The following is a 57,671-nucleotide window of genomic DNA, read 5'->3' as shown; positions in this document are numbered from 1 at the left end:
CCAATTTTGACCGGGGTAAAGGATAGTGGCAGTCATGCGGGGGTCACGGTTGGCAAACGGATGCGTTGGGTCATAATCGCTTCCTGCTTCTTCTTTTGTCAATCCGTTATCCATTTCATACATATCTACCAGATTTTGGGTCGGTACCATAGATGACCATCCTCCATCTGCATTGTTGTACATTGTTGCAATATATCCATTTGAAAGCTGCACTTGGTCATGGGCAATGGACAGAATGATTTCGTTGGAACTTTGTCCCTCAATTAAGAAAAGCTTCTGATAGCCTGATGCTGTATTAGGTTCAGACGGTTCCAAGTCATAGAGATCCATATTCATAATATCTACGGCTGCTTGCTTGGCACGTGCGTAATCTTCGTAATACAAGGCTGCGCGCATTTTGATGGCCAGTGCAACGGCGCGGTTGATAGTACCGGTTTCTATTTTGAAGTCTTTCTTCAGCATAGGAATGGCTTCATCCAGTTCCTTGAATATGAAATTCTTGACTTCTTCTTCTGAGTTACGGGGCACCTGTGCCTCGGCAGCTGTTTCATAAGAATCGATGATGGGAACTCCTCCGTAATACCATGCTTTCTCAAAATATTGCCATGCCCGCATAGTCTTCACCTGACCTATCATGTCGTTCTTGTCGTCTTCGTTGCTAAAAGGAACTTGTTCTATATGAGTCAGAAAATCGTTGCAGTTCCGGATGGTATTGAAATTATAAAAATCACTGATGTCATCGTTTCCGGCTGACAAAGTGCCATTGCCTATAAATTTCCATCCATCCCAAGCAAAATTGTTGTAGCCGATGTCCGAACCGCAGTCGGCATATAACGCAGTTCCGTCACTCATCCAGCCGCTATAACAGCCAATTAAAAATTTTTCCGCGTCAGCTTCTGTTTTCCATGTAGTTTCCGGAGATAAGGCATCGTAAGGTACGGTACTCAGGAAATCATCACATGAAACGTTTAATAAGGAAATAGCAGCAACAGTACTGATAAATATATGTTTTTTCATAACTATTTCTTGTTTTAAAGTTTATAAAGTTAGAATGTAAGACTGACACCGAATGAATGCGTGCGGAGTAAAGGATAAGAATATCCGCCTCTATCCGTACTTTCCGGATCTACATTCACCAACATGTTGTCAATAGTGAACACGTTTTCTGCAGAGTAGTACATGCGCAAGTTCTCCACATGCAAGGCTTTCAGCCATTTCTTGGGGAAAGTGTAACCGAACTGGAGATTTTTCAGACGCAGGTAGTTGGCATTCTGAATCCAGAAGCTGGACAAGTTGTTCCAAGCGCGGCTGGGAGAATCTGTACCATAGTCTATACGCGGCATCTTGGCATCTTTGTTTTCGGGTGTCCAGGCATCCAGCCAAACAGAAGCGGGATGTTGAACATCTCCTGTAAAGTCGCCCACAGCGTTGTTGTCCAGCATTCGGCTGACTCCGGCAGCTCCTGTAAACATCAGTGACAAGTCAAAACCTTTGTAGCCTGCATTCAGGTTTAATCCAAAAGTCCATGAAGGGTCGCTAGAGCCTAACACTACACGGTCGGCTTCTGTCATCTTGCCGTCACCATTGGTATCAGCGTAAATCAAATCTCCTCCTTTGAATGTTCCGCTGAACGGATATCCGTCTTGTCCGGCATATTTATCCATCCAGGCTTGTGCCTCTTCATCGGAGTTGAAGAATCCTACGGCCTTGTAAGCGTAGTAAGAATTCAGGCGTTCTCCTACTTGGCGACGTTTGTATTCATCGTTCGGATCAACCATTGCGCTTACGCCTCCTAAATCCAACAGTTCATTCTTATTGTAGGCAAAGTTTCCGGTAGCGCCGAAGCTCCAGTCGCCCCACTGGTTATGGTAGCTTAAAGTGACTTCCACTCCCCGGTTCACCATTTCTCCTATATTATCCTTATAGGCTGACAATCCGAATTCTTGGGGAACGGGTACGTCCATGATGATATCGGTCGTTTTCCGGTCGTAGTAATCTACCGAAAGGTCTACGTGGCTAAACAGCGAAGCATCCACACCGATGCCCCATGTACGGGCTTTTTCCCAACTGATGGAGGCCAGTTTGTAGCTTTCCTGCCAGTAGCCGGTATTCAATACATCACCGATAATGTATTTTCCGTCCAGTTTGTAAGTGTTTAGCCAAGGATAGTAATCGCTTAATGCACTTTGATTACCCAGCAATCCCCATGAACCACGGATTTTCAGGTTATTCAGCCAGTCGCGGGTACCTTCCATAAACTCTTCTTCGCTCAGTCGCCAAGCGGCAGAGAAAGAAGGGAAGTATCCCCAGCGATTACCGTCGGCAAAGCGGGAAGAAGCATCTGCGCGGATATTTGCTTCGAAGAGGTATTTGCCGGCATAGTCATAATTGATACGTCCGAACCAAGAAATCATTGCCAGTTCGCGGGTATATCCATTGGCTTGCTGAGTAGCGGCATTGCCTGCGTTCATATCGGTTAGATCATTGTTCGGGAAGTTTTTCCGGATGCTTTGGTTTTCGGAATAGTTGTATTTTTCCAAGTGATATCCTGCCATTCCTTTTACTCCGTGTGCGCCAAACTGCTTGTCATAGTTCAGCAGGGCATCGAATGTGATGCGGTCCCATAAATAGAAACGTTCGTCCAGCTGATTGGGGCTATGCGTTTTATTGGGGTTATACTGAATCTGTTTGCGGAACTCTTTGTAATGTTGTTGGTCGTTTACATACGAACCGGTTACAGTAGCTTTCAGTCCGTCTATGATTTGGTAGTCCAAGGATAATGACCCCGTGAAGTTTTGGTTCATGCGGTCTACAGTTTGGTCAGCATCCAGCCACGCCAGTGGATTTCCGTCAGAAACCGTACCATACGTACCATCGTCGTACCGTCCTACAATCCACGGTGCCATTTGGTTGGCTAATTTAAGAATTTGGTAAGAGCCGCCTCCTACATAGCTGTTGGTCGGGTCTGAGTAGTCATTGTCGATGTAAGCCAGGTTTAGGCGTGCACTCAATTTTGAAGTCAGTTTGACATCCAGGTTTGTACGTCCGCTGAACTGTCTTCTCATAGCATTAGGCAGGATACCCGACTGGTGCAGGTAACTTACTGATCCCATGTATTTAACATCCTCCGTACCTCCGCTTACACTAACATTATGTGAGTGCTGCACGCCGGTCTGGAATACTTCATCATACCAGTCGGTATTAGGATAATTGTGGTCAGTGCCGTCCTTGAATTTCTGGAGTTCATCAGAGTCGAAACGAGGGGTCAGTCCTTCTTCTTCCATCGCTTTGTTGTATAAGCGGGCATAGTCGTACGAACTCAGACGGTCTACTAGTTTGGATGCGTTCTGAATGCCTACATAGCCGTTATATGAAATCTTGGGCTTGCCTGTTTTGCCTCGTTTTGTAGTAATCAAGATGACACCGTTCGATGCCTTTGAACCGTAAATAGCGGCAGAGGCTGCGTCTTTCAATACAGAAATGCTTTCTACATCATTCGGGTCGATTTCATTCATGGTGCTGGTTTCAATACCGTCCACTAAAATGTAGGGATCGGCAGAATTCAATGTGCCAACACCGCGCACACGGATCGTACCATTGTCCATACCCGGCGCACCTCCTCCGGCGGTAATCGTTACGCCCGGCATTAATCCCTGGATACCGGTCGAAAGGTTCTGAATCGGACGACTTTCCAAAGCCTTGCTGTCAACCTGGGCTACGGAACCGGTCAGGTTGGCTTTTTTCTGTATGCCGTAACCTACCACTACCACATCTTCCAGCACATTCGTGTCTTCAGTCAGCAGGATGCTGAACTCGCGTTGGTTCTTCACCTCAATTTCTTGGGTCTTGTAGCCGATGTAGGAAATTTGCAGAATGTCTCCGGGGTGTACTTCCAGCGTGAAGTCACCATCCATTCCGGTAATGATTCCGTTGGTAGTACCTTTCACTATCACATTGGCACCGACAATCGGACCGGTGGCATCGTTCACTACTCCTTTGATGCGGACGGTCTGCTGTGTGGCACGGGTAGAAGATACTTTCTTCAGGGCAATCTGGCGGTCATTGATTTCATAAACCACATCTTGGCCTTCCAATGCTTCGTCCAGTACGTCCTGGATGGGTCTTCCTTTTACATCTATGCTGACCTGCTTGTTCAGGTTGATGGCATTCTTGTCGTATAGGAAGACAAACTCGCTGTTTGATTCAATGTAGTCGAATACTCCTTTGACGGTGGTATTGGACATCTCGATGGTGAAACTTTGGCTTTGAGCATACAGCATATTTGTGTGCGCAAATGCGGACAAATTGAATGAGCAAAAGCCAATTAATAATAAAGATTTAAAACTTGCTTTTTTCTTGTTAATGTGAATTCCTGTATTTTTCATACATTTGTATAACATTAAGTTCAACAATTCTGTTAGGATGAAACTTAATTGCGCCAGAGGATATGCCCCCCATATCGTCTGGCTTTTTTTAAGGTTTACGTAGTATTTGTTTGCATATTGACATTATTGGTTAAAGGTTAGTTGTCTTTTTCTTTCATTACCCAGACCGTGTCGCCTTCCTCTTTGAAAGTAACAGGAAATGAAAACGACAAGGTGTGCAATACTTTATCAAGCCTTTCTTTCAATTCCAGCTTTCCGGAAATTCTGATATCTTTTATGTCGTTTGTTATAACGAATTTCTTTCCATAGTAATGCTCTAGTCGGGGCAGCACTTTCTCTAACGGTTCTTCTTTATATATTAGCAGGTTGTCAATCCAGCTGATGTATTTGTTTACATCAACTTTGACAGGTTTTCCCAGATTCCCGTCTTTAATGTTTATAAGCTGACCGGGAGTTAAGACTGTGTTATTCAAAGACTTATTTTCTACTTTTACGCTTCCCTCGACTAATACTACTGAAGAAAGATCTTCCTCTTGGTAAGAGAATACGTTAAATTTTGTGCCCAATACTTCTACGTTAAAGTCTTTTGTCTTTACGGAAAAAGGAACTTTGTCATTATGGGCTACTTCTATGTAAATTTCTCCGTCGACGAAGATTTCGCGCAGGTTGTTCTTGAATTTGTGCGGGTATATTACACGTGTATTGGCATTCACCCAAAGCCGGGTACCGTCTGCAAGAACGACTTGTGTCTGTTTGCCTGACGGAGTGATGATTTGGTCAATGTCTTTTCCTTTGGAAAGTCCCTGATCATAATACACCGTATCAGTGTTTACCATCAAAGTGTTTTTAGAAGTATAAGCTATCGTACTATTGGGCTGTATGAAAACTTCTTTACCGTTTGACAACTTTAGTTTGATGTCGTTTATGCTTTTAATTGTAGTCGCAGAGTCAGCAATCATGGCATATTTTTCCAGCCAATCATAGTCGTTCCCTGATTGGTATTTACCAAATATTGATACTCCGATTGTAACAAGTATTGCAATGGCGGCAGCCGCATAAGTTGATATATAAAAAATGCGCTGTCGTTTCATCTTCTTTCGAAGTGCTGTTTCCTTTTTTATCTGCTCCCATATTCTATCTACTTCTTCAGGAGATTCCGTGACTTCTGCCTGTCTGAAGTATTGTAGAAGTATGCGCAAGACTTTGTATGTTTGCTGGCGTAATTTTTTCATTGCTTGCTACTTTTTCTTTTAATACGGAGATATAATGAGAATATACTCACTTTATCAAGAAAATTTTTGAGAAAGATGTAAAAAAGTGGAAATAATAGAATGAACCCGCTTAAACTTTCTGTCCTGCCGGGACATGAAAGCAATCCTCCAACGGCATGCCCTTGAAAATTCTGCCGTTGTCATTGGGTGTCCTACGGGTAGAACCGGGCAAGTTATATAAAATTCAAGAACCTGTCGTTTAAATTTTTCCAAGGCTTGTTTTGCGAATTGTTTTCGAGGATGTTTTCTGATTCTCTGAAACAGACCCGAAAACAATTCGCAAAAGAACATGATATTGGAAAATTAAAACGACAGGCTTTAAGCAAGCTCAATATGTTCTGATTATTAGCTGTTTTTTGATTTTAGAGTTTGTTCTTATTGTGCATATTCTGTATCATTCATGATTTTTTCTTCTTTGATTTTATAAGCTGGACTTGTTTGAGAAGCTCTGTAAAAGAAGCTTCCGGTTAAGCGAATATCTTCATACGAACTTCCTATCATTATTTTAAATTCCCCAGGCTCTACTGTTCTTTCATGGTCCGCATTGATTAAAATCAGGTCGTCAGGCACTATGGAGAAATGTACGGTACGGCTTTCGCCGGGTTTCAGATGGACACGTTCAAATCCGCGAAGATTTTTTTCATAGGTAGTGGTGGAGCTGATGACGTCGTTTATATATAACTGTATGACTTCATCGCCTTCATAATCTCCTGTATTGGTTATTTTGCAAGAAGCATTCACTAATCCGGTGTTGGTGTAAACGCTGTCGATAACCAAATCTTCGTATTTGAACCGTGTGTAAGAAAGCCCATGTCCGAAGCAGTAAAGCAGTCCTTTGTTGGCTACAGTATGATAGTTCATTTCTTCCATATTGGCATTGGGTTTCGTCGGGATGTTCATTGGGAGTTGTCCTACGGTTTTAGGCCAAGTTCCGTTTAGCTTCCCTCCCGGATTATAGTTCCCTTTTAAGGCTTCTGCGATGGCAAGTCCGCCTTGTGCACCGGGGTAGCCTGCCGCCAATATTGCCGGACAATATTTGTCGCCGAAATTGATGCTGGTCGGTCGTCCCCAAATTAAAACGAGAACAACAGGCTTTCCCGTTTTGACGAGCGCCTTTAATAGTTCCTCCTGGTGCCCTGGCAGATCTAAACTGCTCCGTGTGCGGCTTTCTCCGGAAGTGCTTGTGCCATCTCCTAATACGGCTACAATCACGTCGCTTTCCTGTGACAAGCGCACTGCTTCAGCGATGCTTTGTTGTTCTTCCGTGGTCAGAGTGTCGCTTATCAGTTCATTTTCCGGCCATCCTTTATTTACCAGATCAATTCCTTTGGAATAGGTTATACTCGTGTCGTCATCTTGCTCATAAACTTTTTTCAGACCTTCATATACACTTATGAAGCTATCAAATCCGCGCGGACCATAATGGGTGGGAATATATCCTTTGGAATCAGCATTCGGACCGATGACAGCGATGCGCTTGTACCGCTTGCCTAACGGAAGCATTTTGTTTTCGTTTTTGAGCAGTACGAGGCATTCGCGGGATGCCCTTAATGCAGTGGCCTGATGAAGAGCGGAAGAAACGATTGTGTCTGCGTCTTTGGCAGAGCCAATATAAGGTTGGTCGAACAGGCCTATCCAGAACTTTACGTATAATACTTGGCACACCAGCTCGTCTATCCGTTTCATCGGAAGTTTCCCTTCTTCAACAAGCTCTCCGATATAGCGTATATAATCATCCGGTTTGTTGAATTCGGTACGCACATTTAATCCGGCTTTTAATGCTTGCAAACAAGCCTCTTTCCCGTTTGCCGCAACTTTGTGCACACCTGCCAAACGTCCAATGGCATAACTGTCTGATACCACATATCCCTTGAATCCCATTTCATTCCGAAGAACTTCTGTAAGATAATGGTAATTGCCGGCCATGGGAACTCCGTCATAATCATTGTAGGCACACATTACTCCCAATGCTCCGGCTTCTTGAAATACTTTACGGAAGGGATACTCATGGATATAATACATTTCTGAAGGAGTGATGTGCGGGTCGGTACGGGCATCCCATTGCCGCGCTGCCTTACAGTCGCCGTATCCTACGTAATGTTTGGGGGTTGAAACGATTTTTTGGCTTTGGATGCCTTTTGCCATTTCTACTCCCAGTCGTGCTGTCAGATAAGGGTCTTCTCCGATGCTTCCTTCCCATCTTCCCCAGCGCTGGTCGCGGGCTACATCTAAAATGGGGGCATAGATGTTGGTATATCCCAATGCTCTGGCTTCCTTTCCTTCTATTTCTCCTTGGAGGTAGGCAAGTTCTTTATCCCAAGTACAGCCAAGTCCGTTCATAGACGGGAAACTGGTAGCTTTCGGAGCGCACAATCCCCTGATTCCTTCATTGGAGAAGTCTACCGGAATTCCTAGTCGGGTTTGTTCTACAAAGAAGCGTTGGGTTTCATGAATGCAAGCCACCAGCCGTTTTAGATTGAATATCTCTCCGTTGAGGTGTTCGTCTATATTTGCAATGCCATAACGAAGAATGGAATTTCTCCATTCTTCAGTAGGGATGCTGTCTTTCATTACTTTGTTATAGCCATAATAGGTAGCAAGCTGACCTGCTTTTTCCTCCAATGTCATCTGTGACAACAAGTCTTCCAGGCGTGCGTTTATTGTCTGTGACGGATCTTCGTATATGTCTTTGTGTCCATTTTTATTGAAGTCAATCCATCCTTTTTTGTAGATTTCCTTTTTATGCGGGAATACATCCATCGAAGGAAGATGAATTTGTGCAGAACTCAGCTGGCATATGAACAGAAATACTGCACAAATTATCATGTATGGTTTCATTATTCTTCTCATAAACAGTGATTCAGAAAAAAATGATTCATATTAAAACAGTGAAATTTCTCCTAATCCGGCCCGGCCTTCGGATACACGGTCGATCGTTAATCGGAAATACCTGATTTCTCGATCTACTTTCACGGGCTTAAAATCCCACCCGGTACATTCCCGTGTGTAAAGTTCTTGCCAGTGTTCCCCGTCTTCAGAAGTTTCTACTTTGTGATGGTAGGAGGAGCTGTCTTTCTGGAAAAGGATGCGACTGGCCTCTACATAAGTTGTCTTTCCCAGATCCAAAGTAATCGTTTGGGGGAATTTATCATTGGGAGCAATCCACCAGGTTCGGTCATTTTTGTCAATGATATGTGCGGATGGATAACCTTTTTGCGCGCCATCAGTCTGGATATCCTTTATCTCTAAACACGTTTTCTTTAAGATTCGTTGTTGCCATGAACTTGGTTTTATAACAACGTTATCTTCTTCATGACCAATAAATACCTTGTGTTTTCCGGAAGGAAGGTATTCTCCTTTATAAGGAAGAGTCGTGATTTCTGTTTCTCCCTTAATGCCTCCTTCGGCAGTTGCTTCTATCCGGATTTTCCCTGCTTCCTGCGAAGTGCGTATCCATGCAAAAGCGATGCCTCCTTCTGCTTTTTGGGGATTGATGCCAACCCTGCTGGCCGTATCTCCAACAAGGACTCCTTTGCCGGAAACATGTAATTTAATCTTCAAGTCAGAATTATATACGCGAGTGCCATTCGAATCGCATACAGTGACATAAACCGGAATCAGGTCCGAACCGTCAGCTATGGGAGAGATGCCGTCCGTTTTTGCAGTAATGCGCAGCTGATTGGGCTTTCCCGGTGTGGCAATGCTGTGGGTCGCCACAATTTTTCCTTTTATTAGAGCTTCAGCTTTTAACGTTCCGGCTTCATAGTTTCCTGCATTGAAAACAAAGGCAGGGCTACCTCCTTTATTTACGATAGACTGATAAAGCGGACTTCGTTCCGAACGGGTTTGTGTTCCTATTTTCTTTCCGTTCCGATAGAGTCTTACTTCGTCACAGTTTGAGAATACCATGATATGAGAAGTTGACGATGAAAATTTTCCGGATGCATTGTAGGATGCAATGAAAACCATGGGCCCATCATATAAGCCGGGCTGACTGATGGACGGATCGCGCATACTTTGCAGCATATAGTAACTGAATTTAGGGAATCTGTTCATATCTACTACGCCGCTGTACATTGTTTCATCTTCGCTGCCACGGGCATAGTCATTGTAACTCCACACGAAATGACCGCCCATGTGAGGATTAGCGTCCAGCATACACCAGTCAAAGTAACCTTTTCCGTTTAGTTGCTCAAGGCGGCTTCGGCATTGTTTCATCTGCTCCTCTTCATTTTCCATTAAACTGACGCGCGGTTTTTCTCCTACTCCATCTCCCCATTCACGAGTGAAAAGAGGTTTTATTGAAATGAAATCTTCCGGATAATTGCTCATGACATCTCCATCTTTAGGGTATTGGGACACCTGTTTATAGAATACGTCATAATAAGGCTCCATATCGTTGTGTCCAAAATAATCTCCGGCTGTGTACATTTGGTTGCCCGGGTATTCGGAATGTGCAAGTTCAAAAAGATTTTTAGCCAATGATACAGGATAGCGGGATTCGTTTAATGCCGTTTCCCAAAGAATAACGGAGGGATGATTGCGGTCGCGGCGAATCATGCCTTTTCCGACTTCATAAAGACGGTTGATAAAAGTAGAATCTGGATTATAATATTGCCATCCGGGAATGCACTCTACGACGAGCAACCCATAACGGTCGCATGCGTTTAGAAAGGCCGGGTCACTTGGGTAGTGAGCTGCACGGACTGCATTATATCCTCCTTTTTTTAAGTTGATCACATCTCTTTCCTGCATGGAATTAGGGGCTGCATCTCCGATATGAGGAAAGGCTTGATGCCGGTTTGCTCCTCGGAGATATAATTTTTCTCCGTTGATGAAGAAGCCTTCTTCTGCTGTATACCGGATACTGCGGATTCCTATCTGCCAGGTAATCTTATCCAGGACTTTCCCGTTTTGCATAAGTCGGGTGCATAATGTGTAGAGATAAGGCTTGTACGGATGCCATAGCGTGGGATGAGTTATATGTAAATCCTGTGTCACCGTTTGGGCGGATTCTTTTCCAAGGAGAAGCCGCTTTTCTGTTTCTGCCACGGTCTTTCCGGAAGAATCAATCAGTTGTAAATGTACCTCTACGGGGGTATCCTTTTCAGTTAAATTACGGATATGAGTGCTGATATGTGTACGTGCATATGAGCGGCTCACTTCGGGATAAGTGATGAATTGCCCTCCTCCAGCGGTGATGTCTTCTTGTAGAGGGTCGGTTATATAGACTTTTTCAGTGATTATCATACGCACATCACGGTAGATACCGCTATAGTAGTAGAAATCCATTTTTTCCTGTGGCTTTCCCGGAGGAGTCAACGGGTCATGCTGGGCTGATACTTTTATGGCCAACAGATTGGTCTTTCCCCAGTTGATACGGTTTGTCAAGTCTACGGTAAAGCCAATATATCCCCCATGATGTGCAGCTATTTTTTCTCCGTTTAGAAAAACTTCACAGTTGGTCATCACTCCCTCAAAGTGAACCGTAATACGCTTGTTCTTGTAAGTGTCGGGAAGTGTAAAGTATCGGCGATACCATCCTATGCCATCATATATGGAGTTCCCGCCGCAATGTTTGGGTTCCAGCTGCATAATATGAGGTATAGCAACTGGTATCCAGTACGTATCATCTAAATTGGGGTCGGCTCCATTTTCTTGGTCTCCCCGATGGAATGCCCAGTCTGTGTTCATGTTCAAGATCTTCCTTTCAGGAAGGGGCGTCGCGTTACATTGTAACGCGATGCCAAGGCATATAAAGCAAAATATGAGAATATGTTTCATGGTTAATTATTTTCTGATTTCTGCTGCGTTAGGATAAGGCGCTATTTCTAAGGCCTTCAGAACAGCTCCGTTGGCTGTCTGGCGCAATCCCATCACCAACACATTCTTTTGAGAACCGAAATTGAGCCAGCATTCCGGCAAATAATATTCTCGTTGCGGACCTGCTTCCCAGTGGCGGCCGATATTATATCCGTTCAGCCACATATATCCGTTACCGGATGCATTGATACGCGCTAACCATGGAATCCATACTCCGGATTGTTGTTCGGGCAATTCAAATTCAATCCGGTACCATGTGAAAAGTCCGTCGGGGGTTCCTTTGGGCTGTATGTCATTTCCCTTTTCTGGTATATTGCAGTTGGAGTCCAAAGCCACTTTCTCCCAATTTGCCGGGGAGTATTCTGGTAATTGCCATCCGGCGGTAATGCCTGCCATATCTGTGGCGCATTCCCATTCCAACGGATGCGTTAGAGCTGATTCGGTGATGGACAGGCCGGCCTGTCGGATACCGGCAAGTTCTTCCATTGGGTAATATCCGTGGGCATGTCCAAGATTTTCGTACACTACCAGTATTTCGTTATTTCCTTCGTGCAATAGTCCTGTTACGTCAAAGCGGTTATCGTATTCGTCTGGGCGAATGCGTTCAAAGCAGTCGCGGGTTGTCCAGCTTTGTGCGTCGGCTTTGTCAGGAAAGAGTCTTCGGGCTTGTTTGTTGTTTACTTGCACAGACACGATGTCGCGGGTGAACATATTAAAGAGTAAAAAGCATTCATCTTTTACTTGCTGTGCATTCAGGTTTACGTGGGTACGGTACAGGCTGTAACGGAAATCATTGACGCCGAGGTCTGATAGTGAAACCAGTCGTGGAGTTGATTTCCATTGAGCCTCTGCAAATGGATCTTCTTTTTTCCAAGCCGAGGTGACGCGTACAGGATCCGGAAGCCGGGAAGGGCGTAAGGTCTGCATCTGTGCTTTAGGCCACCATGTACCCTTTTTGACGGAAGAATTGGCCGGAAGCACCAATACTTTTGCTCCTAATGCCGGAAGTTCATATTCTACTTCTATTGGGGAAACGTTCTGCAGATTATGGTTTTCTTCAGCTTCCGCATCAATCAGCACCTTCTCTCCATGCTGGTTGATGTTATACATCGGGTCTGAATGTTTCGGTGATTTTCCGGGAATGATTCTTACCTTGCCCTTAATTGCTTGTTGAGGGTCTGTATTATGCAGGAAAATAAAACGTGTGCCGTCTTCCGCCACCCGTATTCCTCCGAAGAGAGATTGAGGGGCATTCTCCAGCAGACAGGGACCTCCCTTTGAGCGGGCCAACTGGTCGTTGTACGTATGGATAAATTCTCCGATGGCTTTCGATTCCACGTATTTTTCGCCGGTAGCTCCGTTTTCGCGTATGGCGGCATTGTAGTCATAGGATGTAGTCATGCCGCGTGCTCCCCATCCGTCGAAATGGGTACCTCCAAAGAACATGTAATAGTTTAATCCGGTAGCTCCTCCCAGCATAGACATAAGTCCTAATGCGCGGAAGTGGCGTGCGTCAGAATAATGATCTTCGCTGAGGCGGCCGGTAACCAGCGAGAACCATCCTCCTTGTAATTCGGTAACAAATCCCGGTGCATCAGGCTGGGATTGTTTAAGATTTTCCATCCGGTAGGCGCAGTCTGGCGCAGAAGAGAGTCCTACATAATAGTTGTCACTGTCGAATACCTGTGACAATTCAGGATTCTCGCTGTTTCTGCATTCTTTTGTCAGACAAGTAAATACAGGAATATCGATGTTGTTTTTTCGTACAGACCGGTATAAAGCTTTGAGAAGCTCCTCTTTGTTTTCGCAGTCGTGATGGTTGTATTCATTTTCGATTTGAATCAGAATAATGCCTTTTTCTCCTTTTGGCTTATGGGTTATTTGTTCGTCCACAAGTTCCTTGCATACGGCATCATACCAATGCTGGCACCAGCGTATGTGTTGGTAGTCTGCGCTTCGCAGCCAGAAACCATTGAAACCTTCCGGACGGAATTTGGCCAGCCATCTGGGGTAGCCTCCTCCGGAGTATTCCGCACAAATGAACGGCCCCGGACGTACTATCGTATAAAATCCGAATTCATCCTGTGCCATTTTAAGCCATCGCCTTAAATCAGCGAAATCAAATTCGCCCGGAGCGTCGGGGCTGGCGGGCATTTTCCGTTCGTGCCAGTTCCAGGGAATGTAAGTTTCTACCGTGTTGAAGCCCGCTTCTTTTATTTTCTTGAAACGGTCTCTCCATAAAGGTTCCGGACAACGGAAATAATGGAAAGCTGCGCTGTAGATAAACAGATCTTTTCCTTCAATGGTCATGCAGGAGCCATCATACCGGATACGGTCGGGATGAGGGAAGTGCTTGACGCTTTCTTCTGCCAATGCGTTTGAAGAATACCCTAAAAACAGGCATAATAATACGGCTAATTTAAATGTGAGTTTCATATAAGTAATGTTTTCAGTTTACTATAATACGGAAAAAATGAAAAGAACTACTCACTTGAAAGGATAAATGATTAGCGCACGATCAAAAAGACCAGAATTATCTTTTCCAGCTGCATGATAGCCCTCAATTTTGTGAGTGCTCTTGAAACCAGATTGATGCTTGATTGAGGGGCTATATCAAGCACTTCCGCCATTTCCTTGTAAGGCAAGCCCTTTACGTAGCGTAAATAAATTGCTTCACGCTGGTTTGCCGGAAGTTGATGGTAAGCATTAAGGAGCTGTCTGCTCAATTTAAGCTCTTCGTCATTTTGCTTGAATAAGGCAGACAATGCAAAGTTGTCTATGGTTAGATTAAAACACACCTTTTCCACGTCTTCTGTTTCTTTTATGGATGACAGTTTGTCTGTCAATAGATTTCGCAGCGCTTTTAGCAGGTATGTTTTAACGCATATTGTATTTGACAGTTTGCGGCTTAGATGCAATTTGACGAAAAGATCCTGGATACAATCTTTTACCAGTTCTTTATCTGGATAGATTTTTAGCCCATAGTTCAGCAGCAAGTCATAATATCTCCGATACAGGATTTCCAAAATCTCTACGTTCCTGTTTAATAGCAGCTCCCATAAAGATTCGTCTGTCCAATTATTCCATTCTTTGTAGTTAATCATTGTTTAGTATGTTTTTCAGAGATAAATTAATGGTTGCGGTAAAATGGTTGATTGCCTTTTCTTTATTTCCGGCAAATATACGATAAAAAAACGAAATACTTCCTCATCTTTCGATTGCAAAACGTGACCGGTCACTCAAAGTTGCCTGGCGGAAATGGCGAATGCCATTGTATGCAGGTCATGGCAGATACTTTTTCCGTGAAATCTTTTTTGGGGGGCAAGAAGCCGTAACAAACGTTTCCGGCGGACATAAAAACAATCTCCAGCTTAAGGATACATATCTTCAAGTTAAAGATGTGCATCTTCAGGCTGGAGATTTATATCTCTAGGCTAGAGATATAGAATTTCACGCAGCGTCATGCGTCTGATGACGGCACTCCGCTGTTTTTTGAGGCATTGCGCCTTTGCGTTTTAACGGCTAGTCCATAAGGTATCAGAGCAGTCTGTGTGTTTTTCAGATGACTGCGTCATTCCGACAAATGTACGTTTGTCACCCGTTCCAGCCAGAACATGTCTTTATTGAAATGGAATGGGGGATAAGCGGTGTTTTTCCGGATGATGTTCCGGCGGAACCATAGGCCGTCTACCGATTTGGCATAGAGCAGCGGTGCGTCAAACATGTCGAACTCGTTGTCTTCGATGACGATTCCTTTGCCTTTGCCTCCATGAAAATATTGCTGCTGTTTGTCCAGTTCCGGTATTTCAGGGTAAATGGAGATAACGGCATTGGTGAACTGGTACAGGCTGGTAAGTGCGTTTACAAAACGGTTCCGCCGGATCAGGACGTCGCGGCAGGCTCCCGTTTCATACCAGCCGTTGCAGTCGCCGCAAAGCAGGATGGCGGTGCCCGAAGTGTGGTCGAAGAAGTTATCTTCCACTGTTGTGCGGCGCGGTGTGCTGAACAGTGCGCCCCGGGCGCGGTTGTTGCGTATGGTATTCCGTGCGAAAAGCACTTCCGGCGTCCATGTCAGGTTCTCGATACCGTAAGCGCCGTTTTCGCTGATTTCGTTGGCTATGGGATTGCGGAATGTAATCAGAAATTCCCGTGCGCCTTTTTCCGTTGCCCGGTCGTAGGGGCGGATAGAGTCGATCCGGTTGACGTTGCCGGTCAGTTCCATGGTATTGGCCCGGATAAACTGCACCGAGTCGCCTGGTTCTCCCCAGCGGAATCCCCAACTCTGGTCGTGCATGTAACGCCCGACTAAAGTGCGGTCATCTATGCGGCGTATAACTTTCAGGTATGTGCCATGCACATTGATTGCATCGTCCATCATTCCTTCATATAAGCCGTCGCACGAATTGATTACTCCCTTGCAGCCTGAAAAATGTGTGGCATCGGCTTGTGTAGTGAAGCATCGCGCATCGTCTTCCCCTTTCAAGCATACGTTGAATTTATTCAGGGTGATATTTTGGCAAAGTTGTGCCAGCAGTCCCATGCCTTCGGCATAATGCACTTGTATGTTTTCCAGACGCGTGTCCGTATTGCCGTAAAGAAAGATGCCGGGTGCCGGGCGTCCCCATCCCCGCATGACAAAGCGCATGCCGGGTTTCAGTGCCGCATCTTTCCAATGCGGTGCATGCACGTATCCTGAGGCGGTCAGATAAGCTCCTTTCGTAGGGCAGGAACGGTCGCCTGTATTATATACCAGCCGTTTGGTGTTTGCTTCGAATACTACCCCCCAACTGTGCCTGACGGTCCATTCGCGGCCGTAGGCTTCGAATGCCGAGTCTGGTGTGATACGCCAGCGCACCCATTTTTCAGGTGCAAAGGTGGTGCCTCGCACGGTGTCGCTTTCTATGATGCGCACTTGGGCTATATGGGGATTCTCGAAGTCGATGCTGAAGTTTTTCAAGGTACATTTCTCCGAGTGCAAGAGGGATACCGGAAGCATCCGTCCGTGAAAGACGAACCGGGCGCCCCCTCCATCCAGAGTCACTCTTTTCAGTTCTTCAAGCGGAATTCCCACCCGTTTGGGGTTATCCTGATCATGATTGGATATGTAATATTCCCGTTCGGCGGCTTTGTCCGGGTAGAAGTCGTACCTTCCCGGAGCGAAGCGGATGATGATTTCTTCTTCTCCTTTATCTGCCAGTCTGCGGACTTGTTTCAATAATTTCTGCACGCGGGGCGATACGTCGGAATGAGTGTCCGGACGGATGCCATAGCGGGTCGCGTCAATAGTTTGTTGAGCATACAGCCCTGTGCAGAAGAGCATCAGGGCGATGGATGTGCGTAGTCTTTTTATCATAGCAGTGCTTTTTTAGTAAGGAATGCAAATAAAACGTTTTTTTTTGAGAACATATCTTCTTTTTGAGCGAAAAAGAAAGACGGATGGCCGCGGATATTTTATGGCAATCTGTGGTCATCCGTCTTTTCAGCATATATTATGTTGCGGATTGGTCTGTATCAGTATCCAGGATTCTGTTCCAGCAGCGGGTTGTAGTCCATGGCGCTGGTGGGGATAGGCAGCAGCATTCCGCGGTCATTCCATTGTTTGTCTACGATTGTGTATTTTCCGCCGCCGGGCGATCCGGGAGCGTAGGAAGGACCTGTCATCACTTGTTTGCAATAGTCGTTACCATAGCGGCGCATATCGGCAAAGCGTTGTCCTTCGCCTGCCAGTTCGATGCGGCGTTCGTTGCGGATAAAATTGAGGGCTTCGTCCTTTGATGCGAAGGATGCGGGTACGTCAGGCATGCCGCAACGTTCGCGCAGTTGATTTAGCCAGCCTGTGACTGTAGCATCGTAGCCTGTGTTCTGAACGTGGGCTTCGGCAGCCGTCAGCAGAACTTCAGCGTAACGCAATACGGGGAAATCGTCATAGCTGTAGTTCTCGCTTCCTGAGTCATATCCGCGCAATGCTACCTGTTTCCGCCAGCTGAATCCTGTCCATGATTCATTGCCGTCTTCACTTCCAGCCTTCTCCGGGAACCATCGGTAGTAGAACGTGCCGAAGTCTGTGACATGCCATCCCTTGAACGGCAACAGAATGGAAGCGTACAGTCGGCTGTCACGATTCCGGAATTGTTGTATATACGCTTCTGACTTCAGATCTAATGTGGGTACTTTCTCGATGTATTCCTGCTGGCTGATGGAAGATCCGTTGTTTTGCACTTTTACGTAGAGAGCTGCATAGTTGGAAGCGTCCGTGTCGGGGTCTACTTTGTCCGGCAGTGTCTTTCCGTCACTTTTCCAGTAAGCCTGTACCAGGTCGGGCAGCGGTTCGTAGGATGAATAGCCGCGGACTAACTGTGACGGGCGGGCATATTGGTATCTGGCCAAGTCGGTGACATTGGAGTCATACATGTGTTCGTGGCTGAGCAGGACTTCGGGATTGTTGCGTACGGCTCCGTTGTCATCCTGCCAGATGCCTTCGTAACTGAAAATACCTTTCATGAAATTCGTTTTGTCGATTCCCAGTGTATTGAAGTCAACCCATTGTTCCATTTCATCGGCTTCTTGCTGTTGGGCACTGTTCAGTTCCGTCACCTTGAACAGGGAATGGTGTCCTTCGTTGATGACGGCACTGGCTGAGGCTTCAGCTTCTGGATAATTGCCTCCATAAAGAGCTGCTCGTGCGCGCAAGGCTAAAGCGGCTGCCCGGCTCACACGTCCGGTTTCATACATTTCTCCGCCGTCATAACTGTCCGGCAGTATGTCGGCTACTTCTTGCAGTTCTGTCAATATGAATGTACGTACAGTTTCTATGTCGTCCCGTTTGACATTAGGAGCATCGTAGGCAAGTACCGTTGTTACTAAAGGTACGCCGCCGAACTTGACAATCATTTCCTGATAAGCCCATGCACGGAAAAATCTGGCTTCTGCTTTCATGCGTTTGCGCAGGTTGTCGTCCATTTCGCAGTTGTCGGCTTTTTCCAGAAAGTCGTTAACAAGGCGAATGACGCTGTAATCGTAGCCGCTGGATTGCCCGGCTGTGATTCCTCCTTGTTGGAATGCTTCCCAGGCCCCTTCCCACGGCTTGTGGCTGTGGGCGTTGTCGGTATACATTTCATAACTCATGCCGTCTATGAAGTCGGGCATGCGGGCATATATTTCATTGAGGGCGTACCAAGCGTCCTTTTCTGTCTTCCAGAAACTTTCGGAAACCATAGAATCAGGTGGTATGACATCCAGGTCGCAGGACGAAACGGACACGGAGAATAAGCCCACCCAGGCGATTGATTTGATGATATTTATTTTCATAATGTAATCCTTTTGTTAAAATGTGAGGTTAGAAAGATAAGTTGACGCCGAAAGCAACAGATTTTGTTCCGAAGGCGTTTACCGAACGTCCGGATACAGACTCGGGATCAAAATCCTTCATCTTATGGTCTTCGCGGAATGTAAACAGGTTCTCGCCTGTAACGAAGAACTTCAGTGCGCTGATTCCCCATCTGTTGATGATGTCTTTGGGGAGCTGATAGCCCAAAGTGATGGTCTTGATGCGGAAATAGTCGGCATCGAATATCTGGAAGTCAGAGAAGTTCTGGTTGTAGTCGTCGAGCGAGGAGCCTCCGTAGATGCGCGGATAAAGCGAATTGGGATTGGGGTTGCTTTCAGTCCAGCGGTTCAAGTGGTACTTGCGCGGATTGGAGTTCAGGAAAAATGCCCATACCTGTTCTGATTCGAAAGCCACATTGGTTCCTGATGTTCCCTGACCGAACAATGAGAGTTCAAAGTCTTTGTAATTTAGATTCAGATTGATTCCATACGTAAACTTCGGAACATCGCAGCCTATAATGGTCCGGTCATCGTCCGTGATGGGATCTCCCCATTTAACTCCTTCGCGCTGAGGTACGTACTTGATGTCACCAGCATTAGGCACGCGGCCAAACGTATAATAATGTCCGGCATCAATCTCTTCCTGCGTGTAGAGTCCGTCGGTTTTGAAGCCATAATATGAACCGATGGCTTCTCCTTCTTTCAGTATATATCTTATTTTGTCGCCTCCGGATTGAATCATGTTGTCCGAACCGGCAAGGTCGGTAATTTCATTGTTGTTGAAAGCGATGTTTCCTCCAATGCTGAAATGGAAGTCGCTGCCGATCTTGTCCCGATAGGTCAATGCCAGTTCGAAACCCTTGTTGCGTACCTTACCGAGATTTTGGGAAGGTGCAGTGGAGATCCCGGTTTCGGCGGGCACATTATATGCCAGCAGGATGTCACTGGTGTTTTTGATATAATAGTCGGCTACCAGGCTTAATCGTCCGTTGAACAGGTCTGCGTCCAATCCGATGTCAGTGATGGCCACCCGTTCCCAACTCAACTCCGTATTGGCGGGGCGTGACTCATAGATGCCGGAAACTAACGATTCGTCAAATGTGTAGTAACTGCCGATGTCGTAGAGCTGGAAATAGTCATAGTAGCCTACGTTGTTGATGTTTCCCAGGGTTCCGTATGAAGCGCGGATTTTCAGGTTGTCTACCCATGTGAGCTTGTCCATAAAGGATTCTTCACTGATTCTCCAGCCTGCCGAGAATGATGGAAATACGCCCCAGCGATTGTCTGGATGGAATCGTGAAGAGCCGTCAGCGCGAACGTTGGCTTCAAAGAGGTAACGGTCTTTAAAACTGTAGTTTAGACGTGCGAAATAGGACATTATCTTGTATTCGCTCATGGCAGATCCGTTGGTGATGTCTGTGCCGGCAGCTGAGCCGCCGCTCATATCCTGAAACGAGTCAGAAGGGAAATTCTTGCGGCTTCCGTTTAGCGACTGGCCTTGATAGTGCTCGTATGAAGTACCGGCAAGCAGCGTGAAGTCATGTTCGTCATATGTATAATCATAATGCGCTGTCAGTTGGGTTTGCAGTACAGAACTGCTGTTCCAGCTCATGCTCATCTGGTTGACGGCATTGCCTGTGCCGCTGATCAGATCACCGGATCCGAAAAGAGGCACTTCATCCTGTAAGGCTGTATATGACTTGTATTTGTATTCATACCGCTTGTAGCTTCCGGCTCCGGTGATGGTCAGTCCTTTTACCGGCTTGATGTCGATGCTCAGGTTATACATGGAATTTTCAAAGGAAGAATTGTTCCAGTTGTCCGAGTTCATGGCGCGCAGAGGATTGCCTGTGATGAATGAAATTGTGGCTTGCTTTCCGCCAGCGATACTGCCCCAGTTTCCGTCAGACTGTTGTGCTACCATGGTAAGGCACCAGCAGGTAGTTTATGATAGAAGGTACGCCATGTTCTGTCTTGTTTTCGTTGCGGATATACTTCATTCCTCCGGAAACGGACAGCCAGTCTGTTACGTCTGAGGTGACATTCATGTTCAGGTTATAACGTCGGCTGTCTTGTCCGCGTGTGAACTTGTCGTCATACAGATAGCCTCCTCCGATATAATAGCGCAGTTTCTTTGTTCCTCCACTTACATTGATGGAGTGCTGCGTGGTAAGTACATGCTTGTCCATAGTTAAGTCAATCCAGTCTGTATTCGGATAGTAGTCCGGGCGGCTTCCGTCGCGGAACCAGCCGATTTCTTCATCTGTGTATGCTTGGTTCCATCCTCCCGAAGGGTTGCGGTTGTACATTGCTTCATTCAATAGAGTAGCGTATTCTGCCGAGTTGACAAGGTCTGGCAGATATGTAGGCATCTTTACGCCTACGAAGCCGCTGTAAGAAACACTGGTCTTTTCTTCCTTGCCTGCTTTGGTCGTGACCAAGACAACACCGTAGGCAGCACGCGAACCGTAGATGGCCGATGAAGCTGCGTCTTTTAAAAAGGATATGGATTCGATGCTGTTGGGGTCAAGGTTGGAGAAGAAGGTTGCGTCGGCAATGGCTCCGTCTATTACATAGAGCGGCTCCGAAGTGCCTAAATTGCCTCGGCCTCGGAAATTGATGCTGGGTGTTGATCCCGGTCGTGAGATGATAGTGACTCCGGGCACTGTACCTTGTATGGATGAAAGGACATCGGTCTGTACACGGTCTTTGATCTCGTCCGTACTGATGGAGGCCACAGATCCGGTCAGGTTTACCTTTTTCTGTGTGCCATAGCCTACCACCACCACTTCATCCAGCATTTTATTGTCCTCTTCCAGAGTGATGTTGTAGTTGCTTGTATCGTCTTTGACACGGAATGTTTTGTCTGCAAATCCGATATAGCTGACTTGCACTTCGCTTCCGCTCGATACAGTCAGCTTGAAATTTCCATCCATATCTGTAATGACACCGTTATTTGTTCCTGCTTCGCGGACATTAGCTCCGATAACGGCTTCTCCGTTGGCGTCAGTCACTTTTCCTTGTATCACTTTTTTCTGCTGGGTTGTCGATTGACTTTCCGCTTTGTTGGACAGAATGATTTTTTTGTCAAGCACTGTATAATGCACATCTGTGTTGGCGAACACTTCATCAAGTACTGTGAAGATATCACTGTTTTTTGCAGAAATGGAAACGCTGCGTTCCAGATCTACGTGCGCATTGTTGTAGAAAAAGTTGAAATCTGAGTTTTCTTCGATTTGCTTGAGCACTTCGGCTACTGTTGCTTCTTCTGCTTCAAGCGTGATTTGGGCACTTTGGGCATAACTTCCTGCCGCTGGTAGAATGCCTGCGGAACAGAACAGATAGAAGATAGAAGAAGAGCAGTTTCATTGCTAAAGGAATTTTTTGGCCGGAAGTGTGCGGCGATCTTCCTTTCATGTGTAGATTACGATTGTTTTTCATGATGTTATTACGAAATTAAGTGTAAATGAGTTTTTCTGTACGATTTTTTCATGGAGAAGGCTTAGCTTTCCCGCATTTCATTATGGTGGTTTGTATTCCATGGCAATGATATTTAGGGTTAATAATCTCAAAGGAGTATTTAATAAATCTCTATTGTCTTTTTCTTTTGGCTGGCATCCTTCTTATTCAAATACCGCCAATGAATTTCCGAGGATATTTCAAAATGTTTCAGAATCTTTTCTATCTGTTCTGTGCTGAAAGAACCGGTAAATCTGTTGTTGCATAGGTCCGGGTTTGTCACGATGAAGTCTGTCCCGAACCGTTTGCTGAGCATATGCAGAGCCTCTTGCAAAGGGGTGTTGTCGAAGATAATTTTTCCCTCAGTCCAGGCTAGTTCGGAGATGCCTGAGGTTGGGTGACGCGATACTTCTTGGGTGGCCGTATTGTAGATTGCCTTTTGTCCCGGATTCAATGGCATGTATTTCACTTCCGTTCCTTCCTGATAGCGGAATTTGATGCTGCCTTCGGTCAGCGTGGCTGTAATGAGCGGAGCATTGGGGTAGGCTTCGACATTGAAGTGGGTTCCGTAGACTTCTACTGCGGTTTGTTGTGGAGTGTGTACAATGAAACGGCGGTTCGGATCTTTAGCCACTTCAAAGTAGGCCTCTCCGGACAGATAGACTGATCGGGTACCTTTTACAAAGCGGGAAGGATATTTTAAGGTTGATTCCGAATTCAGGCAGACATATGTAGAATCGGGTAGTGTCAGCCGTATTGTCATTCCGGAAACTGTTTGGACTTCAATTATTTCTGCTGTCGTGTCTTGGTCATTTGACTGGGGATGCCGCCATAGCATGAAAACAGTTAGCAGTATAAGTAAGGCAGCGGCAGACCGCTGTGTCTACCGCAGCCAAATTGTTCTTCGTTTGTTCTTTATCTTATTTTTGGTTTTCGCCAGTGCTTCTTCAGTGTTTGTCTTTTTGTGCATGCGTTGTACCTCTATGGCTAACATAAAGGAGAATATACGGCGCGCTGTCTGGCGATTCTCTTCAGAAGCGTTAATCCATGACTCAATTTTACGCCGTTGTTCTTCGTTGAGTTTGTTGTTGTAGTAATCAATTAACTGTTGTTCCAAGTCTGACATTTGTCTGTTCATAAGCTGTTTTTCTTAAATGACAGCCCGGAAAGGAAACTCACTAAAGGAAACTAAGAGTTTAAACTTAATTAACACACGGTCGGTTTGGTAATTGCCGATGAAATAAGATTTGAAAAGAAAAATCTCTTTTTAGAATTAAAAAGATTATTTTTGCCGCAATAAATGTGAATAAAGTGTTAGCATATAATGGATTCGATTCTGCTGGACAGGTTGAAAAGAGGGGATATGAAGGCTTTTGACGCTCTCTTCCGAAAATACTATCCTCTGCTTTGTGCTTACGGTTGCAAATTCGTTCGTGAGGAAATTGCCGAAGAGATAGCTCAAGACACTATGCTGTGGCTGTGGGAGCACCGCGAAGAGAATATTATCCGTTTTTCATTGGTAAAATATTTGTTGCGGACGGTTTATCGGAAGTCGCTGAACCGTATTGAGCAAGAACAGGTGAAGCTGAATGCAGAAACTTGTTTTTATCAGGAAATTTGTGAGAATGTTTTGGAAGAATCTGATTTGTGCGAAATAAATGATTTGAGTCGTAAATTGAGGGAGGCTATTCGTAATCTGCCAGACAATTATAGGGAGTCTTTTGTTATGCATCGTTTCAAGGATATGACTTACAAAGAAATTGCCGGAGAATTGAATGTTTCTGTACAGACAGTGAATTACCGTATCGGACAAGCGCTGAAGTTATTATACGCAGCATTGAAAGACTATCTTCCCGTTCTTTTTTTGCTGCTTCCCGCAAAATGAAGATGACATCATGAAGCGTGTTCTCCATCATCTTGTTTCAATTGGTGCAACAGGGCTGCAACAAAGCGGATGTCCTGTTTTTATGTCAGTGTGACAGAATTTTATTATTTTTGCCGCAATTTTGGGGACATCTCCTCTTGAGGCACGGAATTTGTTGTGCGGAGGATAAACATTAAATCAGATATAAAAAAGCTATAGATATGGATAAGGAAAATCAGAAACAGAACGAAGAGGAACTGAAGTCACAGACTCAGGAAGCAGAAACTGCCAATGCTGATATGGAAGAAGCAAAGGCGAAGGTCGAGGAACAGGAAGAAGAAAAGAGAGAACTGACTCCGGAAGAAAAACTGACGGAAGAACTGGAAAAGGCGCAGCGTGCCATTGAAGAACAAAAGGACAAGTATTTGCGCCTTTCCGCCGAGTTTGACAATTTCCGCAAGCGTACGATGAAGGAAAAGGCCGAACTGATAAAGAATGGAGGTGAAAAGGCTATCAATGCTGTGCTTCCGGTGCTGGATGATTTGGAACGGGCCTTGCAGAATATGGAGAAGACGGAGGATGTGAAAGCAATATATGACGGAGTGAATCTGATTTATCAGAAGTTTTTGAAAAACCTTCATCAGGAAGGCTTGGAGAAGATGGAGCCTGTAGGTGCGGATTTTGATACCGATTATCACGAGGCTATAGCCTTGGTTCCGGCACAGAGTGAAGAACAGAAGGGAAAGGTGCTCGACTGTGTGCAGACGGGGTATAAGCTGAATGATAAAGTGATTCGTCACGCGAAAGTAGTTGTAGGACAGTAATTAAGGTAGAAAGTCTAAATCTGTATAGTTATGGCGAAAAGAGATTACTATGAGGTGTTGGGCGTGGAAAAGACCGCCACAGCAGATGAGATAAAGAAGGCGTACCGCAAGAAAGCCATTCAGTATCATCCGGACAGAAATCCGGGAGACAAGGAGGCCGAAGAAAAGTTCAAGGAAGCGGCAGAAGCGTACGAAGTGTTGAGCAATCCTGACAAACGTGCCAGATACGACCAGTTTGGGTTTGCCGGCGTTGACGGAGCGGCAGGCTCCGGAGGGTTCGGCGGCTTCGGCGGAGCAGGAATGTCAATGGATGATATATTCTCGATGTTTGGCGATATCTTCGGCGGTCATGGAGGATTTGGCGGTTTCGGCGGCGGAGGCGCTCAGGCGCGTCAGCGCAAGTTCCGCGGTTCTGATTTACGCGTGAAAGTAAAGCTGACACTGAAAGAAATCTCTACGGGAGTAGAAAAGAAGTTCAAACTGAAAAAATATGTATCCTGTTCTCACTGTCATGGCACCGGAGCTGAAGGCGACGGAGCCATTGAAACGTGTCCTACTTGTCATGGAACGGGCAGTGTGACACGCACGCAGCAGAGCATATTCGGTATGGTGCAGACTCAGACCGTGTGCCCGCAGTGTGGGGGAGAAGGCAAGATTATCAAGAACAAATGTAAGGAATGCAACGGTGAGGGCATCGTTTATGGCGAAGAAGTTGTGACAGTGAAGATTCCTGCGGGCGTGGCTGAAGGCATGCAGGTCACTATCAACGGAAAGGGAAACGCCGGCAAGCACAACGGCGTTTCGGGCGACTTGCTGGTGCTGATTGAAGAAGAAAATCATCCGGAACTGATTCGTGACGAAAGTGATTTGATCTACAATTTGTTGCTGAGTGTGCCGACCGCAGCATTGGGAGGTACTGTTGAGATACCCACTATAGAAGGCAAGGCAAAGATAAAGATTGAACCGGGAACACAGCCCGGCAAGGTGCTCCGTCTGCGCGGAAAAGGACTGCCGAACATAAACAGTTACGGTTACAGTACAGGGAAAGGTGACTTGCTGGTAAATGTAAGCGTATATATTCCTGAAAACCTGACGAAAGAAGAACGTCAGGCTCTTGAAAAATGGCAGGAAGCTGAGAATTTTAAGCCGAATATGAGTCTGAAGGAAAAGATATTCAAAAAGTTCAAAAGCTTGTTCGATTGAGAACGGAAAGAGTCTTAAATGTTTGAACGAATATAGAGCGAAAAACCGCCTGGACCTTGGTGCAAAAGCCGAGATTGTTCAGGCGGTTTCTGTTTATGTGCAGATTCCGTATTTATTGTCGCAGGCTCCGGCTCCGTTGAATAATATTAAAATGCCGGATGCGGAAAAACATCATTGGGGAATATTTCGTATCTTTGAAAAGTGTTACAAAACCTGTTTTATGAGAACGTTTTTATTGATGGCTGTCATTTCTTTGTTTGCGGTTTGTCTGAATGCGCAGGAATCCGTTACGCGTGTGAAGGCAGATTCCTTGCCCGCTCGGGAAAGATTGGAAAGCGATACGCTCAGTGTTCCTCTGAAAGCGCCTGTTTTGTCCGCAGGAACAGTTCCGTTCAGCATGTACGGTATGACTCCTTTTGATTATGCTTATACGGCATGGGAGCTTCATAAAGGCTTCAATGCTTCCGTCGGGCTGAATGTAACGTTCAGTCCCAGCAGATATGCACCGTCCGGTGCCGGTTTCGGCCAGAACGCGGCGTTTATGTATGCCGTTCCCGTGACGGACAGACTGAGTGTGGCGGCAGGTATTTATGCCAACAATTTCAATTGGGGCTTCATTGATTACCGCAACGTGGGCTTTGCGGCAGTGGCGGCCTTTAAGGTGAACGAGCGTGTCAGCCTTTATGCTTATGGAAACAAGTCGTTCATGCCCAAACGATCAGCATTGTATTATCCGCTGCCTGATTTTGCTCCCGACCGCTTAGGCGGCATGGTCAATTTCAAGTTGGGTGAAAGCAGTTCCATTAGCTTTGGCGTGGAGGGTGTAAGGTATCCGAACGGTTATTCTTGGTGGTAATTTCATTTTTTGTTGTATGAAGAGAATCGTCTGGTTGCTGCTGGTTTTTGTGTCTGTTTCATCTTTCTCTCAATCTGCAGACGAGCGCATTGGAGTCATATTGAACCGCTCGGATTGGTTTGAGTTGGAAAAAACTTATCCGGCAGTGAAGGATTCTATGCAGGCTGATTTCTTGAAACTGATGTCGGAAGCTTTCATCGGATATTATTTTAATCGTCCGGCTGAGGCTTTGGAAAGTATCGAAAAATTGCTGGTGAGCCATCAGCCTGAGATTGGAGGTCAGAATGCCGTTAATATGGCTGTCCTGTCTTGCATGTTAAAAGGAATGGAAGGAATGTATGCTGAGGCAGCACAAGATGCGCAGGATATTATGGGACAGCTTAAACGGCAGGGCGGTGGAGAAGAAATGTGTACAGCGCTTGAAAGCATTCATTCTTTTTATAGTCGGTTGAAAGACGTGCCTCCTCCAAGCATATCCCGTCCGCAAGAAGATGTAGTAATTCCTGTCGGCATTGAAAGGGTGATGTTGCCGGATGATTTTGAGCCTGAGGGATGGCGGGGCACAATTATTCTGATGCCGGTTGTGGTTAATGGGAAAACTTATCGTTTTATATTTGATACGGGAGCAGGGACCAGTGCCGTGTCTGAGCATATGGCAAAAGAAATGGGAGTGCGTGTTCTGAATGATTCGGTGATGATAAATCCCGATGTTCCAGGCTCCATGGTTGGAAAAATGGGAGTGCTGGACAGCATGAAGATAGGAGAAATGAGTTTTTACAATTCGCTTGTTACCTTATTGCCGCCTAATGCGTTGGATTCTGTCTTGAGAGTGGATGCCGTTTTGGGTATGGATTTTATAGGATTGTTTGACGAGATTCGGATTTGTCCGAAGAGGAAAGAGGTCGTTTTTCCTGCCATTGCGTCTGATTTGCCTTCTTCTGGCCGTAATCTGATAAAGATGGACCGGACATTGAAATTAAAAGCAGAAAAAAACGGCGAGGAATTGTTGCTCCATTTTGACACTGGCTGCTCAACTGCCGGGCTGAACTATTTATATTACGAAACTCATAAGTCTGCGCTTGAATCTGCCGGCAAGCGTGAAACGGTTACAGGCGGCAGCTTCAATCGCCTAAACAAGAGGGAGGTGTTGCGTATTCCCGCTTTTGAAATAAAGGTCGGGGGCAAACCTGTGACATTGACTGATTTGATTGTGGATGTTAAGAATCATGGCACGAAGCCGGCAGAAGACATGGGCATTATCGGGATGGATCTGATTAATCCGTTTGACTGTGTGGTTATTAATCTGAAAGACATGTTTCTGAAACTCGAATAGAAATAAATGGTTTATAACTTCATGTTTTTATTGTTTGTATCAATGGTGTTTTGACTTAATCAACTTACATAATGAACTATCAGGAAACAATCGCTTATCTATATAACAGCGCGCCGCTTTTTCAGCAGGTCGGGAAGGCGGCTTATAAGGAAGGACTGGAAAATACGTTTGCTCTTGACGAGCATCTGGGACATCCTCATGCTCGGTTCCACACCATTCATGTGGCGGGGACGAACGGTAAAGGTTCTTGTTCGCATACGTTGGCGGCCATTCTTCAAGCTGCCGGTTACAAGACTGGACTTTATACTTCGCCGCATTTGGTAGACTTCCGTGAGCGCATCCGTGTAAACGGCAGGCCGGTAGAAGAAGAATTTGTGGTGGATTTCGTGGAAAAGCATCGCAGCTTTTTCGAGCCTTTGCACCCTTCCTTCTTTGAACTGACTACTGCCATGGCATTCGATTATTTTGCCCGTGAGAAAGTAGACGTGGCTGTAATCGAAGTGGGGTTGGGTGGAAGACTGGACTGCACGAATATTATTCGTCCCGACTTATGTGTCATTACCAATATCAGTTTCGACCATATGCAGTTCTTGGGAGATACACTGCCCAAGATTGCTGCGGAAAAGGCAGGAATAATCAAGACGGGGATTCCCGTAGTGATAGGGGAAACGACACCTGAAACAAGGCCGGTTTTCGAAGAAAAAGCCAGAGCGGTCGAGGCTCCCATTTTTTTTGCGGAAGACGAGCAGCTTTTGGAAAAGACGGAGCGTGCCGATGACGGTGCTTATCTGTATCAGACCAGATATTATAAGAATCTGAAGGGAGAGCTTCGCGGATTATGTCAGGAAAAGAATACGAATACCTTGCTGGCAGCTTTGCGCCTGCTCATCAAGTCGGGCTATCGGATCGGTGATGCGGATGTCAGGAAGGGTTTCTCGCAGGTTTGCGAGCTGACGGGGCTGATGGGGCGTTGGCAGAAGCTGCGTGAGCAGCCCGCTGTGGTGTGTGACACCGGTCATAATGTGGGCGGCATATCTTATGTGGTGAAACAGCTTGCCATGCAGCGTTGTCGTACGTTGCGCATTGTGATAGGGATGGTAAATGATAAAGACATTACCGGAGTGCTGTCGATGCTTCCCAGGAATGCGCAGTATTATTTTACGCAGGCCAGTGTGAAAAGAGCGCTTCCGGCTGAAAAGGTTGAAGAGTTGGCTTCCGGATACGGATTGAAGGGAAACGTTTTTTCAGATGTCGGGAGTGCATACAGTGCGGCGCTTGCAGAGGCAGCTCCGGATGACTTCATTTTTGTCGGAGGAAGCAGTTTTATTGTGGCCGATTTACTTTCTTTAAACAAATAACCGTTCATCTTTTAGTAGAAAAGTTTGGGTTTTATAAAGAAAATCTTTTTATTTGCATAGTGTTTTGGATATGTGAATAAAAGATTTTTAATATATGAATGACACATTTTACAAAGAAGACAATTTAAGCGGTTTAAAAAGGTCTGATTTTCAAAAAGTAATAGAGGGAAAGGAAACAGACTTGTTTATCTTGTCGAACAATTCGGGGGCTGAGGTCGCCGTTACGAATTATGGGGGTGCACTGCTGGCGGTAATGGTGCCTGATAAAGACGGCAAGCTGGCGAATGTAGTTCAAGGACATGACAGCATTGATCATGTCATCAACAGTCATGAGCCTTTTTTGAGTACGCTTATCGGACGTTACGGCAACCGCATTGCCAAGGGAAAGTTTACTCTTGACGGAAAAGAATATCAGTTGGCAATTAACAACGGTCCCAATTCGCTGCATGGCGGACCGACCGGCTTTCACAGCCGGGTGTGGGATGCCGAACAGACCAGCCGGCAAAGCCTTACGCTGCATTACCTTTCAAAAGACGGGGAAGAAGGTTTTCCGGGAAATTTGGATGTGACTGTGACTTATACGTTCACCGACGAGAATGAACTGATACTGACCTACAATGCCACAACAGACAAAAAGACGATTGTAAACCTGACACATCATGCGTTCTTTAGTCTTGCTGGTTTGGCGAATCCTACTCCTACTGTAGACAATAATGTCCTCACTTTGAATGCGGACTTCTATACGCCGATGGATGAAGTTTCCATTACGACCGGCGAGATTGCAAAGGTGGAAGGTACGCCGATGGATTTCCGCACGCCGCATACGGTAGGAAGCCGCATCAATGAACCTTTCCAGCAGCTGGTGTTCGGAGCGGGGTATGACCATTGCTATGTCTTGAATAAAAAAGAACCGGGTGAACTGGTCTTTGCTGCAAAATGTGTGGAGCCTGTGAGCGGGCGTTCGCTGGAGGTGTTCACGACCGAACCGGGAGTGCAGGTATATACGGCGAACTGGCATAATGGCTTTGAAGGCTATCACGGGGCCACTTTCCCGGCGCGCAGTGCAATCTGTTTCGAAGCACAGCATTTTCCGGACTCGCCAAATAAAGGACATTTCCCTTCCGTTGTTCTTGACGCCGGGGATATGTACCATCAGGTAACCGTCTATAAATTCGGAGTTGAAAAATAATTTCCTTTTGATTATAAAACAAAATTCATTACACTTAAATTCTTAAACAAATCATGAATCAACAAAAGCAAAATGGCAAGGTCATCGCAATCGTCACTATGATTTTCCTTTTCGGTATGATTGCATTTGTTACTAATCTTGCTGCCCCAATGGGAATCGTATTGAAAAATCAGTTTTCTGTATCCAACGCGCTTGGAATGTTGGGTAATTTAGGTAACTTCATTGCATATGCGGTAATGGGAATCCCCAGCGGTATTTTATTGACAAAGGTGGGGTATAAGAAGACCGCCCTCATTGCAGTTGCCGTCGGCTTTATCGGTGTGGGCATACAGTATCTTTCCGGACATGCCAGCCCGTCTTCCGCTTTTGCCGTTTATTTGATAGGAGCTTTTGTGTCGGGATTTTCCATGTGCTTGCTCAATACGGTTGTAAATCCGATGCTGAACAAACTGGGCGGTGAAGGAAACAAGGGTAACCAGCTCATTCAGGTCGGAGGATCGTTCAACTCTGTAATGGCTACCATCACTCCGATGTTCGTAGGTATTCTGATTGCCGGTTCGGTTGAAAAGGCTACCATTTCTCAGATTTTCCCTGTCATGTATACGGCGATGGCGGTATTCGCGTTTGCTTTCTTCGTTCTTCTGTTTGTGAAGATTCCCGAACCGAAGACGTCTGAATCATCCGAGCCTATCGGCGTGCTGATAAAAGGAGTGCTTAGATTCCGTCATTTTGTGCTGGGTGCCATTGCCATCTTCGTGTATGTCGGAATTGAGGTTGGCGTGCCGGGCACATTGAACCTGTTCCTTACGGACCCTGTAGAAAAAGGAGGAGCTGGAATCAGTTCCACAATATCCGGTTTTGTTGTCGGCACGTATTGGTTGCTGATGCTTGTCGGCCGTCTTCTGGGAGCTTCATTGGGAGCTAAGGTGTCGAGCCGCGTTATGATGATCTTCACTTCCGGATTAGGTCTGATATTGGTATTCCTTGCCATATTCTCTTCTACCGCTTCATTGGTGAATTTGCCGGTGTTGCAGCAAAGCTCAACGGGAGGCTTGTCGTTCGGTATGGCTGAAGTTCCTATCAACGCGATGTTCCTGGTGCTTGTTGGCTTGTGTACTTCCATCATGTGGGGAGGAATATTCAACCTTGCGGTTGAAGGATTGGGCAAATACCTTGCTGCAGCTTCCGGAGTGTTTATGGTGTTGGTTTGCGGCGGCGGTATACTTCCTGTCATTCAGGGATGGCTGGCTGATGTGGCCGGTTTCATGAACAGCTATTGGGTAATCATTTTTGCATTGGCTTACTTGTTGTTCTACGGACTGGTGGGATGCAAGAATGTGAACAAAGACATACCGGTGGATTGAAAAATATGAAATGATGGGGGACGGACGGTTATTCCGGACTCCGTCATTTTGTTTTATATGAAATATTAACCTTTAATTTTTTATCATTATGGACATAGAATATGTAAGAAGTCGTTTTATCAAACATTTCGACGGCACGACGGGTTCAGTATACACATCTCCGGGACGTATTAATCTGATTGGTGAGCATACTGACTATAACGGTGGCTTCGTTTTTCCGGGAGCAGTGGACAAAGGCATGGTTGCTGAAATCAAGCCGAACGGAACAGACAAAGTTCGTGCTTATTCAATCGACCTGAAGGATTATGTTGAGTTCGGACTGAATGAGGAAGACGCTCCCAACGCAAGCTGGGCACGCTACATCTTTGGCGTGTGCCGTGAAATGATCAAGCGAGGAGTAGATGTGAAGGGATTCAATACAGCATTCTCCGGTGATGTGCCTCTGGGTGCGGGAATGTCTTCGTCTGCCGCTTTGGAATCGACTTATGCTTATGCCTTGAACGATCTGTTCGGTGACAATAAGATTGATAAATTTGAACTGGCTAAGGTGGGACAGGCTACAGAGCATAACTATTGTGGTGTAAACTGTGGCATTATGGATCAGTTTGCTTCTGTATTCGGCAAGGAAGGCCATTTGATCCGTTTGGACTGCCGTTCGTTGGAATATCAGTATTTCCCGTTTAAACCGGATGGCTACCGTTTGGTTCTGGTTGACTCTGTAGTGAAACATGAGTTGGCTTCGTCTGCCTACAACAAACGCCGTCAGAGCTGTGAAAATGTCGTTGCTGCCGTGCAGAAGATTCATCCGCATGTAGAGTATCTGAGAGATTGCAACATGGAGATGCTGAATGAGGTGAAAGCCCAGATCTCGGAAGAGGATTATATGCGTGCTGAATATGTGATTGAAGAAATTCAGCGTGTGCTCGATGTTTGTGATGCATTGGAAAGAGGCGACTATGAAACGGTCGGACAAAAAATGTATGAAACGCATCATGGCATGAGCAAACTGTATGAAGTGAGCTGTGAAGAACTTGACTTCTTGAATGATGTTGCTTTTGATTGCGGTGTAACCGGATCGCGCGTAATGGGCGGCGGCTTCGGTGGTTGTACAATCAATCTCGTGAAGAACGAACTGTATGAAACATTCATTTCTACGGCTAAAGAAAGATATAAAGAAAAATTCGGCCGCAGTCCGAAAGTTTATGATGTGGTCATCAGCGACGGTTCTCGCAAACTCTGTTAATTGTAAACATAATTTTAGTGGAGGTGCGCCAGGTGTGAAGGCGCACCTCTTTTTTATTCCTGTATCAGCGGAAGTTGTTCGAGCATTTGTTTGATGCGTATGGCTGTGCGTGGCATGGGCTCGGCTACGGTGAGTCCGACCACTTCTTTTTCCTTCGCAATGTCATTTATGACGCGCACCACTTCCGTCATTTTCATTCCGCCGGGTATAATGCCTACTGCCGCGACAATTTCTGCCGGGTCGAGCACATCCATGTCAAAATGGATGACGACTTTGGATGCGTTGCACGCATTCAGCCATTTGTGTATTTCATCGCTGTTCTCTTTCGTTTCTTCCGGTGTGAGGTGTTTGATGCCGTATTGCTTTTGTCTTTCTTTTATTTCGTCCCTTTCCCAGTCGCGGAGTCCGACAAACAGGATTTTTGACGGGCTTATCTGAGCCGGAAGTCTGGAAAGAATTTTCCGGTCACCGATTCCCATGCATGCGGTTACGGCCATGGCATGGTACCCCGAGTAGGCGTCCCCTGGGAGTGTGATGTCGGGATGTGCGTCGATCCAGATCATGGCTACGTCGTTGGGGTATTTGTTTGCCAGGTAAGTGAATGGTACAACGCTTGCCGAGCACTCTCCTCCAAGTGTGACAATTTTGTCGGGATTCTGAATGTTCAGGATATCGAGAGCGGCCTGTGTCTGTATGGCGATAATGTCACGGTCCATTATGCCTTCTGTCACTTTTCGCTCAATGAGTTCAGTTGTTACGGGAACGGTAAACGTTTCTTGTTTTTGTCCTGGAACGAGAAAATCCAATATCTGCGCACCCAGAAAATAACCGCGTGCCGCAAGGCCGGGATCGCTTATTTCCGGAATCCAGCGGGTGATATCTCCTCCTTGCCATTGTGGATAGATCAGACGGATTGTTTTCATGTTTTAACTATTTTATATACAAACTTAGTTGGTTTAAATTTTTCTGTTACGTAAGAGCCGTTATTTTAAATTTTCCAATAACCTGAGCGGCATTTAAACGGACAGGCTCTAATGCTGCCGGCTTTCCTTTGTGTTTGTGGAATTATGTATGCAAAGATAGGATTTTGTTTCTTAACTTCACTGACTGTCGGCAGTCTGTCATATCCGTTTTCTGTTTCTGTAATCGGTTGGCGAAACTCCGCAGTGTTTCTTGAAATAGCGTCCGAAGACCGACTGGTCGGGAAAGTGCAGCTGATAGGCAATTTCCTTGATGCTGAGTCTGGTCTGCAGCAAGTAGTGTTGTGCTTGCAGCAGGGTGAATGTTTCTATCCACTGGATAGCGGTGCGTCCTGACTGATTTTTGACAATTGTGGAAAGATAGTTGGGCGAGAGGTGCTGCTCTCTTGCATAAAAGGTTACGGAACGCTCTTTATTGCAGTTGCGGAAGACAGACATAAGAAAGCGGTTGAATATCTTTTCTTCACGGTTTTGGGGAAGTTCTTCTATTGTCGTGCAGTTGAAATAAATTTCGAGCACCTCAAGGCAAAGGGCTTGCAGCAGAGCCTGCACCAGTGTATGAAGCAATCGGACAGAACGCGGCTTTTCGGCTTTCCGAAGCAGTTCGGTGCGTGCAGCCAGCATCTCCACAGCCTGCTCCAGCCTTTGACATTCTGCCGTTCCCAGTTTCACGCAGGGATGAGAGCGGATGGCGAAACGTTCTGCCGCGGGTATGTTTGACAAGGCAGACTGAATTGTATCCAGCTCTCCTTCCATGAGGCATCCTTCGATATTATCCGTATGGCGTATGATGCGTATAAATGTATAAGGGGTGTAGAGGCACAGTACGCCTGCTTCAATGTGAAAGCTGTGATTGTCCAGCAGTATGTCGGCTTCTCCTTTCCGGCATAAGAAGAAGCCGTATTTGTTTTGCGATACGGTAGCATCATTTGCCAAAAGCTGTCCGATGTCCAGCATCTGATAGGCTGTCTGTTCCATGACGAGTTTTTTTTATTTGTACGCAAATTAACCAATAAGATTGATATATCCGTTATTTTTCATCGTTTATATTTTCTTTTATCGTTGAAATTGCACAATTGCTCCCATAAATTGCACTTCCTTGCGGCTGTAAACCGGACTAACTTTGCCTGCAAACAACAAGAAAATGTAAAGTCATGAAGTATCTGCTTTTATTGGTATGTTTGTTCTTTTGTTTGCCGGATGTTTACGGGCAGACAAAGACGTATTCGTTGAAAGAATGTGTGGAAACAGGGATCCGCAACAACCTTTCGTTGAAAAACAGCCGGCTGTCTGTGCTGAAAAGCAAAACGGCTTTAACCCAAAGCCGTTCCCGGCTGCTCCCTGTATTGTCTGCTGATTTTCGAATGGCGGACTACCTGATGAAACCTGCCAATGTGACCACCGGCACACTGCTGGGCAATGATTTTCCCGACGATCCGACGTGGCAGAAAATCCAGAGTATGCAGTATGCCATGACAGCAGGGATTCAGTTCGGTATGCCTCTCTATAACCAGACGGTGCTTTCAGCCGCGAAGGTTGCCCGCACGGTGCAGGAAATCAGTACCTTGTCGTACGAGAAAGCCGTGGAAGACCTGACCGTACAGATTGGCAATGTTTATTATTTGGCGCAAGCTTCCTTGGAACAGCAAAATCTGCTGGACGAAAATATCCGCCGGATGGAGAAGCTTTGCACCATTGCTGAAGAACTGTATAAGGGCGGAGTTGTGCTGGAGGTAGATTTGACCCGTGTGCAAATCAGTCTGAAAAGCCTTGCGGCGCAGCACGACCAGTGCGTCACGCTTCACGAACAGCAATTGAATCTGCTCCGTTTTCTGCTCAACCTTCCTCCCGAGGCGTCGCTGGAGGTCAGTTCCATGCCTTCTGAGGTGGCCTTGCTTCATACGGCGGGCATCAGCCGTTCCCTGCCGGAACTGCGGTTGCTGTCTGCCAGGCAAAAACTGGCGGACCGGCAAATCAAGGCGGTACGTGCCGGATATATCCCTTCCATCTCGTTGGGCGGACAGTTGGGAGCAGTAGGCTATCAGGAAAAGCTTCACCATTATTTTCATACGTCGGGCGAAACCCACAACTGGTTCGGCAACACGTACCTTGCTCTGTCGGTGCACATCCCAATATTCGACGCCAATGACAAACGGCTGAAAGTGCGCCAGTACCGGTACGACAGGCAGCAGGCGGAAACTTCCTTTGATATGCAGCGCAAGCAGCTGGAGAAGGAATACGCTGACGCATCGCGGCTGCTCCGTCATAACCTGGAGGTTTTCCGCACCCAAAAAGACAGTTACCGTCAGGCGGAAGATGTATATGCCGTTACTGAAGAAAAATACAGGGAAGGAGTGGCGTCCATGACGGAACTGCTGCAAGACGAGATGCGGCTCCGTGCCGCACAGTCGGCCTGTGTGCAGGCGCATTGTCAGTGTAACATGGCCCAGCTTGCCCTGCTGAAGCTCGCTGGAAGTCTGGACTGTCTTACCCGATGAGGCGGCAAAATATTGGATGTTCTGAAAACAAAACAAATAGATACGATTTATATGGAAACAACAGCGAATACCCGAAAACAAGAATCCGGAAAAAGATTCACGATGAAAAAGGCGGCCGGCATTGCAGGACTTTGCCTCGCGGCCTGGGGATTATGGAGTATGAGCCGGATTCGCCGGAGAACGCCTTTAAGAACGACCATGCCCGGACGTTGCTGATGCCTGTGCTCTACTGCTACATCCTCTGCATCGTGCAGTTCAGCAACTACGTGTCGGCATGGGTGGCATACGAGTTCCGCTGGGAGTACACCTATCTGCTGGTGGCAGGCATGATGCTGGCCGCCGTATTTCTGGTGTCGTTCACCTTTTGTCCGGCTCCTACGCACCGCTATCATTTGCCGTGGCGTTTGCTGCCGGACGCTCTGTTGCTGACGGTGGCGATGGGAGCGTTCTGCTATATCATGGTATTCGGAAAAACCTATGACTGGTTCGATCACCGGTCGATGCGCGCGGCATGGGCAGTGATGCTTGTCGGCGGAGGTGCGTTCTTGTGGCTTTCTGCGGCTGTGCGTCAGAAACGGGTGCTGGAGCTGGGTATCTTCCGCTACCGTTACACGTGGTACGGCATCGGCATTTTTCTCCTGCTGATGCTGGTCAACAGCAGCACCCTGTTCGTTACCACCTATCTGAAAATGTCTACCGCTTCCGGCAACCTGGAGAGTGCCGCTGTTTCCTGCTGGGCGATTCCGGGCTGCGTGGCGGGACTCGTCTTTATGCTGGTATGCGTGTTCCGGGGCGTGCATTTCCGTTACATCTATGCTGCAGGCTTTCTGCTGATGCTGGGTGCCAATCTGTATATGTATTTCCATTACTAGACGATGGGCGTGTACGGACATATCATACCCCCGACACTGCTTCATTACTCCGGTATGCTTGTGCTGTATTCCGTGACCTGCGCTTTTGCCATGAAGCATCTGCCCGTACGCTATTTCGCTACGTGGCTGTTTCTGATGGTGGCGGTACGCAATGTGGCAGCTCCAGCTGTCGGAACTTCTGTGTATGGCAACTGGCTTCAGGAACGGCAGCAGCACTATATCACTCGCCTGGCACAGGATGTCCGGAGCGATAGTCCGCAGTTCGCTGCCCGGTTCATGCAGGCATCCCGTTTGGGGAAACAGCAAGGGAAAGACGAGGTAGAAGCTTCCCGCCTGGCATCCGTTCTGATGAAGGGGCAGGTTTCGCTGCAAGCCACGCTGGTGGCTATGAAAGACATCACCGGATCTACGATATGGATTTGCCTGGGAAGCACCTTTGCGGTGCTGCTGATGCCTTATCACCGAAAAGAAAGAACATAAACTACAGTGTATGGACAATCAATCATATAGAAAAATGGAACAGAAGAAACAGACGGTTCTCGATGCGATACAGAAAAGCGAAGGGAACATTGATTTTTATGGTCTGAAAGAAACGACCGGGATGGAAGCCATCGAATTGTTTTCTGTCGTTGAAGCCTTGGCGAAAGAAAACCGCATACTGATGCGCCTGAATCATTTGGACGAAGGGACATACTGTTATAAGTCCAGCGGTGACGTTCTGTATGAACGCTTCATGGATTTGCTGTTTGCCCATCACGGGAAAAGACGCAGCGTGGCGTTCTATGCTTCACGGTTGTGTATCACTCCCAAATACTTGTGCTGCATCGTCAAGAAGACGAGCGGAAAAACACCGACAGAGTGGATAAACGAAACGACCGTAAGGGAAATAGAATACATGCTCTGTCATACCCGGACTTCCATCAAAGAAATTGTCTACGAATTGGGATTCTCGAACCTTTCGAACTTCGGCAAATTCTTTAAGGCGCATAAAGGCATGTCGCCCAGAATCTATCGCATGGTGCACTGCAATGTAGGATCTTTTTGATAGCATAGCTTATGGATAAAAGTACGATTGGAGAAAATGCAGGTATTGTATGGCGTACACTGCATGACAATACGTTTTCTTGGGAAGAACTTCTGAGACATACGGGCTTGAATCCGCTCGAACTGGCGTGTGCCGTCGGCTGGCTGGCCCGTGAAGACAAAATAACCGTTTCTTATCGGAACGGAATCTTGCACTTCGGCACGTATCACGAAACATACTACTGAAAAGCTGTTGCCCGAGCCGGAGGCAAGGCGCAGTGCGGCATTGCGGCAAGCGGCATGAAGCATTGTGTCTGCTTTTGTGCCGTTTCTTGCGGGCTGCCGTGTCCGGAATATGCCTTTGTGGGGACCGATTCCTTATCTCCAGGCTGGAGATTTATATCTTTAGCCTGGAGATGCAAATCTTCAGCCTGAAGATGCATGTCTTCAAGCTGAAGACAGATAATTGTACCGGACGTTTTAAGTTTGTCTGCCCGCAAAGCAGCCTGCACTCTTCTGCGAAATCGGATCTGTTGAATGTCAGCGGTTTCAGTCCGCTTTAATTTGCCTGCTTCAATTTGTGCGTTTTTTTCGTTTATTCGGAGAAATATTGTAACTTTGCGCATCAATCGTGAATTATATAAAACGTTACAGATATGAACATTTCTTATAATTGGCTGAAAGAGTACGTCGATTTTGACCTGACTCCCGATGAAGTGGCAGCCGCTCTTACATCCATCGGTCTGGAAACCGGCGGGGTAGAAGAAATACAATCAATAAAAGGAGGTCTGGAGGGCCTTGTGGTCGGAGAAGTTCTGACTTGTGTGCCGCATCCCAATTCTGACCACATGCACATTACAACCGTTAACCTGGGTGGGGGAGAGCCTGTCCAGATCGTGTGCGGAGCTGCGAATGTGGCTGCCGGACAGAAGGTTGTCGTTGCTACGATCGGGACCAAGCTTTACGACGGCGATGAATGCTTCACCATCAAAAAGTCCAAGCTGCGCGGCGTGGAGTCAAACGGAATGATCTGTGCCGAGGATGAAATAGGAGTGGGCACGAGCCACGAAGGTATCATCGTGCTTCCGGAAGACGTTGTTCCGGGAACGCCGGCCAAAGATTACTATAACATAAAAAGCGACTACGTGCTGGAGGTGGATATCACGCCGAACCGTGCCGATGCCTGCTCGCATTACGGCGTGGCCCGCGACCTGTATGCCTGGCTGATTCAGAACGGGCGTCAGGCTACGTTGAAACGCCCGTCGGTGGATGCCTTCAAGGTAGACAGCCATGACATGGATATCGACATTGTTGTAGAAAATGCCGAAGCCTGTCCGAGATATGCCGGAGTCGCCATTAAAAACGTTACGGTGAAGGAAAGTCCGGAGTGGCTGCAGACGAAATTGCGTACAATCGGTTTGCGTCCGATCAACAACATTGTGGACATCACAAACTATATTCTGCATGCCTACGGACAGCCGATGCACTGTTTTGACGCCGACAAGATAAAAGGCGGCAAGATTGTTGTCAAGACCGTTCCCCAAGGAACCAAGTTCGTTACGCTGGACGAGGTGGAGCGGACGCTTTCCGACCGTGACCTGATGATATGCAACGCGGAAGAGCCGATGTGCATCGCCGGAGTTTTCGGCGGACTGGATTCGGGCACGACCGAACAGACTAAAGATGTGTTCCTCGAAAGTGCCTATTTCCATCCTACCTGGGTGCGTAAGACCGCCCGCCGTCATGGACTGAGCACCGACTCTTCGTTCCGCTTTGAGCGCGGCATCGATCCTAACGCCACGATTTATGCCCTGAAGGAGGCAGCTCTGCTGGTGAAAGAACTGGCGGGAGGAGAAATCGCCTCTGAAATCAAGGACAATTATCCGGCTCCGATTGCCGACTTCCCCGTAGAGCTGACATATGCCTATGTAAACGGGCTGATCGGTAAAGATATTCCGAAAGATACGGTCAAACGTATCGTATCGAGCCTTGAGATGAAAATTGCCGGGGAAACGGAAGAGGGCTTGTCGTTGTTGGTTCCTCCTTACCGTGTAGACGTAAACCGCCCTTGCGATGTGGTTGAAGATATTCTGCGTATCTATGGATATAACAACGTGGAGATTCCGACTGCGTTGAAGTCGAGCCTGAACGTAAAAGGCGAATACGACAAGTCGAACAAGTTGCAGAACCTGATTTCGGAACAGCTTGTCGGTTGCGGCTTCAATGAGATTCTGAACAACTCGCTGACGGCTTCCGCTTATTATGAGGGTCTGGAAACTTACAGGCCGGAAAACCTGGTTCATGTGATGAATCCGCTGAGCAATGACCTGAACGTGCTGCGCGCTACCCTTCTTTTCGGCGGACTGGAAAGCATCTGCCATAACGCGAACCGCAAGAATGCGGACCTGAAGTTCTTCGAGTTTGGAAACTGCTACCATTATCATGCAGAGAAAAGGAGTCCTGAAAAGGCATTGGCTCCTTATTCTGAAGAATTCCATCTCGGCCTGTGGGTGACCGGCAAGCGGGTTAGCAATTCGTGGGCTCATCCGGACGAAGATTCTTCAGTATACGAACTGAAGGCTTATGTGCTGAACATCTTCCGCCGTTTGGGTGTAAACTTCGGAGCTGTGGTGTTCGGCAATCTGGCGGATGATATCTATTCGGCTGCCTTGTCCGTGCATACGCGCGGAGGAAAGCTGCTCGCTACGCTGGGCGTGCTCCACAAGAAGATACAGAAGAAGTTCGACATCGACAACGAAGTATATTATGCCGACCTGAACTGGACGGAACTGATGAAGGCTGTCAGAAACAATGCGGTTGCTTATAAGGAAATATCCAAATTCCCGGCCGTGAAACGTGACCTGGCCCTGCTGATCGACAAGAAAACGCAATTTGCGGAGATCGAGAAGATTGCTTACGAAACCGACAGGAAGCTGCTGAAGAGCGTGGAACTGTTTGACGTTTATGAGGGCAAGAATCTGGAAGCGGGCAAGAAGAGCTATGCCGTAAGTTTCGTGCTTCAGGACGAAAACGCGACTCTGAACGACAAGCAGATCGACAAGTTCATGCAGAAACTGGTTCAGAATCTTGAAAATAAGCTGGATGCCAAACTGAGATAAACGGTGGCCCGCAGCTGAAACAACCGGAAGAAACTATAACTTCAAAAATAATAAAAAATAAAATCCAATGGGAAGAGCGTTTGAATATAGAAAAGCTACAAAACTGAAAAGATGGGGCCACATGGCCAAAACATTTACTCGTCTGGGCAAGCAAATCGCTATTGCAGTGAAGGCTGGAGGACCGGAACCGGAAAACAATCCGACTTTGCGTTCGGTTATCGCCACTTGCAAGCGCGAGAATATGCCGAAGGACAACATTGAGCGTGCCATCAAGAATGCGATGGGCAAGGATCAGAGCGAATACAAAGGAATGACTTACGAAGGATACGGCCCTCACGGTGTGGCTGTGTTTGTTGATACGCTGACAGACAACACGACACGTACGGTTGCCGATGTGCGTTCTGTATTCAACAAGTTCGGCGGAAACCTGGGTACCACAGGTTCTTTGGCTTTCCTGTTCGACCATAAGTGTGTGTTTACTTTCAAGAAGAAGGAAGGCATTGATATGGAAGAACTGATTCTGGACCTGATCGATTACGGCGTTGAGGATGAATATGACGAGGATCCGGAAGAAGGCACTATCACGATCTACGGCGATCCGAAGAGTTATGCTGCCATACAGAAGCATCTCGAGGAAAGCGGTTTTGAGGATGTCGGCGGTGAGTTTACGTACATTCCCAATGACCAGAAAGATGTGACTCCGGAACAGCGCGAAACAATCAATAAGATGGTTGAACGCCTGGAAGAGTTTGATGATGTGCAGACTGTTTATACAAACATGAAGCCGGAAGAAAACGAAGAGTGATTTTGTTGGATAACCGATAGGCAGGAGCTGTTTCAAATGCGTGAAAATGATTTGAAGCAGCTTTTGTCATATTCCGGTTCGTGATTGGCAAAGACAAATGTTGAATCGTATAATTGGCAGAGATGAAGATAAGCTATAAAACTCAGGGAACTTGCAGCACATGCATTGATGTGGAAGTAGAAAACGGCATCGTGAAGGATGTCCGTTATACGGGAGGCTGCAATGGAAATCTGAAAGGAATAAGTGCGCTGGTCAAAGGGATGCCTGTAGATGAAGTGGTCAGGCGCCTGGATGGGATTCGTTGCGGAAACAAAGAAACTTCATGCCCCGACCAGCTTTGCAAGGCTTTGCGCCAGTGTGCATTGGACGAAGGCCGGTGACGCAGGTGCGGCTTTCGGACACAAGGGCACAAAGTTCGGCGTATTTTTACTGGAACAGCTTGTTTGCGTTTCCTGCGGCTTTGTGCCTTTGCGTTCGTTTTTATGTGTTCTGATGGTTTGTCTGAAGAAGGATGTATCAGCCGATCTTGCTTATTTTTTTCAGCTTTTCTTCATCGATGATTTTTATTTTACGGCCGTCGATGGTGATGAGCTTTTCCGACGCAAAGTTCGACAAGGTGCGTATGGCGTTGGACGTTGTCATGTTCGACAGGTTGGCGAGATCTTCTCTTGAGAGGTAGATGCTGAGCGTGCATTGGTCTTCTTCTACACCGTATGTTTCTTTCAGGAACAGCAGCGATTCAGCCAGACGTCCGCGAATGTGTTTTTGGGTAAGGTTGACTGTCCGTTCGTCAGAAATGCCCAAATCTTTCGACAGTTGTTTGATGAAGAACATGGCCAGCTGGGCATTGTCGAGTATGAGTTCGACAATGACAGGCATAGGAATCAGACAGATGGTGCACGGCTCGAATGCAGCCGCGGCAGTTACGAAATTTTCTTTGGCAAAATACGCCCGATAGGCGAAATACTCCTTGTTCTTGATGACGCGGATAATCTGGCTTCTCCCGCCTACTCCGTCTTTGTATATTTTTACTTTTCCGCTCAGCAGGCACATCAAGTTTTCCGGCGTTTCCCCCTCGCAATAAATCGTTTCGTTTTTTTTGTATTTTTGAATTGTAAAGTTCTTTGCGAGCAACTCTTTTTGAGCTTGCGTCAAAGGTTGCCATAAATCGGGTATGCTTTCGGCAATTTCAGTTTCTGTTAGTTCCTTTTTTACCATAAGATGTTACAAAACCATGTTATATGGCACAAAGGTAGTAAGAATATCTTTAAAATATTCTTTTTTCATTGTAAAAAATGCCTTTAAAATGTGGCTTTGTTATATATTTGTCACTGATTATGTGCCGAATCAGAATTTTTAACATATTGGCTTTGGTGGCAGCGCTGGCGTTTGGCTTCATTGCCGTTCCGGCGAGAGGGGGAACGTTTGGCGGCGGGAACAATAATTCCCGGATTACACCCGATTCGGTGTTGAACCATATATTTGACGCTGCTGCGGAACATGCCTCGAAGGTGAAAAGCTATAAGAGCGAGTTGTATCTTAAAGGCAACCTGAAAGTGCATAAGCAGAATCGGATAATCAAATATTTGCCGTCGATGTTCCGCCTTGAAAAGGGCGTGAAGGAATATCTTTATGAATCGGTCAGCGACCTGCATTTCACGGCTCCGAATATTATAGACCGGAAGGTGAGGGCCGTGTCTACCACGTTTCCCAGCGTGCGCGGAGAGGCTTTTGACATCATCGACTATATGCGCTTCAATATCTATGCGCCTTCGCTTATGGGCGACCGCCTTATATCGCCGTTCAATCGTGAAGCGCGGATGCATTATCGCTATGCGTTGGAGGATGTGGTGTATCAGGCTGGCGGACCTGTCTACAAGATCAGGGTTACTCCGCGGTACAAGAGCACGCAGCTGGTTGAAGGGGTGATATGGGTTTCGTCGGCCGACTGGACCATCCGTTATCTGGACTTGTCGGGGAAATATGATCTGGTTGGATTTCGGATAGCGATGCAAATGGGCAATACGGAAAAGACCAGGTATCTGCCGGCTGTGATGGATCTTGACCTGCATTTCAAGTTTCTCCGCAATCACCTTGAAATGCGCTATACGGGATGGATGAAATATACGGAGGTAGTGTTCCGCAAGCCGGGCGAAGAAATTATACCGCGGAAAAACAAAAGTGATTATGACTTGACCGCTTCTTACACGCTGACTTCTGACACTAGCAGTCTGGTCATGTCGAGAGATTCGTTCGACCGTATCCGTCCCATTCCTTTGGAAGCGGCGGAGGATTCGCTGTACAAAAGCCTGGATTACAGGCTGCGGACGCACAAGGCTGATTCCTCTAAAGCCGAAGGGCCGCTGAAGAAAAGCTTTGTATTCTGGGGGCAGATCGGAGATGCCCTCATCAGCAGCTATAACGTAGACCTCTCGAAGGTGGGCAACATATCCTGTTCGCCTATCATCAATCCCCTGCTCGTGAGCTACAGCCACCGCAATGGAATCTCCTACCGGCAAGTGTTTAAGTACAATAAACTGTTTCATGACGGCAAGCTTCTGCGTATTGCTCCGCAAATAGGCTTCAACTTTACGAAGAAGGAATTGTATGGAAAGGTGGATGTGGAGTATGTGTACAATCCGGCAAGACACGGTGCCTTTGAGCTTCATGCCGGAAACGGTAACCGGATTTACAGCAGTGTGGTGCTTGACCAGCTGGAGCAGATGCCTGACAGTACGTTTTCTTTTGACGGACTTGAACTTGACTATTTCAAGGACATCTATGTGGACGTGTCGCACAACTTCGAGATTGTCAACGGCCTTCGTCTGTGGACCGGACTTTCGATGCACTGGCGTTATACGAAAAGCACGCCGGAAGTGGAAACGCGGGTCCGTTCCAAATACAACAGTTTCGCTCCCCGCATCCGCGTGGAATGGACTCCGGGCATGTATTACTATATGAACGGAAAGCGGAAAATCAATGTCGGCTCTCTTTATCCGACTTTCATGCTGGACTATGAAAGGGGCATCCGTCTGTTGAAGAACTCGGGAACATACGAACGTATAGAGCTTTCCATTGAGCAGAATATCCGTTTGCGCAATGTGCGCTCACTTTCGTATCATGTAGGTGGGGGTATGTTTACAGACCAGTCGGATATGTATTTCGTCGATTATGCGCATTTCTCCAATCTGAATCTTCCTCAGGGGTGGAATGATGACATCGGAGGAACTTTTCAGACGCTTGACGGCCGCTGGTATAACGCTTCAAGCCATTATATACGGGGAAACTTTACTTATGAGGCTCCGTTTATTCTTCTTTATCCGGTGAGCAAGCTGCTTTCGTTTGTGCAGAAGGAGCGCATCTATGCGGGCGTTCTTTTCATGCCTCATCTGAATCCTTATTTGGAATTCGGATACGGCTTTGCCACGCATATATTCGATGCCGGTATCTTTATCGGAAATGAAAAAGGTAAATTTACATCTGTAGGATGCAAATTTACCTTTGAACTGTTCAATGATAATAACAGATGATGCCGGGATTATACCAGTTCATCGGATGTATAGCTTTGAGGCAGCGGGCGGCAGTTGTATCCTGATGCCATGATTTCCCCGTAGGCACCGGCTGAGCGGATGGCGAAAAGGTCGCCGCGGCGGGCCTTGTTCAGGTCGATGGCCTTTCCGAATACATCGGATGATTCGCAGATCGGCCCCACGACATCGTATGCTTCTGCGGGCTCTTCCGATGTGATGTTTTCGATTTTATGGTATGCCTGGTACAGTGCCGGGCGGATGAGGTCCGTCATGCCTGCATCAACGATGGCAAACTGTTTGTTTGTCCCTTGCTTTACGTAGATTACTTTTGTAATCAGGCTTCCGCATTGGCCTACAACCGATCGTCCCAGTTCGAAGTGCAGCGTCTGTTGCGGACGCAGCCGCAGGTGTTTGTGGTATGTTTCGAAATATTCGGCAAAAGCAGGGACAGCCTGTCGGTTCGGATGCATATAGTCGATTCCCAGACCTCCTCCCACATTGATGTGTTCTACAATGATCTGGCGTGCATAAAGCTTCTCCTGAAGTTCGTTTATGCGGTTGCAGAGAGCGATGAAATCCCCCATATCCATGATTTGCGAGCCGATATGGAAGTGCAGCCCGCAGAATTTGACGTTCTTCATTTCCAGCGCACGGTCGATGACGTAATCCATGTCTTTCATGCTGATTCCGAACTTGTTTTCCGCCAGTCCGGTTGTGATGTTGGCATGTGTGTGTGCTCCTACGTCCGGATTGATCCGGAAAGCGACGCGCGCCGTCTTGTTTTTAGCTGCTGCAAGTTCGTTGATGACTTCCAGTTCGGGAACAGACTCTACATTGAAGCAGAAAATGTCGTAATCAAGTGCAAGGTTAATCTCCTTGTCTGTTTTGCCCACTCCGGCAAAGACAATCTTGCCGGCAGGGAATCCGGCTTTGATGGCCGCCTTGATTTCTCCGCCGCTTACGCAGTCGGCACCCAGTCCGCTTTCGCGTATGATGCTAAGGATTTTTGGATTTGCGTTTGCTTTCACGGCATAATGCACGTGGTATTTGCCATATTTCCCGGCTTCGGAACTGATGGTCTTGAGCGTATTGCGCAGCAAGTTCGTGTCGTAGTAATAAAACGGAGTTTCCAGTTCGCGGAATTTGTTTACGGGGAATGTTCCTTTCATATGTCTTTAAATTTACTTGTTTTGTATAATGTATTGCTATAAGTCAGAACGTGTTGCCGCTTGTTCGCAGTAAAACGGATATTTTATTGGCTCCGTTGCTTTGTGTCTGGTCCGGCGTAATTTCTTGCCGTTGAAAAGGAGGCTTTGCAAAAAGAGCGGATGATGCGGCAGTCAACCGTTTCATCCGCTCCGCATGTCACATCATGTGAGTGGTTTATTTGTGATTGAAAAGCACGTCGCTTAATGACTGGAGTGCACGTTGCTTGTCCGACTCACGGATCAGGAACGAAATATTGTAGTTGCTGCCTCCGTATGAAATCATGCGCACTGGAATATCGCGCATGGCATCAAGCGCTTTGGCTTCGAAGCCGACATTTTCCCATTCTAAATCACCCACGACGCAGACAATGCACATGTCATCGTCTACCGTAACTGTTCCGTATTTTTTCAGGTCGTTTACGATTTCATTCAGGTGTTTGGTATTGTCTATCGACATCGACACACCCACCTCGGAAGTGCAGACCATATCAATGGCTGTCTGGTAGCTTTCGAATATCTCAAAGACCTTGCGGAGGAATCCGTGTGCAAGCAGCATACGGCTTGACTTGATTTTAATTGCCGTGATGTTGTCCTTGGCGGCAACAGCCTTGATCTTTCCCTTTTCTGTGTCGTTTGAAATCAGCGTTCCCGGAGCCGACGGTTCCATCGTGTTGAGCAGGCGTACAGGGATATTTGCATATTTGGCTGGCTGTACACAAGTGGGATGCAGGATTTTTGCTCCGAAATAGGCCAGTTCTGCAGCTTCTTCAAAATGAAGCTGGCGTACCGGCGACGTTTTGTCCACGATACGCGGATCGTTGTCATGCATGCCGTCGATGTCAGTCCAGATCTGGATTTCAGAAGCATTGATTGCCGCTCCGATAAGTGAGGCGGTATAGTCGCTTCCGCCGCGCTGCAGGTTGTCGATTTCTCCATAAGCGTTGCGGCAGATGAATCCTTGTGTAATGTATATTTCATATCCGGCGTTCGCTTCTAGCTGCGCGTCAAGCTTTTCGCGGATATAAGTCAGGTCGGGTTCGCCGTTCTTGTCCGTGCGCATGAACTCAAGCGCCGGAATCAGTACGGCTTTCACTCCCTGTTCGCACAGGTAGTTGGTAACCATGTTCGTAGAGATTATTTCTCCTTGAGCCAGGATTACTTTTTCTTCAAACAAAGTGAAGATATCTTTGGTGTATGAGCGAATATAGTCGAATACAGCTTTGACAAATTCCAGGGTCTTCTGTTTATATTCTTCCGTAGAATATAACTCATCAATATGCTGTTTGTATTTGGCCTCCAGTCTGTTGATGATTTCATTCGCGCCCTCTGGATTTTTCTTGTACAGATAATCCGAAATTTCAACTAGTGTGTTGGTTGTTCCCGACATGGCGGAAAGAACTACAATTTTCTGTTCGCCGTCAGTAATTAATTTGGCAACATCTTTCATTCTTTGTGCAGAACCTACCGATGTTCCTCCAAACTTTAAAACTTTCATTTTACGTTTCGAATTTAATTGTTTGTGAATATAATTTGCCGCAAATTTACGAATAAATTGCTGATTGCCGGTTTTTTCGGGTAAAAATCATTTCCTGCTTTGTCTTTTTTATGAATTGTGCATTGGATTGAAGCGGTGTTGTTCGCACCGGTATACTTTCCCTGGAAATTCGTTCAGCAGATTCAGGTTGTGGGTCGTCATGATGATGGCCGATCCCTGGCTGCATATTTCTTTCAGCAGTTCCACGATTTTCCGTCCGGTTTCCGCATCCAGATTGCCGGTCGGTTCATCAGCGAGAATAATGTCCGGCCTGTTGAGTATCGCCCGCGCAATGACAATGCGCTGCTGTTCTCCTCCCGACAGCTCGTTTGGCATTTTGTATCCTTTGGTTTCCATGCCTACTTGTGTCAGCACTTCCTGAATCCGGTTTTCGATTTCCATCTTGTTTTTCCATCCGGTCGCTTTCAGAACGAACTTCAGGTTTTCATACACAGTCCGGTCTGTCAGCAGTTGGAAATCCTGGAAAACGATTCCCAGCCTTCTTCGGAGGGAGGGGATGTCTTTTTGTCTGATGCTCTGCATGTCGTGTCCCAGCACGTTGGCCTCGCCCTGCTTTATCTCTACTTCTCCATAGATGGTTTTGAGGAATGTAGACTTTCCGCTTCCCACTTTTCCGATCAGATAGACGAATTCTCCTTGTTTCAGTTCGAAGTCGATTCCTGTCAGGATAATCTGGCCTTGAAGTTCGATTTCTACATTTTTATACGATATGATTGTCTGGTTCTCCATATTCACACCCGAATCAATGTTTTTTCCAGGTTGCACTGTGGCGTTCTTTCAGTTCCCGTGCCAGGTCTTCGATGCGGTAGCCTTTCGAGGTGAGCAGCACGATCAGGTGGTAAAGCAGATCTGCTCCTTCATAAATGAGCCGTTCGTCTGTGCCGTTACATGCTTCGATGATTGTTTCCACGGCTTCTTCGCCAACTTTCTGTGCCATTTTGTTTACGCCCGACCTGAAAAGGCTGGTTGTGTATGAGTTTTCAGGCATTTCTTCGTGGCGTTTGTCTATGAAGTCTTGCAGTTCTTTCAGAAACATGATGTCCTGCTCATTTTTTTCTCCCCAGCATGTATCCGTTCCCTTGTGGCAGACCGGTCCGCACGGATTTGCCATGACCAGCAGGGTGTCGTTGTCGCAGTCGGCTTTGATGGACACGACGTTCAGAAAGTTTCCGCTTTCTTCCCCCTTGGTCCAGAGGCGTTTTTTCGTGCGGCTGAAAAAGGTTACTTTGCCTGTTTCGACAGTCTTTTCGTAAGCTTCTTTATTCATGAATCCCAGCATCAGTACTTTCTGTGTGCTGTTGTCCTGGATTATGGCCGGAATCAGGCCGTCCATTTTATCGAAATCTAGTTCCATCATATATGTTCTGTTTTTTAATTATATTCTTATGTTGATGCCTTCACGGCAAAGATACTTTTTTAGTTCGGGTATTGGGATTTCTCCGAAGTGAAAAACGCTTGCAGCCAGTGCCGCATCGGCTTTTCCTTTTGAGAAAGCGTCGCGGAAGTGTTCCATTTTTCCGGCTCCTCCTGATGCGATGACAGGTATTGTGAGCAAATCAGAAAGTTTTGCCAAGGCTTCGTTGGCGTATCCTGTTTTCACTCCGTCATGGTCCATGCTGGTGAAAAGTATTTCTCCAGCCCCGCGGTCGTTGGCTTCGTGCGCCCATTCGAAAAGCTGCCGTTCGGTTTCAACCCGTCCCCCGTTGAGGTAACATTTCCATCCTTGTGGGGTTTGTCGGGCATCAATGGCCACGACGCACACTTGCGAGCCGAAATGTTTGGCGATTTCGTCTATAAGCTGCGGAGAACGGATAGCGGCTGAATTGACCGATACTTTGTCGGCTCCGGCATTCAGAAGCCGGTCTACGTCGGCAAGTTCGTTAATCCCTCCTCCTACGGTGAACGGGATGTCAATTTCCGAAGCGATCCGTTTGACCAGTTCCGTGAAGGTCTTTCTGCCTTCATGACTGGCTGTTATGTCCAGATAAACCAGTTCGTCGGCACCTTGTGCGCTGTAAGCTTTTCCGAGTTCCACCGGATCGCCTGCCTGGCGCAGATTGACGAAGTTGGTTCCTTTCACTGTCTGTCCATCCTTGATGTCCAGGCATGGGATAATGCGTTTTGCTAGCATGGCCGGTTTTATATTATAATAGGAGAGAGGTCAGTTCCTTCAGCCGGATCCGTCCCTCATAAATTGCTTTTCCGAACACGACGGCAGGGATTCCCGCCTCGTCCAGTCTGTATATATCATCAATGTTGCTCACTCCGCCGCTTGCTATCAGGTGGATGTCAGGATGAGCTTGCATGATTTCGCGGTAGAGGTCGGTTGCGGGGCCTTCCATCATGCCGTCCCGGCTGATATCTGTGCAAAGGACCTTGCTTACTCCTTTGGTGATGTACCGGGCAAGAAAATCCATCAGTTCCGTTTCGCTTTCCTCTTTCCATCCGCTTACGGCAATTTTGCCGTTTTTTGCATCTGCTCCCAAGATAATGCGTTCGTTTCCGTATGTCTTGAGCCATCTTTCAAAGAGTTCCGGGTTCTTTATGGCAATGCTTCCAAGCGTGACCATTTGTGCTCCCGAATCGAAAGCGATGTGCAGGTCGTCATCGGTTTTGATTCCTCCTCCAAAGTCGATAGTCAGTGACGTGTGTCCGGCCAATTGTTCCAGTGTCCGGTAGTTGACTATATGCTTTGAGGCAGCTCCGTCCAGATCTACCACGTGAAGACGTTTCAGGCCGTTCGCTTCAAATTCTTTTGCCACTTCCAGCGGATTTTCGTTGTAGACTTTTTTTGAGTCGTATTCTCCTTTGGAAAGGCGGACACATTTTCCGTCGATGATGTCAATGGCAGGTATCAGTTCAATCATGTTGTGCGGATTTTAGGTGGTTGTTTAAAGATTCAGAAAGTTGGCCAATATTCTTGCCCCCGCCGTCCCGCTCTTTTCCGGATGAAATTGGGTGGCATAGAAATTGTCTTTGTGCAATGCGGCGCTGAATGGAAGGATGTATTGGGTGGTTGCAGCCGTATATGCGTTGAGCGGTACATAATAGCTGTGCACGAAATATACAAACTCTTCTTTGTCGAAGCCTTTGAACAAATCGCTGCCTGTGTCTTGAATCGTGTTCCATCCCATGTGCGGAACTTTATCTTCGTGTCTTTGCGACTGGAACTTTTTCACGTCAATGTCGAACAGCCCCAAGCAGTCTGTGTTTCCTTCCTCTGAGTGCCGGCAAAGCAGCTGCATGCCCAGGCATATTCCCAGTACCGGTTGTTTCAAGTCTTTGATGAGCTGATCCAGTCCGGTTGCCTTCAAATGCTTCATGGTTGTTTCTGCTTCACCTACTCCGGGAAAAATCACTTTGTCTGCTCCTCGCAGCGTTTCTTTGTCTGCTGTAATCGTTGGTTCTATGCCCAGTCTTTTCAGCGCATAGTCTACAGAAAACAGATTTCCGGCATTGTATTTTATGATAGCTACCTTCATAGTTGGTCGACTTTCCTTATTAAAATAAATATGGTTGCAAAAATAACGAATTATAATTAATGTGCTAATATTTATGACATAAAGTTTGATTTAAATCCGTTTGTTTTGACAAAAAAGCTGGCTTGCTGTTTGCGGGAAGAAAGAAAAGAGTGATTTTCCGGAAAAAATAATGCCAAAAATATTGCAGATACGAAAAATAGTTGTACCTTTGCAACCGCAATCGAGAGAGAAAGCAGCAAAATCAAAACTTAATGGTGCGTTAGTTCAGTTGGTTAGAATACATGCCTGTCACGCATGGGGTCACGGGTTCGAGTCCCGTACGCACCGCAATAAACATTGAAAATCAATGTTTTACAGAATAAACGCCCGATTGTACACCAAAAAATGTAAAGTCGGGTGTTTTCTTATTTAAAGGATTATGGGCTAATCCCCCTGCTTTTATACATTTCGTCTATTTTGTCTAATAGTGAAGTGTTTGCCTTTCGTCGCTCCATTTTTCTTCCCAACAGTTTTGCCTTTTTCGCTTTTCCTGTCGCAAGACACAACACATACAAGTCAATTGGAGTAACACTAAAGACTTTTTGTTTGGACTTGACATGAAACAGCTTAATCAGGAAAGTGTGCCATGGACGATTGTCCTCTATAAAATTCCATAAATCATTCAAGCATTTGATGTCGTTTAATAATGGCAGAACTTTCTCCTTTATTGTGGAGCAAATCAAATCTTTTACTGGTGAACAATCCTGATAGGGGCGCAATGTGAATCAATAATCACCTTTACCCATAATAGTCCCTATACGAGCTCTTATCGGACAATAACCTTCCAAAGGGAAATCACTGACTTTGTTAAACAAGCAGATTGCATAATCGCTCCAAGTTACACCAATATTGATTGTAAAACCCCATTGATTGAAATAACGATCAAATCCCCACCCGTCTTTTTGTATATTGATACACCAATCTAATTCTCCTGCATGAGCATGAAAATTATTGCCTTTCTTCCTAAACCCTGCGGATTTCAAAATGGGAGCGATGCCGTTTTTGACAATGTAATTGAATTGTTCCTTAATATTTATCTTTTCTTCTTCTGTCATATCAACCGTAGATTTTATTCATACTTCCATGTGCCGGTCGAGCAGTTGCAGGTCTTCCGGAGTGAGGCTGCCGCTTGCCACATATCCGTCGAACCCGTATTCTTCCCTGAGCTAACATTCAAGCGTGCGTCCCCAGCGCGGGTCGCGCATCACGTCGAGGATGGATGCGTATACATTGGTATAGCCCAGCGTTGGATGGCGTTGATGGCTTTGGCATGATTGCCGTTCTTGTTGAGGTCTGTCCATCCGTCGTGATAGATGTTCTTGCGGCTTGTCTGCGCTGAGCCTGCCGTTCCGAACAATAGCAGCAGCATTTCTGTCCGATATCCTGTTCTCATAGCGTCGGTCTTCTTTTGTATCTGCAAAGATAGAATAAATCCGCTGAAACTGGACTTCCGTCGAAGAATTACGGGTGGGGAAAGGAAAAGCCTCTGTGCGGTGCGGAATGCTGGATTGACTTTTGGTCGGGTAATTGTGCCCTGTGCTTTCTTTTTGTCCGGTTATTGCTCTTTCTGACGACCGGCCTTGTTTCCGTTCCGTTCCTTCCGGAGGGTGCTGAAGCCTGATTTTCGTTGGTTTTCCCCCTTCGTGACCAGTCAAAAAGAGGAAATCGGCCGGAAAATGACGGCTTGTTTTGCCAAGAATGAGCTGTTATTTTGCATGGAATGTCCCGTCATGCGATTGAAAATGTCCCGTCATCCGCTGAAATCGGTGGGGGAAACGGGTTTTCGGACGGCATTCTGCGGCGGATTTTTTCCAGTTGCCTTCTGTCTGCCGTCATCTTCCGCCTGTCTTTTTGTCGGGATGAAGAGGACAGGAGGAAACAGTGTTCCGTAACGGGGAGGTAGCTCTGCCGTTTGTCTGCCTGCGGTGCCGGAACGCTTGCATTTCGCTTTCGGGCAGATTGCCGTGAGCGTGTTTTTTAGGGTGGAGGCGGACGCCGCTCCTGAATATCCGATTCTCATCCGGCCGGAAAATCAAAATGTCAGATTGATATGTGATGGGATTTATAAACTTTCTTTGTATCTTTGTGTTTCAGAAACGCATAAAAATCAAAAGTGGCATATGAAACGTGTAATCAAACTTCTGATCTATTATCTTGCATATACTTTCGGCATCGGGTGGTTGTTTTATGGAGGATACATGATAGCGCACCGCACGCTTGAAATGCCTCCGGTCACGGACCCTGCTTTCTTCAATCTGAGCGTGTGGGCCCAGCTGCTCGCAACGCTGGCGGTGGGGGTCCATCTGCTGGTGTGGGGCTATGTGAGGCGCGATGACCTGAAGCTGAACTTCCCCAATGCAGGCAAGGTGATGCTGGTTGCAGCCGTATTCATTGTCGGCATGGGGTTCTGGACGAACTATCTAACCGAACTGACCCGGCTTCCCGACAATCTGAAGGCTGTGTTTGAAATGTCGATGAACCATCCGGCGGGCATCGTTTCGATTGTTTTCCTGGCGCCGGTGGTCGAAGAGCTTCTGCTCCGTGGAGCCATACAGGGGCATCTTATGCGGATATGGAAGAATCCGGCATGGGCGATCGTGCTTTCGTCGCTGATATTCGGACTGATGCACGGCAATCCGGTGCAGATTTTCTTTGCGTTTCTCACGGGAGTTGCGCTGGGATGGATGTACTGCCGCACGGGAAGCCTCTTGCCGGGGATGCTGATGCACTTCATCAACAACGGCTCGTCGGTGCTGCTCTATCACCTTTCGGGCGGTTCGGACGAAACCATGGCCGAGTCGCTCGGGACTTATGGGGCTGCGGGACTTGCGCTGGCGGGGGTAGCGCTGACCGTTCTCTGCATCTGGCTTGTCAAGGCGCGTCTGGTGCCGTGTCAGATGACATGGCATGCCGCGGCTGGCGCTGAAAAGAACAAGGAAGAAAATGAACTGACCCTGTAAAATATTCCGAGGCTTATGGAACCGAAAAGCAATTATTCGAAACTGATGGCGGCGGTTTATCTGGTAATGTCCTATCTCGCCGCACTGGTGGTGCTGGAACTTGTATGTTTCCTCACGTTCTATCCGCTGCTTGAAGGACACAGAGGATGGCAGTTGTTTTGCAGCATCGTCTGGCTCTATGCCGGGACGTATGTCTTCTACAGGCTGACCCGCCGCTATACCAAATGGTGGAAGAAGCTGGAGGGCAGGAAAAACGGATGAACGGAAATGTTTTTTGATTTCCGGGGCGATGCGTTATATAATATTTTCTTATATTTGCGGTTGTTAGTCAGAAAAAGATTTTATTATGAAAAATATTCGGTTCAAGGCGGCAGCGGCTTTTTTCCTGATGTCCGTTTCCTTGCCTTCTGTTTCAGCCCAGTCGCTCAAATCCCTGATGCGGATGCCGTTTGATGTTGTCGAGTCTAAATGGGAAATCAACAGCACCAACGGCAATCAGGAACTGAACTATTACAACAAGGATTTTTGTGACTACTATCTGTATCGCCAGCAGGACACGTCGTATGACTTGTCGCCGGGGAAAAACACCATCTTCACAATCCGCGAAAACGAAGCGTTCGACAATCCCTTCAAGAATGCCACCTACTATTCCTATTTCCGCGGGCGTTTCCCGAAAAAGTTCAACGTAGCCTTTCCATACGCGCTTCCGGTAAAGAACGGGGCGGAGGTGTCGTGGAAAACGGATCTGCGCGAGCCGTTCAAGACGCTGAACTTTTCCGTCCGTCAGGGAGATACCGTCTATGCCGTTCGCGGCGGAACGGTGTGCATGACCAACAACGAACGGCAGGTGCTGGTGTATCATTCCGACTATACCTTTGCCGCCTATCTGATGCTGGAGAAGAAGCTTGTGGATCCCGGTACGGAAGTCCTTGCCGGAGAGCCTGTCGGGGTGGCCGGACCAAGCGGCGTATCGGTTTCTTTCTTCTTTCTCGACGAGAACAAGTTTGAAGGGGGACTGGCGTCGGGCTATCCTTACTCGCATTATATGCCGGTGTTCCGGACAAGCGAAGGAGATGTCCGCATGGAAGAAAACAAGACCTACAAGGCGGTCACCGACGATGCCCTTATCATGCAGGAGATGAGCAAGCGCGAGCAGAAGAAATACTTGAAGAACAAGAAATGAAACCTTTCCGAATCTTTATGAAAACGAACTGGATATGGCTGCTGTGCCTTTTCCTCCTGGCTTCTTCTGCCAGAGCGCAATACATCCATGTGGATTATGCAGGCGACCCGCTTGAGGAGAAGGAACAGAAAGAGATTGAAGCGTTTTTGAAGTGTGAGGTGGCTTTTTATAGCCGTTTCGGGCTGCCCGATACACTGTCCATGAAACTTACGGTATTCGAACGCCGCAAAGATGCCATGAAATACGCTGTCAGCATAGGCATGTCTCCGAAGATGCCCTTGCAGAGCGTGAACGGAGTGTATAGCAAGAAGCGGAAAGAAGCAATCTTGTTTGGCAGGGAGAAGGGAAAGAAGCGCAGCTTGTCTGTCATTTACCACGAACTGAGCCATCACCTCACGCTGCAGGTGACGGACAACCGTCCGCCGGCATGGCTTATGGAAGGGCTTGCCGAGTATTTCGAACATTGCGAAATCAAGAAAGGCAAGCTGAAGCATGCGCTTACGTCTTATGAAATTGGCAGGATACGCACCATGTATATGCTGGGCGAAGTGACGCTGAAGGATTTTGTGGACTGCAATCTCAGCATGTTCATGAAGAGCCAGATGACAGACGAAGGCTATGCCTACATTCTGGCTCATGCGCTGACAACCTTCTGGGTAGAGAAAGTCCCTGAAGAATTGTTCGGCCAACTCATCAGGGACTTGCGTAACCGGGCAGACAAATCGTCGGTGTTTGACAAGATCAATCGTATCTATCCCGGAGGGTTCAATAAGTTCGAGCAGGATTTTGCTCAGGAATTCATTGCCGGATAGCATTGTCGAACTCCCGGTGGAATACCGTTACGGCTTCAATTCCTTTCCGGAAGATGTCGAGCGGAAAGTTTTCGTTGGGAGAGTGGATGGCATTGCTCTCCAGCCCG

Annotated in this window: 46 protein-coding genes, 1 tRNA gene and 1 pseudogene (2 of these 48 running past the window's edge); 23 read left to right on the top strand and 25 right to left on the bottom strand. The window is 46.9% G+C overall.

Annotation, left to right across the window (positions count from 1 at the left end; translation table 11 throughout):
• The 12 genes and pseudogenes from NW212_RS01695 to NW212_RS01640 all read right to left on the bottom strand — a co-directional run.
• Window positions 1-1,017, bottom strand: partial view of a RagB/SusD family nutrient uptake outer membrane protein gene (locus NW212_RS01695; protein ID WP_258336924.1) — the 5' portion only. 642 nt of this gene lie to the left of the window's left edge; 1,017 of the gene's 1,659 nt are visible here — the first part of the coding sequence; its start codon is at window positions 1,015-1,017; its stop codon lies beyond the left edge, outside the window.
• A 29-nt stretch (window positions 1,018-1,046) separates the two neighbouring features.
• A complete protein-coding gene (locus NW212_RS01690; protein WP_258336923.1) occupies window positions 1,047-4,280 on the bottom strand; it encodes a TonB-dependent receptor in 3,234 nt (1,077 codons plus the stop codon).
• Window positions 4,281-4,522: 242 nt separating this feature from the next.
• Window positions 4,523-5,617 carry a FecR family protein gene (locus NW212_RS01685; protein ID WP_258336922.1) on the bottom strand — a complete coding sequence of 365 codons (1,095 nt, stop codon included), beginning with the start codon at window positions 5,615-5,617 and terminating at the stop codon, window positions 4,523-4,525.
• A gap of 414 nt (window positions 5,618-6,031) precedes the next feature.
• Complete coding sequence (locus NW212_RS01680; protein WP_258336921.1) at window positions 6,032-8,482, bottom strand: glycoside hydrolase family 3 N-terminal domain-containing protein; 2,451 nt, start codon at window positions 8,480-8,482, stop codon at window positions 6,032-6,034.
• Between the two features lie 54 nt (window positions 8,483-8,536).
• Complete coding sequence (locus tag NW212_RS01675; protein ID WP_375337935.1) at window positions 8,537-11,440, bottom strand: glycoside hydrolase family 2 TIM barrel-domain containing protein; 2,904 nt, start codon at window positions 11,438-11,440, stop codon at window positions 8,537-8,539.
• Window positions 11,441-11,446: 6 nt separating this feature from the next.
• Window positions 11,447-13,915: a beta-galactosidase gene (locus NW212_RS01670; RefSeq protein ID WP_258336919.1), complete on the bottom strand. Its 2,469-nt coding sequence runs from the start codon at window positions 13,913-13,915 to the stop codon at window positions 11,447-11,449.
• A 71-nt stretch (window positions 13,916-13,986) separates the two neighbouring features.
• On the bottom strand, window positions 13,987-14,583 hold the full coding sequence (locus tag NW212_RS01665; RefSeq protein WP_258336918.1) for an RNA polymerase sigma factor: 597 nt from the start codon (window positions 14,581-14,583) through the stop codon (window positions 13,987-13,989).
• A gap of 467 nt (window positions 14,584-15,050) precedes the next feature.
• Window positions 15,051-16,832 carry a right-handed parallel beta-helix repeat-containing protein gene (locus NW212_RS01660; RefSeq protein WP_375337934.1) on the bottom strand — a complete coding sequence of 594 codons (1,782 nt, stop codon included), beginning with the start codon at window positions 16,830-16,832 and terminating at the stop codon, window positions 15,051-15,053.
• A gap of 158 nt (window positions 16,833-16,990) precedes the next feature.
• The gene (locus tag NW212_RS01655) at window positions 16,991-18,787 is read right to left on the bottom strand and encodes a RagB/SusD family nutrient uptake outer membrane protein (protein WP_258336917.1); all 1,797 of its coding nucleotides are present in this window, start codon (window positions 18,785-18,787) and stop codon (window positions 16,991-16,993) included.
• Between the two features lie 28 nt (window positions 18,788-18,815).
• Window positions 18,816-22,155: pseudogene (locus tag NW212_RS01650) on the bottom strand (TonB-dependent receptor).
• 230 nt (window positions 22,156-22,385) lie between these two features.
• The gene (locus tag NW212_RS01645) at window positions 22,386-23,102 is read right to left on the bottom strand and encodes a FecR family protein (RefSeq protein ID WP_258336916.1); all 717 of its coding nucleotides are present in this window, start codon (window positions 23,100-23,102) and stop codon (window positions 22,386-22,388) included.
• A 45-nt stretch (window positions 23,103-23,147) separates the two neighbouring features.
• Complete coding sequence (locus NW212_RS01640) at window positions 23,148-23,402, bottom strand: hypothetical protein (protein WP_258336915.1); 255 nt, start codon at window positions 23,400-23,402, stop codon at window positions 23,148-23,150.
• Between the two features lie 186 nt (window positions 23,403-23,588).
• Here NW212_RS01640 and NW212_RS01635 point away from each other — a divergent pair, with 186 nt between their 5' ends.
• The 9 genes from NW212_RS01635 to galK all read left to right on the top strand — a co-directional run bounded on the left by NW212_RS01635 (window position 23,589) and on the right by galK (window position 33,498).
• Window positions 23,589-24,149 (top strand): RNA polymerase sigma-70 factor, encoded by a 561-nt coding sequence (locus NW212_RS01635; RefSeq protein ID WP_258336914.1) that lies wholly within the window; start codon window positions 23,589-23,591, stop codon window positions 24,147-24,149.
• A 200-nt stretch (window positions 24,150-24,349) separates the two neighbouring features.
• Window positions 24,350-24,952: a nucleotide exchange factor GrpE gene (locus tag NW212_RS01630; protein WP_258336913.1), complete on the top strand. Its 603-nt coding sequence runs from the start codon at window positions 24,350-24,352 to the stop codon at window positions 24,950-24,952.
• A gap of 30 nt (window positions 24,953-24,982) precedes the next feature.
• The gene (dnaJ, locus tag NW212_RS01625; protein WP_258336912.1) at window positions 24,983-26,155 is read left to right on the top strand and encodes a molecular chaperone DnaJ; all 1,173 of its coding nucleotides are present in this window, start codon (window positions 24,983-24,985) and stop codon (window positions 26,153-26,155) included.
• Window positions 26,156-26,375: 220 nt separating this feature from the next.
• Window positions 26,376-27,011, top strand: coding sequence for a hypothetical protein (locus NW212_RS01620; protein ID WP_258336911.1), 636 nt, complete (start codon window positions 26,376-26,378; stop codon window positions 27,009-27,011).
• Window positions 27,012-27,027: 16 nt separating this feature from the next.
• A complete protein-coding gene (locus tag NW212_RS01615; protein WP_258336910.1) occupies window positions 27,028-28,344 on the top strand; it encodes a retropepsin-like aspartic protease in 1,317 nt (438 codons plus the stop codon).
• 71 nt (window positions 28,345-28,415) lie between these two features.
• Entirely contained in the window at window positions 28,416-29,702 is a 1,287-nt protein-coding gene (locus NW212_RS01610) for a folylpolyglutamate synthase/dihydrofolate synthase family protein (protein WP_258336909.1), read from the top strand.
• Window positions 29,703-29,796: 94 nt separating this feature from the next.
• Window positions 29,797-30,891: an aldose epimerase family protein gene (locus tag NW212_RS01605; RefSeq protein ID WP_258336908.1), complete on the top strand. Its 1,095-nt coding sequence runs from the start codon at window positions 29,797-29,799 to the stop codon at window positions 30,889-30,891.
• A gap of 53 nt (window positions 30,892-30,944) precedes the next feature.
• A complete protein-coding gene (locus tag NW212_RS01600) occupies window positions 30,945-32,255 on the top strand; it encodes an MFS transporter (protein WP_258336907.1) in 1,311 nt (436 codons plus the stop codon).
• An 88-nt stretch (window positions 32,256-32,343) separates the two neighbouring features.
• Complete coding sequence (gene galK, locus NW212_RS01595) at window positions 32,344-33,498, top strand: galactokinase (RefSeq protein ID WP_258336906.1); 1,155 nt, start codon at window positions 32,344-32,346, stop codon at window positions 33,496-33,498.
• A gap of 53 nt (window positions 33,499-33,551) precedes the next feature.
• On the opposite strand, the gene NW212_RS01590 is transcribed toward galK, so the two are convergent.
• Together NW212_RS01590 and NW212_RS01585 are read right to left on the bottom strand one after the other, a co-directional pair.
• Entirely contained in the window at window positions 33,552-34,421 is an 870-nt protein-coding gene (locus NW212_RS01590; protein WP_258336905.1) for an arginase family protein, read from the bottom strand.
• Between the two features lie 198 nt (window positions 34,422-34,619).
• Entirely contained in the window at window positions 34,620-35,456 is an 837-nt protein-coding gene (locus tag NW212_RS01585; protein ID WP_258336904.1) for an AraC family transcriptional regulator, read from the bottom strand.
• Window positions 35,457-35,632: 176 nt separating this feature from the next.
• Between NW212_RS01585 and NW212_RS01580 the strand changes: the two genes are divergently transcribed.
• The 8 genes from NW212_RS01580 to NW212_RS01545 all read left to right on the top strand — a co-directional run bounded on the left by NW212_RS01580 (window position 35,633) and on the right by NW212_RS01545 (window position 43,175).
• Entirely contained in the window at window positions 35,633-36,976 is a 1,344-nt protein-coding gene (locus tag NW212_RS01580) for a TolC family protein (RefSeq protein WP_258336903.1), read from the top strand.
• Between the two features lie 152 nt (window positions 36,977-37,128).
• Complete coding sequence (locus tag NW212_RS01575; RefSeq protein WP_258336902.1) at window positions 37,129-37,848, top strand: hypothetical protein; 720 nt, start codon at window positions 37,129-37,131, stop codon at window positions 37,846-37,848.
• A 54-nt stretch (window positions 37,849-37,902) separates the two neighbouring features.
• The gene (locus NW212_RS01570) at window positions 37,903-38,328 is read left to right on the top strand and encodes a hypothetical protein (protein WP_258336901.1); all 426 of its coding nucleotides are present in this window, start codon (window positions 37,903-37,905) and stop codon (window positions 38,326-38,328) included.
• A gap of 34 nt (window positions 38,329-38,362) precedes the next feature.
• A complete protein-coding gene (locus tag NW212_RS01565; RefSeq protein ID WP_258336900.1) occupies window positions 38,363-38,893 on the top strand; it encodes an AraC family transcriptional regulator in 531 nt (176 codons plus the stop codon).
• Window positions 38,894-38,904: 11 nt separating this feature from the next.
• Window positions 38,905-39,117 carry a winged helix-turn-helix domain-containing protein gene (locus tag NW212_RS01560; RefSeq protein ID WP_258336899.1) on the top strand — a complete coding sequence of 71 codons (213 nt, stop codon included), beginning with the start codon at window positions 38,905-38,907 and terminating at the stop codon, window positions 39,115-39,117.
• Between the two features lie 410 nt (window positions 39,118-39,527).
• A complete protein-coding gene (pheT, locus tag NW212_RS01555) occupies window positions 39,528-41,990 on the top strand; it encodes a phenylalanine--tRNA ligase subunit beta (RefSeq protein ID WP_258336898.1) in 2,463 nt (820 codons plus the stop codon).
• Window positions 41,991-42,057: 67 nt separating this feature from the next.
• A complete protein-coding gene (locus tag NW212_RS01550; protein WP_258336897.1) occupies window positions 42,058-42,795 on the top strand; it encodes a YebC/PmpR family DNA-binding transcriptional regulator in 738 nt (245 codons plus the stop codon).
• 122 nt (window positions 42,796-42,917) lie between these two features.
• Window positions 42,918-43,175, top strand: coding sequence for a TIGR03905 family TSCPD domain-containing protein (locus NW212_RS01545; RefSeq protein ID WP_258336896.1), 258 nt, complete (start codon window positions 42,918-42,920; stop codon window positions 43,173-43,175).
• 136 nt (window positions 43,176-43,311) lie between these two features.
• Here NW212_RS01545 and NW212_RS01540 read toward each other — a convergent pair whose 3' ends face one another.
• The gene (locus NW212_RS01540; protein WP_258336895.1) at window positions 43,312-44,013 is read right to left on the bottom strand and encodes a Crp/Fnr family transcriptional regulator; all 702 of its coding nucleotides are present in this window, start codon (window positions 44,011-44,013) and stop codon (window positions 43,312-43,314) included.
• A 119-nt stretch (window positions 44,014-44,132) separates the two neighbouring features.
• Between NW212_RS01540 and NW212_RS01535 the strand changes: the two genes are divergently transcribed.
• Entirely contained in the window at window positions 44,133-46,325 is a 2,193-nt protein-coding gene (locus NW212_RS01535; RefSeq protein WP_258336894.1) for a DUF5686 family protein, read from the top strand.
• Window positions 46,326-46,333: 8 nt separating this feature from the next.
• Here the strand turns inward: NW212_RS01535 and lysA are convergent, their stop codons facing one another.
• From lysA to hisH, 7 genes are all read right to left on the bottom strand, one after another.
• Complete coding sequence (lysA, locus tag NW212_RS01530) at window positions 46,334-47,494, bottom strand: diaminopimelate decarboxylase (RefSeq protein WP_258336893.1); 1,161 nt, start codon at window positions 47,492-47,494, stop codon at window positions 46,334-46,336.
• A 214-nt stretch (window positions 47,495-47,708) separates the two neighbouring features.
• Window positions 47,709-49,028 carry an aspartate kinase gene (locus tag NW212_RS01525; protein WP_258336892.1) on the bottom strand — a complete coding sequence of 440 codons (1,320 nt, stop codon included), beginning with the start codon at window positions 49,026-49,028 and terminating at the stop codon, window positions 47,709-47,711.
• Between the two features lie 108 nt (window positions 49,029-49,136).
• Window positions 49,137-49,817 carry a cell division ATP-binding protein FtsE gene (locus tag NW212_RS01520; RefSeq protein WP_258336891.1) on the bottom strand — a complete coding sequence of 227 codons (681 nt, stop codon included), beginning with the start codon at window positions 49,815-49,817 and terminating at the stop codon, window positions 49,137-49,139.
• A gap of 13 nt (window positions 49,818-49,830) precedes the next feature.
• Complete coding sequence (gene hisIE / locus NW212_RS01515) at window positions 49,831-50,442, bottom strand: bifunctional phosphoribosyl-AMP cyclohydrolase/phosphoribosyl-ATP diphosphatase HisIE (protein WP_258336956.1); 612 nt, start codon at window positions 50,440-50,442, stop codon at window positions 49,831-49,833.
• A 21-nt stretch (window positions 50,443-50,463) separates the two neighbouring features.
• Window positions 50,464-51,219 carry an imidazole glycerol phosphate synthase subunit HisF gene (gene hisF / locus NW212_RS01510; protein ID WP_258336890.1) on the bottom strand — a complete coding sequence of 252 codons (756 nt, stop codon included), beginning with the start codon at window positions 51,217-51,219 and terminating at the stop codon, window positions 50,464-50,466.
• A gap of 13 nt (window positions 51,220-51,232) precedes the next feature.
• Window positions 51,233-51,955 (bottom strand): 1-(5-phosphoribosyl)-5-[(5-phosphoribosylamino)methylideneamino]imidazole-4-carboxamide isomerase, encoded by a 723-nt coding sequence (hisA, locus tag NW212_RS01505; protein ID WP_258336889.1) that lies wholly within the window; start codon window positions 51,953-51,955, stop codon window positions 51,233-51,235.
• Between the two features lie 24 nt (window positions 51,956-51,979).
• Window positions 51,980-52,570, bottom strand: a complete 591-nt coding sequence (gene hisH, locus NW212_RS01500) for an imidazole glycerol phosphate synthase subunit HisH (protein WP_258336888.1) — start codon at window positions 52,568-52,570, stop codon at window positions 51,980-51,982.
• A gap of 253 nt (window positions 52,571-52,823) precedes the next feature.
• Here hisH and NW212_RS01495 point away from each other — a divergent pair.
• A tRNA-Asp gene (locus NW212_RS01495) sits at window positions 52,824-52,897 on the top strand.
• A gap of 437 nt (window positions 52,898-53,334) precedes the next feature.
• Here the strand turns inward: NW212_RS01495 and NW212_RS01490 are convergent.
• The gene (locus NW212_RS01490; protein ID WP_258336887.1) at window positions 53,335-53,664 is read right to left on the bottom strand and encodes a DUF4304 domain-containing protein; all 330 of its coding nucleotides are present in this window, start codon (window positions 53,662-53,664) and stop codon (window positions 53,335-53,337) included.
• Between the two features lie 149 nt (window positions 53,665-53,813).
• Window positions 53,814-54,002 carry a hypothetical protein gene (locus NW212_RS01485; RefSeq protein ID WP_258336886.1) on the bottom strand — a complete coding sequence of 63 codons (189 nt, stop codon included), beginning with the start codon at window positions 54,000-54,002 and terminating at the stop codon, window positions 53,814-53,816.
• 727 nt (window positions 54,003-54,729) lie between these two features.
• Here NW212_RS01485 and NW212_RS01480 point away from each other — a divergent pair.
• The 4 genes from NW212_RS01480 to NW212_RS01465 all read left to right on the top strand — a co-directional run bounded on the left by NW212_RS01480 (window position 54,730) and on the right by NW212_RS01465 (window position 57,564).
• A complete protein-coding gene (locus NW212_RS01480; protein WP_258336885.1) occupies window positions 54,730-55,569 on the top strand; it encodes a CPBP family intramembrane glutamic endopeptidase in 840 nt (279 codons plus the stop codon).
• 15 nt (window positions 55,570-55,584) lie between these two features.
• Window positions 55,585-55,830: a hypothetical protein gene (locus NW212_RS01475; RefSeq protein ID WP_258336884.1), complete on the top strand. Its 246-nt coding sequence runs from the start codon at window positions 55,585-55,587 to the stop codon at window positions 55,828-55,830.
• Between the two features lie 85 nt (window positions 55,831-55,915).
• Window positions 55,916-56,752 carry a M23 family metallopeptidase gene (locus tag NW212_RS01470; protein WP_258336883.1) on the top strand — a complete coding sequence of 279 codons (837 nt, stop codon included), beginning with the start codon at window positions 55,916-55,918 and terminating at the stop codon, window positions 56,750-56,752.
• 17 nt (window positions 56,753-56,769) lie between these two features.
• Window positions 56,770-57,564 (top strand): DUF1570 domain-containing protein, encoded by a 795-nt coding sequence (locus NW212_RS01465; protein ID WP_258336882.1) that lies wholly within the window; start codon window positions 56,770-56,772, stop codon window positions 57,562-57,564.
• On the opposite strand, the gene NW212_RS01460 is transcribed toward NW212_RS01465, so the two are convergent.
• Window positions 57,551-57,671: the final stretch of a dipeptidase gene (locus NW212_RS01460; RefSeq protein WP_258336881.1), read on the bottom strand. 1,250 nt of this gene lie beyond the right edge of the window; 121 of the gene's 1,371 nt are visible here — the last part of the coding sequence; its start codon lies off the right edge, out of view; it ends in the stop codon at window positions 57,551-57,553. The genes NW212_RS01465 and NW212_RS01460 overlap by 14 nt on opposite strands.

Source organism: Bacteroides sp. ET225, assembly GCF_024733745.1.
Lineage (GTDB): Bacteria > Bacteroidota > Bacteroidia > Bacteroidales > Bacteroidaceae > Phocaeicola > Phocaeicola excrementipullorum.
Note: the sequence above shows the minus strand (reverse complement) of the source record. Positions and strands in the feature narration are given on the sequence as shown.

Excerpts from the sequence above, each read along its gene's own strand:
- pheT (WP_258336898.1), top strand. The coding sequence starts at position 39,528 with ATGAACATTTCTTATAATTGGCTGAAAGAGTACGTCGATTTTGACCTG.
- NW212_RS01545 (WP_258336896.1), top strand. The coding sequence starts at position 42,918 with ATGAAGATAAGCTATAAAACTCAGGGAACTTGCAGCACATGCATTGAT.
- NW212_RS01475 (WP_258336884.1), top strand. The coding sequence starts at position 55,585 with ATGGAACCGAAAAGCAATTATTCGAAACTGATGGCGGCGGTTTATCTG.
- NW212_RS01465 (WP_258336882.1), top strand. The coding sequence starts at position 56,770 with ATGAAAACGAACTGGATATGGCTGCTGTGCCTTTTCCTCCTGGCTTCT.
- NW212_RS01490 (WP_258336887.1), bottom strand. The coding sequence starts at position 53,664 with ATGACAGAAGAAGAAAAGATAAATATTAAGGAACAATTCAATTACATT.
- NW212_RS01550 (WP_258336897.1), top strand. The coding sequence starts at position 42,058 with ATGGGAAGAGCGTTTGAATATAGAAAAGCTACAAAACTGAAAAGATGG.
- NW212_RS01640 (WP_258336915.1), bottom strand. The coding sequence starts at position 23,402 with ATGAACAGACAAATGTCAGACTTGGAACAACAGTTAATTGATTACTAC.
- NW212_RS01485 (WP_258336886.1), bottom strand. The coding sequence starts at position 54,002 with ATGAGAACAGGATATCGGACAGAAATGCTGCTGCTATTGTTCGGAACG.
- NW212_RS01540 (WP_258336895.1), bottom strand. The coding sequence starts at position 44,013 with ATGGTAAAAAAGGAACTAACAGAAACTGAAATTGCCGAAAGCATACCC.
- NW212_RS01580 (WP_258336903.1), top strand. The coding sequence starts at position 35,633 with ATGAAGTATCTGCTTTTATTGGTATGTTTGTTCTTTTGTTTGCCGGAT.
- NW212_RS01610 (WP_258336909.1), top strand. The coding sequence starts at position 28,416 with ATGAACTATCAGGAAACAATCGCTTATCTATATAACAGCGCGCCGCTT.
- NW212_RS01615 (WP_258336910.1), top strand. The coding sequence starts at position 27,028 with ATGAAGAGAATCGTCTGGTTGCTGCTGGTTTTTGTGTCTGTTTCATCT.
- NW212_RS01680 (WP_258336921.1), bottom strand. The coding sequence starts at position 8,482 with ATGATAATTTGTGCAGTATTTCTGTTCATATGCCAGCTGAGTTCTGCA.
- NW212_RS01480 (WP_258336885.1), top strand. The coding sequence starts at position 54,730 with ATGAAACGTGTAATCAAACTTCTGATCTATTATCTTGCATATACTTTC.
- NW212_RS01560 (WP_258336899.1), top strand. The coding sequence starts at position 38,905 with ATGGATAAAAGTACGATTGGAGAAAATGCAGGTATTGTATGGCGTACA.
- NW212_RS01575 (WP_258336902.1), top strand. The coding sequence starts at position 37,129 with ATGGAGTATGAGCCGGATTCGCCGGAGAACGCCTTTAAGAACGACCAT.
- NW212_RS01645 (WP_258336916.1), bottom strand. The coding sequence starts at position 23,102 with ATGCTATGGCGGCATCCCCAGTCAAATGACCAAGACACGACAGCAGAA.
- galK (WP_258336906.1), top strand. The coding sequence starts at position 32,344 with ATGGACATAGAATATGTAAGAAGTCGTTTTATCAAACATTTCGACGGC.
- NW212_RS01535 (WP_258336894.1), top strand. The coding sequence starts at position 44,133 with ATGTGCCGAATCAGAATTTTTAACATATTGGCTTTGGTGGCAGCGCTG.
- NW212_RS01470 (WP_258336883.1), top strand. The coding sequence starts at position 55,916 with ATGAAAAATATTCGGTTCAAGGCGGCAGCGGCTTTTTTCCTGATGTCC.
- NW212_RS01675 (WP_375337935.1), bottom strand. The coding sequence starts at position 11,440 with ATGAAACATATTCTCATATTTTGCTTTATATGCCTTGGCATCGCGTTA.
- NW212_RS01670 (WP_258336919.1), bottom strand. The coding sequence starts at position 13,915 with ATGAAACTCACATTTAAATTAGCCGTATTATTATGCCTGTTTTTAGGG.
- NW212_RS01600 (WP_258336907.1), top strand. The coding sequence starts at position 30,945 with ATGAATCAACAAAAGCAAAATGGCAAGGTCATCGCAATCGTCACTATG.
- NW212_RS01655 (WP_258336917.1), bottom strand. The coding sequence starts at position 18,787 with ATGAAAATAAATATCATCAAATCAATCGCCTGGGTGGGCTTATTCTCC.
- NW212_RS01630 (WP_258336913.1), top strand. The coding sequence starts at position 24,350 with ATGGATAAGGAAAATCAGAAACAGAACGAAGAGGAACTGAAGTCACAG.
- hisF (WP_258336890.1), bottom strand. The coding sequence starts at position 51,219 with ATGCTAGCAAAACGCATTATCCCATGCCTGGACATCAAGGATGGACAG.
- hisH (WP_258336888.1), bottom strand. The coding sequence starts at position 52,570 with ATGAAGGTAGCTATCATAAAATACAATGCCGGAAATCTGTTTTCTGTA.
- hisA (WP_258336889.1), bottom strand. The coding sequence starts at position 51,955 with ATGATTGAACTGATACCTGCCATTGACATCATCGACGGAAAATGTGTC.
- lysA (WP_258336893.1), bottom strand. The coding sequence starts at position 47,494 with ATGAAAGGAACATTCCCCGTAAACAAATTCCGCGAACTGGAAACTCCG.
- NW212_RS01525 (WP_258336892.1), bottom strand. The coding sequence starts at position 49,028 with ATGAAAGTTTTAAAGTTTGGAGGAACATCGGTAGGTTCTGCACAAAGA.
- NW212_RS01620 (WP_258336911.1), top strand. The coding sequence starts at position 26,376 with ATGAGAACGTTTTTATTGATGGCTGTCATTTCTTTGTTTGCGGTTTGT.
- NW212_RS01570 (WP_258336901.1), top strand. The coding sequence starts at position 37,903 with ATGCTTGTGCTGTATTCCGTGACCTGCGCTTTTGCCATGAAGCATCTG.
- NW212_RS01585 (WP_258336904.1), bottom strand. The coding sequence starts at position 35,456 with ATGGAACAGACAGCCTATCAGATGCTGGACATCGGACAGCTTTTGGCA.
- hisIE (WP_258336956.1), bottom strand. The coding sequence starts at position 50,442 with ATGGAACTAGATTTCGATAAAATGGACGGCCTGATTCCGGCCATAATC.
- NW212_RS01635 (WP_258336914.1), top strand. The coding sequence starts at position 23,589 with ATGGATTCGATTCTGCTGGACAGGTTGAAAAGAGGGGATATGAAGGCT.
- dnaJ (WP_258336912.1), top strand. The coding sequence starts at position 24,983 with ATGGCGAAAAGAGATTACTATGAGGTGTTGGGCGTGGAAAAGACCGCC.
- NW212_RS01660 (WP_375337934.1), bottom strand. The coding sequence starts at position 16,832 with ATGATAAAAAGACTACGCACATCCATCGCCCTGATGCTCTTCTGCACA.
- NW212_RS01520 (WP_258336891.1), bottom strand. The coding sequence starts at position 49,817 with ATGGAGAACCAGACAATCATATCGTATAAAAATGTAGAAATCGAACTT.
- NW212_RS01685 (WP_258336922.1), bottom strand. The coding sequence starts at position 5,617 with ATGAAAAAATTACGCCAGCAAACATACAAAGTCTTGCGCATACTTCTA.
- NW212_RS01605 (WP_258336908.1), top strand. The coding sequence starts at position 29,797 with ATGAATGACACATTTTACAAAGAAGACAATTTAAGCGGTTTAAAAAGG.
- NW212_RS01690 (WP_258336923.1), bottom strand. The coding sequence starts at position 4,280 with ATGCTGTATGCTCAAAGCCAAAGTTTCACCATCGAGATGTCCAATACC.
- NW212_RS01665 (WP_258336918.1), bottom strand. The coding sequence starts at position 14,583 with ATGATTAACTACAAAGAATGGAATAATTGGACAGACGAATCTTTATGG.
- NW212_RS01565 (WP_258336900.1), top strand. The coding sequence starts at position 38,363 with ATGGAACAGAAGAAACAGACGGTTCTCGATGCGATACAGAAAAGCGAA.
- NW212_RS01590 (WP_258336905.1), bottom strand. The coding sequence starts at position 34,421 with ATGAAAACAATCCGTCTGATCTATCCACAATGGCAAGGAGGAGATATC.